General features: G+C 61.3%; 41 protein-coding genes and 2 pseudogenes. 20 read left to right on the top strand and 23 right to left on the bottom strand.

All coding sequences use genetic code 11. The features are described 5' to 3' along the window. A pseudogene (locus B3F77_RS21115) lies at positions 1-92 on the bottom strand (IS6 family transposase); the annotation flags it as partial. A 164-nt stretch (positions 93-256) separates the two neighbouring features. On the opposite strand from B3F77_RS21115, the gene B3F77_RS12345 reads away from it, so the two are divergent. Then, positions 257-1,156 (top strand): c-type cytochrome, encoded by a 900-nt coding sequence (locus tag B3F77_RS12345; RefSeq protein WP_293605238.1) that lies wholly within the window; start codon positions 257-259, stop codon positions 1,154-1,156. 102 nt (positions 1,157-1,258) lie between these two features. Here B3F77_RS12345 and B3F77_RS12340 read toward each other — a convergent pair whose 3' ends face one another. From B3F77_RS12340 to B3F77_RS12320, 5 genes are all read right to left on the bottom strand, one after another. After that, on the bottom strand, positions 1,259-1,816 hold the full coding sequence (locus tag B3F77_RS12340; RefSeq protein ID WP_293605237.1) for a DUF2946 family protein: 558 nt from the start codon (positions 1,814-1,816) through the stop codon (positions 1,259-1,261). Positions 1,817-1,868: 52 nt separating this feature from the next. Further along, positions 1,869-2,858, bottom strand: a complete 990-nt coding sequence (locus tag B3F77_RS12335; RefSeq protein ID WP_293605236.1) for a YheT family hydrolase — start codon at positions 2,856-2,858, stop codon at positions 1,869-1,871. 15 nt (positions 2,859-2,873) lie between these two features. Beyond that, positions 2,874-3,320 (bottom strand): YybH family protein, encoded by a 447-nt coding sequence (locus B3F77_RS12330; protein WP_293605235.1) that lies wholly within the window; start codon positions 3,318-3,320, stop codon positions 2,874-2,876. A 287-nt stretch (positions 3,321-3,607) separates the two neighbouring features. After that, a complete protein-coding gene (locus B3F77_RS12325) occupies positions 3,608-4,948 on the bottom strand; it encodes a sigma-54 dependent transcriptional regulator (protein ID WP_293605234.1) in 1,341 nt (446 codons plus the stop codon). An 8-nt stretch (positions 4,949-4,956) separates the two neighbouring features. Next, positions 4,957-6,225: an acetate kinase gene (locus tag B3F77_RS12320; RefSeq protein ID WP_414703005.1), complete on the bottom strand. Its 1,269-nt coding sequence runs from the start codon at positions 6,223-6,225 to the stop codon at positions 4,957-4,959. Between the two features lie 671 nt (positions 6,226-6,896). On the opposite strand from B3F77_RS12320, the gene B3F77_RS12315 reads away from it, so the two are divergent. The 7 genes from B3F77_RS12315 (at position 6,897) to B3F77_RS12280 (ending at position 13,184) form a co-directional block, all read left to right on the top strand. Continuing rightward, entirely contained in the window at positions 6,897-8,684 is a 1,788-nt protein-coding gene (locus B3F77_RS12315) for a hypothetical protein (protein ID WP_293605232.1), read from the top strand. Positions 8,685-8,765: 81 nt separating this feature from the next. Beyond that, positions 8,766-9,152 (top strand): hypothetical protein, encoded by a 387-nt coding sequence (locus B3F77_RS12310; protein ID WP_293605231.1) that lies wholly within the window; start codon positions 8,766-8,768, stop codon positions 9,150-9,152. Positions 9,153-9,164: 12 nt separating this feature from the next. After that, positions 9,165-9,839: a C39 family peptidase gene (locus B3F77_RS12305; RefSeq protein WP_293605230.1), complete on the top strand. Its 675-nt coding sequence runs from the start codon at positions 9,165-9,167 to the stop codon at positions 9,837-9,839. Then, positions 9,839-10,543, top strand: coding sequence for a hypothetical protein (locus B3F77_RS12300; protein WP_293605229.1), 705 nt, complete (start codon positions 9,839-9,841; stop codon positions 10,541-10,543). The genes B3F77_RS12305 and B3F77_RS12300 overlap by 1 nt, the downstream gene beginning before the upstream one ends. A 580-nt stretch (positions 10,544-11,123) precedes the next feature. Further along, positions 11,124-11,723, top strand: coding sequence for a LemA family protein (locus B3F77_RS12290; protein ID WP_293605228.1), 600 nt, complete (start codon positions 11,124-11,126; stop codon positions 11,721-11,723). A gap of 19 nt (positions 11,724-11,742) precedes the next feature. Then, a complete protein-coding gene (locus B3F77_RS12285; protein WP_293605227.1) occupies positions 11,743-12,636 on the top strand; it encodes a TPM domain-containing protein in 894 nt (297 codons plus the stop codon). Between the two features lie 5 nt (positions 12,637-12,641). Further along, entirely contained in the window at positions 12,642-13,184 is a 543-nt protein-coding gene (locus B3F77_RS12280) for a TPM domain-containing protein (RefSeq protein WP_293605226.1), read from the top strand. Positions 13,185-13,371: 187 nt separating this feature from the next. Here the strand turns inward: B3F77_RS12280 and B3F77_RS12275 are convergent, their stop codons facing one another. The 9 genes and pseudogenes from B3F77_RS12275 to B3F77_RS12230 all read right to left on the bottom strand — a co-directional run bounded on the left by B3F77_RS12275 (position 13,372) and on the right by B3F77_RS12230 (position 20,693). After that, entirely contained in the window at positions 13,372-13,788 is a 417-nt protein-coding gene (locus B3F77_RS12275) for a F0F1 ATP synthase subunit epsilon (protein ID WP_293605225.1), read from the bottom strand. Between the two features lie 21 nt (positions 13,789-13,809). Next, the gene (gene atpD, locus B3F77_RS12270) at positions 13,810-15,237 is read right to left on the bottom strand and encodes a F0F1 ATP synthase subunit beta (protein WP_293605224.1); all 1,428 of its coding nucleotides are present in this window, start codon (positions 15,235-15,237) and stop codon (positions 13,810-13,812) included. Positions 15,238-15,277: 40 nt separating this feature from the next. Next, a complete protein-coding gene (gene atpG / locus B3F77_RS12265; protein ID WP_293605223.1) occupies positions 15,278-16,144 on the bottom strand; it encodes a F0F1 ATP synthase subunit gamma in 867 nt (288 codons plus the stop codon). Between the two features lie 57 nt (positions 16,145-16,201). After that, the gene (atpA, locus tag B3F77_RS12260; protein ID WP_293605222.1) at positions 16,202-17,755 is read right to left on the bottom strand and encodes a F0F1 ATP synthase subunit alpha; all 1,554 of its coding nucleotides are present in this window, start codon (positions 17,753-17,755) and stop codon (positions 16,202-16,204) included. A 60-nt stretch (positions 17,756-17,815) separates the two neighbouring features. After that, the gene (locus B3F77_RS12255) at positions 17,816-18,370 is read right to left on the bottom strand and encodes a F0F1 ATP synthase subunit delta (protein WP_293605221.1); all 555 of its coding nucleotides are present in this window, start codon (positions 18,368-18,370) and stop codon (positions 17,816-17,818) included. Between the two features lie 12 nt (positions 18,371-18,382). Further along, on the bottom strand, positions 18,383-18,853 hold the full coding sequence (locus B3F77_RS12250; RefSeq protein WP_293605220.1) for a F0F1 ATP synthase subunit B: 471 nt from the start codon (positions 18,851-18,853) through the stop codon (positions 18,383-18,385). A gap of 35 nt (positions 18,854-18,888) precedes the next feature. Then, positions 18,889-19,137 carry a F0F1 ATP synthase subunit C gene (atpE, locus tag B3F77_RS12245; RefSeq protein ID WP_180128455.1) on the bottom strand — a complete coding sequence of 83 codons (249 nt, stop codon included), beginning with the start codon at positions 19,135-19,137 and terminating at the stop codon, positions 18,889-18,891. Positions 19,138-19,342: 205 nt separating this feature from the next. After that, positions 19,343-20,176: pseudogene (gene atpB, locus B3F77_RS12235) on the bottom strand (F0F1 ATP synthase subunit A); the annotation flags it as partial. A 16-nt stretch (positions 20,177-20,192) separates the two neighbouring features. Beyond that, entirely contained in the window at positions 20,193-20,693 is a 501-nt protein-coding gene (locus B3F77_RS12230) for an ATP synthase subunit I (RefSeq protein WP_293605219.1), read from the bottom strand. A gap of 245 nt (positions 20,694-20,938) precedes the next feature. Between B3F77_RS12230 and B3F77_RS12225 the strand changes: the two genes are divergently transcribed. The 8 genes from B3F77_RS12225 (at position 20,939) to B3F77_RS12190 (ending at position 30,172) form a co-directional block, all read left to right on the top strand. Continuing rightward, a complete protein-coding gene (locus B3F77_RS12225; RefSeq protein WP_293605218.1) occupies positions 20,939-21,385 on the top strand; it encodes a DUF4149 domain-containing protein in 447 nt (148 codons plus the stop codon). Positions 21,386-21,545: 160 nt separating this feature from the next. Beyond that, on the top strand, positions 21,546-22,457 hold the full coding sequence (locus B3F77_RS12220) for a D-amino acid aminotransferase (RefSeq protein WP_293605217.1): 912 nt from the start codon (positions 21,546-21,548) through the stop codon (positions 22,455-22,457). Continuing rightward, positions 22,454-22,765: a YbeD family protein gene (locus B3F77_RS12215; RefSeq protein ID WP_293605216.1), complete on the top strand. Its 312-nt coding sequence runs from the start codon at positions 22,454-22,456 to the stop codon at positions 22,763-22,765. The genes B3F77_RS12220 and B3F77_RS12215 overlap by 4 nt, the downstream gene beginning before the upstream one ends. A gap of 22 nt (positions 22,766-22,787) precedes the next feature. Next, positions 22,788-23,498, top strand: a complete 711-nt coding sequence (lipB, locus tag B3F77_RS12210) for a lipoyl(octanoyl) transferase LipB (protein WP_293605215.1) — start codon at positions 22,788-22,790, stop codon at positions 23,496-23,498. Positions 23,499-23,536: 38 nt separating this feature from the next. Further along, positions 23,537-24,553 (top strand): lipoyl synthase, encoded by a 1,017-nt coding sequence (lipA, locus tag B3F77_RS12205; protein WP_293605214.1) that lies wholly within the window; start codon positions 23,537-23,539, stop codon positions 24,551-24,553. Positions 24,554-24,621: 68 nt separating this feature from the next. Beyond that, positions 24,622-28,143 carry a DEAD/DEAH box helicase gene (locus B3F77_RS12200; protein WP_293605213.1) on the top strand — a complete coding sequence of 1,174 codons (3,522 nt, stop codon included), beginning with the start codon at positions 24,622-24,624 and terminating at the stop codon, positions 28,141-28,143. A 54-nt stretch (positions 28,144-28,197) separates the two neighbouring features. After that, entirely contained in the window at positions 28,198-29,241 is a 1,044-nt protein-coding gene (mgrA, locus tag B3F77_RS12195; RefSeq protein WP_293605212.1) for an L-glyceraldehyde 3-phosphate reductase, read from the top strand. Between the two features lie 76 nt (positions 29,242-29,317). Further along, complete coding sequence (locus B3F77_RS12190; protein ID WP_293605211.1) at positions 29,318-30,172, top strand: DMT family transporter; 855 nt, start codon at positions 29,318-29,320, stop codon at positions 30,170-30,172. 105 nt (positions 30,173-30,277) lie between these two features. Here B3F77_RS12190 and B3F77_RS12185 read toward each other — a convergent pair whose 3' ends face one another. From B3F77_RS12185 to B3F77_RS12160, 6 genes are all read right to left on the bottom strand, one after another. After that, complete coding sequence (locus B3F77_RS12185) at positions 30,278-30,631, bottom strand: carboxymuconolactone decarboxylase family protein (protein ID WP_293605210.1); 354 nt, start codon at positions 30,629-30,631, stop codon at positions 30,278-30,280. 237 nt (positions 30,632-30,868) lie between these two features. Further along, on the bottom strand, positions 30,869-32,632 hold the full coding sequence (ptsP, locus tag B3F77_RS12180) for a phosphoenolpyruvate--protein phosphotransferase (RefSeq protein ID WP_293605209.1): 1,764 nt from the start codon (positions 32,630-32,632) through the stop codon (positions 30,869-30,871). 224 nt (positions 32,633-32,856) lie between these two features. Beyond that, the gene (locus B3F77_RS12175; protein WP_293605208.1) at positions 32,857-33,126 is read right to left on the bottom strand and encodes an HPr family phosphocarrier protein; all 270 of its coding nucleotides are present in this window, start codon (positions 33,124-33,126) and stop codon (positions 32,857-32,859) included. Further along, positions 33,095-33,538 carry a PTS sugar transporter subunit IIA gene (locus B3F77_RS12170; RefSeq protein WP_293605207.1) on the bottom strand — a complete coding sequence of 148 codons (444 nt, stop codon included), beginning with the start codon at positions 33,536-33,538 and terminating at the stop codon, positions 33,095-33,097. Before B3F77_RS12170 ends, B3F77_RS12175 begins: the two co-directional genes overlap by 32 nt. Positions 33,539-33,543: 5 nt before the next feature. Continuing rightward, entirely contained in the window at positions 33,544-34,821 is a 1,278-nt protein-coding gene (locus B3F77_RS12165; protein WP_293605206.1) for an MFS transporter, read from the bottom strand. Between the two features lie 29 nt (positions 34,822-34,850). Then, positions 34,851-35,381 (bottom strand): hypothetical protein, encoded by a 531-nt coding sequence (locus B3F77_RS12160; RefSeq protein WP_293605205.1) that lies wholly within the window; start codon positions 35,379-35,381, stop codon positions 34,851-34,853. 117 nt (positions 35,382-35,498) lie between these two features. On the opposite strand from B3F77_RS12160, the gene B3F77_RS12155 reads away from it, so the two are divergent. Together B3F77_RS12155 and B3F77_RS12150 are read left to right on the top strand one after the other, a co-directional pair. Beyond that, positions 35,499-36,746: a CaiB/BaiF CoA transferase family protein gene (locus tag B3F77_RS12155; protein ID WP_293605204.1), complete on the top strand. Its 1,248-nt coding sequence runs from the start codon at positions 35,499-35,501 to the stop codon at positions 36,744-36,746. Further along, positions 36,746-37,477 (top strand): alpha/beta fold hydrolase, encoded by a 732-nt coding sequence (locus tag B3F77_RS12150; protein WP_293605203.1) that lies wholly within the window; start codon positions 36,746-36,748, stop codon positions 37,475-37,477. The genes B3F77_RS12155 and B3F77_RS12150 overlap by 1 nt, the downstream gene beginning before the upstream one ends. Before the next feature lie 440 nt (positions 37,478-37,917). Here B3F77_RS12150 and B3F77_RS12145 read toward each other — a convergent pair whose 3' ends face one another. Next, positions 37,918-39,195 (bottom strand): O-acetylhomoserine aminocarboxypropyltransferase/cysteine synthase family protein, encoded by a 1,278-nt coding sequence (locus B3F77_RS12145; protein ID WP_293605202.1) that lies wholly within the window; start codon positions 39,193-39,195, stop codon positions 37,918-37,920. 268 nt (positions 39,196-39,463) lie between these two features. Here B3F77_RS12145 and B3F77_RS12140 point away from each other — a divergent pair, with 268 nt between their 5' ends. Next, entirely contained in the window at positions 39,464-40,036 is a 573-nt protein-coding gene (locus B3F77_RS12140) for a cytochrome b/b6 domain-containing protein (protein WP_293605201.1), read from the top strand. 279 nt (positions 40,037-40,315) lie between these two features. Here the strand turns inward: B3F77_RS12140 and B3F77_RS12135 are convergent, their stop codons facing one another. Then, entirely contained in the window at positions 40,316-40,771 is a 456-nt protein-coding gene (locus tag B3F77_RS12135; RefSeq protein WP_293605200.1) for a c-type cytochrome, read from the bottom strand. Positions 40,772-40,977: 206 nt separating this feature from the next. On the opposite strand from B3F77_RS12135, the gene B3F77_RS12130 reads away from it, so the two are divergent. Next, positions 40,978-41,664 carry a cytochrome b/b6 domain-containing protein gene (locus B3F77_RS12130; RefSeq protein ID WP_293605199.1) on the top strand — a complete coding sequence of 229 codons (687 nt, stop codon included), beginning with the start codon at positions 40,978-40,980 and terminating at the stop codon, positions 41,662-41,664. Positions 41,665-41,724: the final 60 nt, after the last annotated feature.

Here is a 41,724-nt window from a genome sequence, read left to right as displayed (position 1 = left end):
AGATGGCGATAGCTCAACGGATACGCCGCGTACCAACGGATGCATACCAGAATGACGTCGATTGGGAAGCGCATCCCTTTGGTAGCCAGCATCTCGTTTCAAGCCTTTTCAGTCAAAGCGCTCAGCATAGTCGAGTGGCCGGCTTGACTGTCAACGCGACAGAGCCTACAAGGCCCCCGGCTATAATCCAACGCTGCTGCGCAGACGCTGTAGCAGCCCCCGATAGCCCGCCGGTTTTTAGTTTTTTGAGGACGCCATGAGCGCAAACGATCCCACCACGGCCCCCGAAGCAGTCCACACCGGCCCGATCAAGACCCCACAGCAGTTGCTGGCAGCGGTTTTTTTCTCTTTTGTAGTTCCTATTTTTGCCATTATCGGGCTGGTGCTGTACGTGACCTCCGGCAACAAGCCCTCATCGGGGGCCGCGGATACTGAAAAAGCCGTGGCGCAACGCATCCAGAAAATCGGCATGGTTGAACTCCGTGATGCCAATCGTCCCCTCCTGTCGGGTGAAGCCGTCTACAAAGCCCAATGCGTGACCTGCCATGCCGCAGGCGTCCTGGGTGCCCCCAAATTCGGCGATGCAGCGGCTTGGGAACCCCGCATCAAAACAGGTTTTGATGCGCTCTGGAATTCGGCCCTCAAAGGCAAAAACGCCATGGGTGCGCAAGGCGGTGGCAACTTTGAAGACATCGAAGTCGGCCGCGCCGTGGTGTACATGACGACGGCTGCAGGTGGCAAGTTTGCCGAGCCCACCGCACCCGCAGCCCCTGCAGTAGCGGCTGCCGCTCCGGCCGCACAAGCCGCTGCAACTCCACCGGCCGCTGTGGTGGCGGCCAACACGGCTGCTCCAGCTGCTCCCGCAATGCCTGCTGCCCCTGCTACCCCTTCCAAGGTCGCGGCGGCAGGTGCTGGCTCTGGCGCCGGTGAAGCCTTGTACAAGCAGGTTTGCTTCGCTTGCCATGCCGCCGGCGTGGCCGGTTCACCCAAGTTTGGCGACAAAGCGGCCTGGGCACCCCGCATCAAAACCGGCCTCGACATGCTGACGGCCAGCGCCATCAAAGGTAAAAATGCAATGCCACCCAAAGGCGGCTCCGCTGCACCTGACGCTGACGTCCGGTCCGCCGTGGAGTATATGGTGAACGCTGCCAAATAAGCAGCGCCAGTGCCTCAATAAAAAAGCCGGTCAGTGACCGGCTTTTTTATTGAGTATTTTAACAAAATACGGCTATAGCCCAAGCAGCACGGTCGCAATATGCTATATTTTTTGCAGCAACTGTGGACTGCGCACATAGCCAAACCGCGCGGGTAAATCACCTGCCAGCAGTTCTTCTGGAACCCACAGACCCTGCTCCATGGCATCGGCCGCGTGTGTCATGTCCAGCGTGTGGACCAGACCGAAGCCCAGATCGGTTTCCAGGTACACCCGGCCTTGTTCATCCAGCACGCAGCGCTGGACACGGGCAGGCTGGCCGGTGTGCGCCGTGGCCGCAAAAGCGGGTGCTGCATCAACGCGCCAGATCAGCGGCGTGGCTTCCAGCTCTACATAGACGCGTTGCGGGCCGTTCTGGAAAAACCACTGACCGCTGGCGTCGCTTTCGTAGTTGCGCTGAATGAAGTCAATCAGCTTTTCGTGCTTGAGCATCGAGCCCTTGCTGGCCACGCCGCTCCCGCCATCTAGCGAAGAAAAAGGCCCGGCTGCCTGGGCCCTGTCGTCGCGCATGTACCAATTGCCACGCGCATCCAGCCCGAGCCAGCCGTAGCAATTGGGAACGTTGGGCCATTTCGCGATGGCCTGGCGAACAATATCATCCATGCAGTGATTTTGCGCTGCCTTGGTGGGCGTGATGCGCGCAGGGTCAAGAAACCTACAGCTGCGCCGCCAGAAAAGCGGTGACCGCTTCAGGCATGGCGCGCACGTGCCCGGGGAAATTTTCCCAAAGAGAAGATGACGAAGGAAAACCCACGTGGCCGCCCTGCTCAGGCTGCCAGAGGGTGACATAGCTACTGACATCGGCGGCCAGCGGCAGGCTGCTGGCCGGAACGAAGGGATCATTCAGCGCGTTCAGGGCCAGCGCCGGCACGGCCACCTGATGCAAATGCGGCTTGGCCGAGGCGCGCGCCCAGTAGTCCTCTGCGTCCTTGAAACCGTGGACTGGCGCAGTGAACACATTGTCAAATTCGTACAGGTCGCGCGCGGCCAGGAGCTGTTGGCGGTCAAACAGGCCGGGGTGCTGCGCCAGCTTTTGGAGCGCCTTGGGCACCATGGTCTTGAGGAACATGCGGGTGTACACCTGACGGTTGAACCCCCGGCCGATGGCCCTACCGCTGGCCGCCAGATCAAGCGGCGAGCAGACCGAAGCAACGCCTGCAACCACCTGCCGGGCCTCTGCACCTAACTCGGCAGCCCAACGCATCAGCGCATTGCCGCCCAGGGAAATGCCGACGGCCACCACCGGCCCGGCGTGCTGGTCTGCAAAGCGCCTGAGCAGCCAGTCGATCTCGGCGAAATCACCCGAGTGGTAGGCGCGCGGCGCCAGATTAAGCTCGCCGGAGCAGCCGCGAAAGTGCGGCACGGCGCAAGCCCAGCCATGGGTGCGGGCGACGTCGGCAAAGGCTTCGGCATAGTGGCTGGACGACGAACCCTCCAGGCCGTGGAAGACCACTAATAAGGGTGGTGCCGCCACGCTTGCAGGCATGGGCATCAGCCAGTCGACATCCACAAAGTCGTTGTCGGGCGTGGTCCAGCGTTCGCGGCGAAACATGGGCGGTTGCCCGAGGAAGCGGCGGGCGCGTAATGCCGCCCATATGGTCTGCGAATTGCCGCCTGGAAGCCACCATGGCGCTACATAATTCATAGCTGCTGATGCCCGTCAGTGAAGCATGGGCGGGACTTCTGACACCTCCTGCAGGTCGCGCGAAGTACCGGGGCTGGCATGATGGGCCACCATGCGCCAGCCTTGCGCCGTTGCGTGATACACGTTGGTGGCAATCACATAGGCGTGGCGCGGGCCTTCTTCGGTCAGCACTTCAACACGCTCCAGCACACTGTGCACACTGGCGCTCAGGGCTTCCACCTTACGGACTTTTTCGGCATGGGCCCGAATGGTGCCATTGGAAAACATAGCATCAAACGCGGCGCGTATGGCGGCGCCACCCACCAGCCGCGCGCCGCCCGGGTGCACGCAAACAATGTCGTCCTCATCACCCCAACAAGCCATGAGCTTTTCGATGTCGCCACTTTGCAGCGCTTCGTAAAAAGCGGCCTCAGTATCGTCGGCGTTGCCGATACTGGCGGGAGGGACTTTGGGTTTTGGCATGAGGGCAATCAGAAAATGGACGCGATGAATCTGCTTTTGAATTCTGCTTGGGATTGCGCCCGACATCAAGCTAATGTAGTGTTGCATGCTTGATGGCAACGACAAAAATGATGGTTTATTGGCCAGGGCGAGGCGTAAACCACAGCGCCCCATAGATCCCTTGCGGATTGGCAGCGATGCCATGGCCGAAAAGGCGCCTTTTTCTGTACCCGATAGCGCTCAATACCACACCAAGCCAAGCTGTTGCCGCCCTCGCCAGTCGCTGAAGGCCGCCGGCGCATCAGCCCTCATTCAGCGCGCGGGGCGAGGCCGTGCTTGTCCATCAGGCGGTATAGCGTCATGCGCGAAATACCCAGGTCGCGCGCCGCATGGGTGACGTTGCGGCCGGCACGATCGAGGGTCAGCGTAATCGCATTGCGCTCGGCCATGGTGCGCACCGCGTCCAGTCCGATGCCGACAGGCCCGCTCGCCTCCGCCAACCCCAGATCGGCCGACGTGATCAAGCGCTGGTCCGTCATCACCATGGCGCGCTGAACACGATTGCACAACTCGCGCACGTTGCCCCGCCAGCCGTGGAACATCATCGCAGCCATGGCCTGCCGGCTGAAGCCTTCCACCCGCCGGTGCTTGTCGGCCATGCAACGCTGCAAAAAATGCTGCGCCAGCATCGGCACGTCGGACATGCGTTCGCGCAAGGGCGGCACCACGATGGGCAAGACATTCAGGCGATAGAACAGGTCTTCACGAAACCGGCCTGCAGCCACCGCCTCCGCCGGATCCACGTGCGAGGCCGCGATCACGTGGGCATCGACCTGCAGGCTGCGCGTGGAACCCACACGATGAATGGTATGTTCCTGCAGAAAACGCAACAGGTTGGTCTGCAGTTCAAGCGGCAGGTCGGTGATTTCGTCCAGGAAGATGGTGCCGCCGCTGGCCGCCTCGATCAATCCTTGCTTGCCTGCCGTCGCGCCGGTGAAGGAGCCGCGCTCGTGGCCAAACAGTTCCGAATGAATCAGCGACGGCGCAATTGCACCGCAATCGACGGCTACGAACGGACCGGCAGCGCGCCGGGAACACTGGTGAATGGCACGCGCGGCCAGTTCCTTGCCACTGCCGCTTTCTCCACCGATGAGCACCGGCGCGTCGGTGGCGGCCACCTTGCGGATCTGTTGTTGCAAGCGCGCAATCGCCGCGCTGTGCCCGACCATGCCCATGCTGCCTGCGGCTTGGAGGTATGCCTCGCCCTGGCCACGCAGTTGGGCGCGGCGAAAGGCGTGGCCCAGCGTGAGGTCGAGCACGCGCCAGTCCAGCGGCTGCGTGTGGTAGTCAAAAAAGTAGTTCAGGACCAACTCGCGCAGGACCTGCGAATTGAGCGCCTCGACGTCGAATACGCCTACCCACTCCACCCGATGTGACAGCCTCAGGAACTCCTCAACCGAGTCCAGCCGCCCAGGCGTAAAGTCCCTGAGCAGCAGCACGCCGACCGGCACTTGCTGATGCGCCTGAATGCGTCGCGCCGCAGCCAGGTCGGCTGCCGGCAACACGTCCCAAGCAGCGGCCCGCAAATGGTCGGCCACCTCTGCAGAATGCGTGCCCAGACTGACGCAAAGGATTTTTCGCAATTCCATGAAGCCCTTTAGAAAGACATCGGAATCCTGAGGTTCACGGTCAGGTCCGGTGTGTCCCGCGTGAGGCCGGCACCGACCGTGACGCTCAAAGTGGTCTTGTCGCTGTATCGGTACGAATAGCCCAGCAGCAGGCTGGCCAGCTGGGTGCGCACGGAGCCCGGCACTGGCACACCGTCCTGGCGCGTGCGGGCGATTGAGTTCAGGTCAACGCCCATGCTGAACGAAGATTTTTCGTTGAGCGCCAGCCCCATGCCAAAATTGATGCCGAAGACGCCGCCGGGCTCCACCGTGCCAAGGAACTCACGCTCGCCGTTGAGCACCAGGCGGCTGACGTCGCTGCGCTTGAAGTTGTACGTGTAGCTGATGCCACCAAAGAACACTGCGGGATCAGACGGGAACAGCCAGGTCAGGCCCGGTTGCAGTGAGTAAAAACCCGAGCCGGTCGGCAGGTCGAGCGACAGGCCGGTCCCCGTCGTGTTGCCCACGCAGCGCGTGACGCAGTCGGTTACTACATCGAACGGATCCTTGCCGGTACGCGACTTGAAACGCATCGATCCGATGAAATAGGGCTTGTTACCGCCTCCTTCGTTGAGTTGGTAACGCGCCGCGAGTTCGACGTCGCCGAGGGCCTTGCCGCTGGTGCTGTACACGCTGTCAGTGGCCGTTCCAATCGCGATTTCGCGGCTGATCGTCGAATCGGACCGGTACACGTAAGGCAGCTTGGCCTCCAGTTCCAGCCGATTGGTCAGGCCATAGCGGCCCGTCAAGGCACCCGTTAGCGTGTTGCGCTTGACCTCGCGCACGTCTACCAGGCCGATCAGCAATGCCGGAATGATGGTGTAGCCCACCAGTGCCACCCGGTTGCTCGACGAGTAACTGTATTGCACCGAGGGCTCCAGCACAAATTTGCTCTTGGGGGTGAGAATTCCCGGCTGGTCGAACAACGGCGCCACGGCCGGTGGCCGGGGCTCCTGACTTGGCGCAGTCCCCACGCGCACGGCGCGCTGGGAAGTATCGGATGCACTGACCGTGTCCTGCGTTTGCGGCGTTTGCGCGGACGGCGCCACGCGCTCGGCCCGACCGGCGACGGGGCGTGACTCCTGGCCCAGCGCACGCTGCAATTCGCGTTGACGCGCCTCCTGGTCTGCCACCGCTTGCCTGAGGGTTTCGATCTGGTGGGCTTGTTCAGTCAACTGCTGCTGCAGCTGCTCGATACGCGCGCCCGCATCATCACTCGGCGCCGGCACGCCCTGTGCGTGGGATGCCGTTGCTGTCATGGCCAGCGCGGAGCAGGCAAGAAAGGCCAACGGCCCGTTATGGAGATATCTGTTCACGAAGCCCCCCTATCTATGCGGTCTCACAGCGTGAGACCTTTCATTTTTTTTCTTGCCCATAGCGTAGGCCATAGCTGCAATTGGCGGCAAGAAGCAAATCGCAACAAAAGGTAATTCCCCAACCAAGGAACGGCGTGCTGTCACATGCCTGATACGTCGGGAGCCGACGCGCCTCAACGGTCCGCAAACCTGCGCCAGACGGGGTACCAAGACGCGTTTCCCCTGTCTCTGGCTGACGCCCGAGCCATTGCCCCGTTGCCGGCATCGTCACAGGGTCGAGACAGTTACACGGGCGCATCGTCATCGTGCCTGCGGGTGACTCCGCACGCCCTCGCGGAGGTCACGATATATGGAAAGCGGTAAACCGTCTCGCATTCAAGGTTGCGAGGTAACCGTCAGACAACTGTGACAGTTCGCCCCAACCCGCCATCGTGTGACCGCGACGGCATGACTTGCGAATCAACAGCAATTCCCTTTTTTCCTAACGACGTCAAGGACTTAGCAATTGCAGAGAAAAGTTGGCATCGAAGTTGCTGAATCGCCACCGATTTGCGGTCACGCAATTCACCAAGACTGTTTGTCAAACCAACTTGAATCATCTTAGGAGAGGTAACATGAAAAAGACACTTCTGGCTTCGGCCATCGCCCTTGCATTCGCTTCCGCATGGGCAAACCCGACCAACGACGGTACCGTCGGTACTACTAGCGCAGCGACCGGAAACCAAACCGCGACTGCCACCTCGACGCAAGGCGGCAATGCGCCACAGGCCAACGAGAATTCCACTGCGTCGCAAAACAACTCGGATCAAGCCAACAACAAGAGCACAACCAGCACCAGCACGAACAACTCTGATCAGGCCAACAACAAGAGTACGAACAATACGGATGTAAACAACAACAAGAGTACAAACAACGCCGACAATTCCGACCGTAGCATCAACAGGAATTCCGGCCAAGCGGTTGCCAGCGCTGCCCGGTCAGCAGCCATCAACAACGGCTCCACGGGTAATTTCACGAACGCCTTCAACACGTCCAATGCCACAGCGACCAGCAATCTTTCAGGGTCCGTAAGCGGTAACACCGTTCAGAACATCGGCAACATCGCCACCAACAACGGAAATGCAAACGGTGCCGTTGGTGGTGCCGGAACCGGTGGCAACGCAACAGGCGGCAATAACAGCGGCAACGGCGGTGCAGGCACTGGCGGCGCGGGCGGGGCTGGCGGTAACGCCGGCGCGGCGACTGGCGGGGCTGGCGGGGCTGGCGGGGCTGGCGGTATTGCCAGCGCAGTCAACGGCAGCGCCAGCAACGGCAGCAACACGGCTGGTTCGGCAACGAACAACGGCGCTCAGGCGGGCGACGGCGGTAATGGTGGCCGTGCCGGTAATGCAACGGGCGGCGCTGGCGGCGCCGGCTCTGGTGATGGCGGCTCGGCACTGTCGGCCAATCTGAGCCGTGGTGGCAATTCCGAATCGGAGAGCAGCGCAACGGGTGGCCGGAGTGCGTCCGACAATGCTTCCCGCACCGGCGGCGCCCTCAGCGCTTCGGTCGGTGTTGGCACCGGCGGTCCTGGCGGCGGTGGCGGTGCTCGCTCCGGCGGCGCTGGCAGTGCCGACGGCGGCACCAGCGGCAACGCCAATGGTGGTTCTGCCAATGGCGGCAACGGCGGCACCGGCGGGCTGACCACCCCGGGGGGTGCAGGTGGCACTGGTGGCTCGGCGAGCGGCGGCGGTACCGGCGGCGCGGCTGGCGGTTCGACCAGCACCACGGGCAACGCAGGCAATGGCGGCAACGGCGCGGGCGGCACGGGCACGGGCGGCGCTTCCACAGGCACCACTGGTGCAGCCACGGGCACGGCGACTGCGAACGGCGGCGCTGGCACCACGGGCGCCACGAGTTCGACTGGTGGAGCCGGATCATCCGGTCCGGCAACGGCCACCGCTGGAAACGGCACGGGCACCGGCGCAGGCGGCGGCAATGCAACCAACAACGCCGGTAACGGCGCAAGCGGCGGCTCGGCAACCAACGGCAACGCGACCACGTCGGCCAGCAACGGCAACGCCACGAACGGCAGTTCGACAGGCGGCACTGCGCAAGGTGCGGCTGGCGCAGTTGGCGCAACAGGCACCAGCACCGGTGCTGCCGGCGCAGCAGGCGCCACCGGTACCGGCGGTGCAGGCGGGGGCACGGGCGGCACGGCGAACGCTGCCATTGGCAACGGTGGGACTGGCGGAGCGGGCGGCAGCAACAGTGTGAATGCCGGAACGTTCAGCATGGCAAACACCATGACCAGCGTCGGTCAATCGGCAGCCGGCATCATGGTTGCGAGCCAGAACAGCGGCATTTCCGCGCTGGTTCAGCAAAGCGTGAACGTGCAGGCTAACCTGGCCGTCGGCAAGTAAGCCGCCAAGTCGGCATCGATCGCGGCCTCACGCCACGGTCGATGCCGACTTGCCGCCACCGCATACCCAAGGGGAAACAAAATGAAACCTACTGACCTCTCCTGGCTCGTCGGCGCAGCGTTCGTTTTAGCGCTGCCCGCGCAGGCGATGGCTCAAGCATCACTGGCGCCGCAGGACACCGCCAGCACCGTGGCGCAAAGCGCCGAACGCAGCGGGTTCGCCGGGTTTGACAAGCCAGTCGAGGCGGCCACGCTGGAGGCGTATCGTGGCGGGCGTGAAGTGGTCATCAACGACATGACACTCGCCGGCACAACGGCCAACAACACCGCCATCAACGTGGCAACCGGCACCAACGCCATCAGCGCTGGAGCATTTTCCAACATGAGCGGCATGCCGATGGTGATCCAGAATTCCGGCGCCAACGTGTTGATCCAGAATGCCGTTATTCTGAATCTGCAGGTGAATTGACCGGAGGACATCATGCGTTGGCTGCTCATGTCCCTGGCGCTCATGGCTTCGACGGCCGGGGCGCAACAAAGTTACCTGCCGTCACTGGGCAGCGGCGATGTAATCATGCCCGTCACCAGCATCCGGCAAGCACGGCTGGCCGGCACACTGCTGCAGCAATACGACTTCAGTTGCGGTTCGGCCGCCGTGGCCACGCTGCTGACCCACCATTACGGCTACCCGGTGTCTGAGAGCGTGGTCTTCGAATATATGTACCGGCACGGCGACCAGTCAAAAATTCAACGCGAGGGGTTTTCGCTGCTCGACATGAAGCGGTTTCTGCAGGCACAGGGCTTCGAGGCGGACGGCTTCGAGCAGCCGCTGGACAAACTCGCTGAAGCACGCGTGCCTGCCATTGTGCTGATCAACGAAAACGGCTACCAGCATTTTGTGGTGGTCAAGGGGCTGCGCGATGACCGTGTGCTGATCGGCGATCCGGCGAACGGTACGCGTGCCGTGCCGCGCCTGGCTTTCGAGGCCAGCTGGCAAAGCGGCCTGCTGTTCGTCATTCACAACCGCATGGAGTCCGCGCACTTCAACATGGCGGCCGACTGGCGCACCGCACCTCGGGCGCCGCTGCTGGCCGGGATCAATCGGGATGGCCTTGCGGGCGTGACCATGCCCAAGCACGGCCCGGGAGACTTCTAATGAAACAGACACCCCGCCTTCACGTAGGGGCCAGGCGCAGATGCTGGCCGATTGCAGGCTTGTGCGGGCTACTGCTTGCCAGCGCCAGCCAGGCGCAGAATGACCCTGCGCAGCAGCCGGCAGAGGAATCGACGATGTGGCTCGCCGCCAGCAACCACACGCTGGACCATATGCGCGGCGGCTTCGACTTTGGCGCAGGTCTTTTCGTGTCGTTCGGCATCAGCCGCGCGGTCTACATCAACGACCAGTTGGTCACCACCATGTCGCTCCAGCTGGGTGACATCACCAAGCTCACGCCAGCGCAGGCTGCAGCGCTGGGCCAGCAAATCATCTCGCAGACGCAAGTCGCGCAAAACGGGCCCGGCAATACGGTGGAGCCCGGCCCAGTGATCGTCCCGTTGGCCACGTACATCCAGAACACACTGAACAACCAGACCATCCGCAACCAGACAGCGCAGCCTGCAGTGCCGGGCCAGCAGATCGCCCCGCAGGCGCAAGTCGTGCAAAACGGCCCCGGCAATACGGTGGAGCCCGGCGCAGTGATGGTCCCCTTGGCCACGTACATCCAGAACACACTGAACAACCAGACCATCCGCAACCAAACCGTGATCCAGGCGGCCACCAACGGCCTTGGCATCCTGAAGAGCCTGAACCTGCAGGCGACGATCAGTCAGGCCATAGCCAACGCTATTGCAAATCGCTAGTGTGACGTTGCCTTTTGACTCAAACGACTGCAAGCGCTGCTGGCACGTAGGCCCTTCTGCAGGATATCGCGAGCACACTCTTGGTACAGCTAAATGACTTTGGGGGTTAGAGGTGGTGGGCGAGGAGTTGGCCGTCCCGCAGGTTGCGCGCGGTAAACAGTGTGGTCGTTGCATGACGCTTGGCTGGTAGTCGTGCGTCAAAGTAGCTGCACGTCCCTTCTTCAGCGGCAAGCCGGAGTACATGCGGTGCAGGGCCTGCACCCGGCTCTTCCAGACTCACTCAGACTCACTTCATCGCAGCCCAGCGCGTGCCACATCCACCTTGACCGGCGGGAGCGGCGATGTCCCTGTCGGCATCCCGCCAATGCCAGCGCACGATGCGTGCCCGCCCTTGACCCGCCTTACGCCTCAAGCTTGAATTCCCGCGGGTATCGGCCTCGGGATTGGGTGCCCTTCTTGTTGCTGAACTCGCACTCTCCTTTACTGAATTTGATCGCCAGTTATGACGTATGATTTTCTACGTCAACCTCAGGCATTCGACTATGTTAGTGTTGTGGCTTGAATTTTGGAGGGCTTTGCCATGAAATCCCGTTTATTAGGTTTGGCCATCGCAGCCGTATTGAGCTTTCTGCTGACAGGCTGCGGTTACAACGATTTCCAGCGTCTGGACGAGCAAACCAAGTCCGCCTGGTCCGAAGTGCTGAACCAGTACCAGCGCCGTGCTGACCTGGTGCCGAATATTGTGGCCACGGTCAAGGGCGAAGCCGCTTTCGAGCAGGACACGCTGACCAAGGTGATTGAAGCGCGCGCCAAGGCCACGTCCATTCAAGTAACGCCAGAAACGCTGAACGACCCTGCGGCCTTCAGTAAATTTCAGGCAGCCCAGGGCGAACTAGGCAGCGCACTGAGTCGGCTGATGGTAGTCAGCGAACGCTATCCCGAGCTCAAGGCCAACCAAGCTTTTCGTGATTTGCGGGTGCAGCTCGAAGGCACCGAAAACCGCATCACCGTGGCACGCAACCGCTACATTCAGACGGTGCAGGCCTACAACGTGCTGACGCGCAGTTTCCCCAGCAACCTGACCGCCATGATATTCAGCTACAGCGTTAAGCCCAACTTTGCTGTGCAAAACGAGGCTCAGATTTCTGCGCCCCCGGTAGTGGACTTCAACAAGAAGTAAGCAGCCGCTGTTACTGACTATGCGCCGCTTTTTGGTCTTTCTTTTTTCGGGCTGGGCTGGCCTGTTGCTAGCGGCTTGGCTGCCTTTCACCGCCTTCGCACAAGACGTGCAGGGGGTGCAAGCGGTGCCTCCCCTGACATCCCATGTCATGGACCTCACCGGCACACTGGATGCCGCGCAGCGTCAGGCCCTCGAGGCCAAACTGACGGCTTTTGAGCAGGCTCGCGGCGCACAGGTGGTGGTGCTGATGGTGCCCACCACCCAACCCGAAGATATAGCCGCCTATGCGCAGCGGGTGGGCGACAGCTGGAAGATCGGACGCCAGGCTATCGGCGACGGCTTGCTGCTGGTGGTGGCCAAAAACGACCGTAAGGTTCGCATTGAAACGACCAAGGCGCTGGAGGGCGCAATTCCCGACCTGGCGGCGCGTCAGATCATCGACAACGCCATTACCCCGCGCTTCAAGCAAGGGGACTTTACCGGTGGGCTGGATGCCGCGGCAGACCAGATCATTGCGCTGATCAGCGGTGAAAACCTGCCCGCGCCCGATAGCACCCACTCGATGCCCAAAAACATGAAAGGCTTTAACTGGATGAACCTGGCCGTCTTCCTGTTTTTTGCCGTACCAATTGGCGGGCGCGTGCTTGGGGGCTTGCTGGGGCGCAAGCTGGGTTCGGTGGTCACGGGTGGTGTCATCGGTGTGCTGGCCTGGATATTCACCAGCAGTGTGCTGATTGGCGGCATCGCCGCCCTGGCGGGCGTGGTATTCGCCCTGTTTGCGAGCCTGGGCTCGCTGGGCCGTGGCGGCAGCTTTTCAGGCTGGGGTGGCACCGGAGGAGGAGGAGGAGGCGGCGGCTTTAGCAGCGGTGGCGGTGGAAATTTCGGCGGCGGTGGCGCCTCGGGTGACTGGTAAGCCTCATGATCAACAAGCTAAAACGCCTTATCAAACACCTGTGGCTGGACACTTCAGATACCCGGCGCGCTGTTCCGCCCGACATGCTGCAGCGCCTGACGCAGCGGGTCGCGGCCAGCGAACGACGCCACGGCGGGCAAATTCGCATTTGCGTGGAAGCTTCGCTGCCCATCAGCTATTTGTGGCGACTGGACAGGCAGACCCCCATCAGCACCCTCACGCGGCAGCGTGCTGTGACCATGTTTGGAAAATTGCGTGTGTGGGACACCGAGCACAACAACGGCGTACTGATTTATGTACTGCTGGCCGAACACGCCATTGAAATTGTGGCGGACCGCAGCTTAATGCGGCATGTGAGCCCGCTGCAGTGGCAGGCCATGGTGGCACGCATCGCCAGCGCATTTCGGGACAAGCGCTACGAGGACGGACTGACACAGGCGATTGAAGAAACCTCGGCGGTGCTGATGGCGCATTTTACCGTGGAGGGCACGCTGGACAGCCAGCAGGCGCAGCCGAACGAATTGCCCGACACACCGTTATTGCAGTAGCTGGGCGGGTAGCCGGCATGACAGGCAAGTCGAAGCAGTGCCATCGAGCGGTGCTGCCGACAGGCCGGCACGGTTCGGCACAAAGCGGCCTACCCCGCGCCGCCACAAAAAAGCCCCTGACTTGCGGCAGGGGCTTGATGCAGGATCCCGGTATGCGGGGGCCTGCTGTAGCGGCCTAAGCCCGCTGTTATTTCTTCTGGCGGTATTTGCGCAGCGCGGAAATCTGGGCGACCATCACGGCGAGTTCGGACTGGGCCATGGCGATGTCAATTTCGCTCTTGGCGTTTTTCAGCGCTTCTTCAGCGGCAGCCTTGGCTGCGCTGGCCTTCGCCTCGTCCAGGTCTTTGCCACGAATGGCGGTATCGCTCAATACCGTCACGCAATGGGGCTGCACTTCGAGGAGCCCGCCGGCTACAAACACAAACTCTTCAGTGCCATCCGCTTTTTCAATGCGTACTGCCCCCGGCTTGATGCGGGTGATCAGCGGCGTGTGGCGCGGGTAGATACCCAGCTCGCCCGCTTCCCCGGGCAAAACCACAAACTTGGCTTCGCCGGAGAAGATAGCTTCTTCTGCGCTGACAACGTCGACGTGGATGGTAGGCATATAAACCGCTCCGTTAGTCAGTTAAACTTTTTTCGCTTTTTCAAACGCTTCGTCAATGGTGCCGACCATGTAGAAGGCCTGCTCTGGCAGATGATCGCACTCGCCAGCCACAATCATCTTGAAGCCACGAATGGTTTCGGCCAAGCTCACGTACTTGCCGGGCGAGCCGGTGAACACTTCAGCAACGTGGAAAGGCTGGGAAAGGAAACGCTGGATCTTGCGGGCACGGGCCACGGCCAGTTTGTCCTCAGGGGCCAACTCATCCATGCCCAGAATCGCAATAATGTCGCGCAATTCCTTGTAGCGCTGCAGCGTACCCTGTACGGCGCGGGCGGTGGCGTAGTGGTCTTCACCAACCACGTTGGGGTCAAGTTGGCGGCTGGTCGAATCCAGCGGATCCACAGCGGGGTAGATACCCAGCGAGGCGATGTCACGCGACAGCACCACGGTGGAATCAAGGTGAGCAAAGGTCGTGGCAGGCGACGGGTCGGTCAAGTCATCGGCAGGAACGTAAACGGCCTGGATGGACGTGATGGAGCCCACCTTGGTGGAGGTAATGCGCTCTTGCAGGCGGCCCATTTCCTCGGCCAGCGTCGGCTGGTAACCCACGGCGGAAGGCATGCGGCCCAACAGCGCGGACACTTCGGTACCGGCCAGCGTGTAGCGGTAAATGTTGTCCACGAAGAACAGCACGTCGCGGCCTTCGTCACGGAAAGACTCGGCAATCGTCAGGCCGGTCAGCGCCACGCGCAGACGGTTGCCTGGGGGCTCATTCATCTGACCGTACACCATGGCCACTTTGGATTCGCCCAGGTTTTCAAGATTCACCACGCCGGACTCGGCCATCTCGTGGTAGAAGTCATTGCCCTCGCGGGTACGCTCGCCGACACCGGCAAACACGGACAGGCCCGAGTGCGCCTTGGCAATGTTGTTGATGAGTTCCATCATGTTCACGGTCTTGCCGACACCGGCGCCGCCGAACAGACCCACCTTGCCGCCTTTGGCAAACGGACAGATCAAGTCAATCACCTTGATGCCGGTTTCCAGCAACTCCTGCGAAGGGCTCAACTCGTCATAGGCGGGTGCCTTGCGGTGGATGGCAGCGGTGAGTTCCTGATTAACGGGGCCACGCTCGTCAATCGGCGCACCCAGCACGTCCATGATGCGGCCCAGCGTGGCTTTGCCCACGGGAACCGTAATCGGCGCACCGGTGTTGTACACGATATTGCCGCGGCGCATGCCATCTGACGTGCCCAGCGCAATGGTACGCACAATGCCGTCACCCAGCTGCTGCTGGACTTCCAGCGTCAGCGATGAGCCTTCCATCTTGAGCGCGTCATAAATTTTGGGCATCTGGTTACGCGGAAATTCCACGTCCAGCACCGCACCAATACACTGAACAATCTTGCCTTGAGCGCCTTTGTTCACTTGTAGATTCTCTTGAGCCATGACCGAATCCTTTTCCGTTCTTTGAATCTTGAATCGCGGTTTAAACCGCGGCAGCACCGGCAACGATTTCCGAAAGTTCTTTCGTAATCGCCGCCTGACGCGTCTTGTTGTAAATCAGCTTGAGTTCGTCTATTACACTGCCGGCGTTGTCGGTGGCAGACTTCATGGCCACCATGCGGGCTGACTGCTCCGAGGCCATGTTTTCGGCCACGGCCTGAAACACCAGCGCTTCCACGTAGCGCACCAGCAAATCATCAATCACGGTCTGCGCGTCGGGCTCGTAAATGTAGTCCCAGCCATGCTGGTCCTTGTCGGCCTGCAGGTGGTCAGCGGTGAGCGGCAGCAACTGCTCCACCATCGGCTCCTGCTTCATCGTGTTGATGAACTTGGTGTAGCAGAGGTAGACCGCGTTGACTTTGCCTTCGCTGTATGCATCGAGCAGCACCTTGACAGGGCCGATCAAGGTGTCCAAGTGCGGCTTATCTCCCAGCTGCGTCGCATGAGACACCACCTTGACGCCCACACGGTTGAGGAAGCCCAATCCCTTGTTGCCAATGGCCACGGCCTGCGCATCATGTCCGGCGGCCTGCAGATCCTTGAGCCTGGCGGTCAAGATGCGAAGAACGTTGGTGTTCAAACCACCGCACAAGCCCTTGTCGGTGCTTACCACGATAAACCCGGTGCTCTTGGCGTCGTTGGACTCCATGAACGCGTGGGTGTATTCGGGGTTAGCCTGGCTCAGGTTGGCCGTGATGTTGCGGATCTTGTCGCTGTAAGGACGGGCGGCACGCATCCGTTCCTGCGCCTTGCGCATTTTGGAGGCCGCCACCATTTCCATGGCTTTGGTGATCTTGCGGGTGTTTTCCACCGATTTGATCTTGCCGCGTATTTCCTTGCCTACTGCCATATGTTTCCTAAGGGGTTCCTATGGGTTTCTAGAACGCTTGCCGGTATTCAGGCAAGCTCAGGAAAACGACTTCTTGAACTCGGTCACAGCCGTGTTCAGCTCGGCCTCAGCGTCCTTGTCCATGGCTTTGTTGGCTTCGAGTTTGGCCATCAAGGCGGCGTTTTTGTCTTTCAGCCAAGCCTGCAGGCCGCGCTCAAAATCCAGCACCTTCTTGACCTCCACATCGTCCATGAAGCCCTTGTTCACCGAGAACAGCGTGGCGGCCATGTTGGAGATGGACAAAGGTGAGTACTGCGCCTGCTTGAGCAGTTCAGTCACGCGGGCACCGCGGTCCAGCTGCTTGCGGGTGGCCTCGTCCAGATCGGAAGCAAACTGCGCAAACGCAGCCAGTTCACGGTACTGCGCCAAGTCGGTCCGGATACCGCCAGACAGGTTTTTCACGAGCTTGGTCTGGGCTGCGCCACCGACGCGGGACACCGAGATACCGGCGTTGATCGCGGGACGGATACCGGCGTTGAACAGGCTGGTTTCCAGGAAAATCTGGCCGTCGGTGATCGAGATCACGTTGGTCGGCACGAAGGCAGACACGTCACCGGCTTGCGTTTCGATGATGGGCAGTGCGGTCAGTGAACCGGTTTTGCCCTTGACAGCGCCTTTGGTGAAGTCTTCGACATACTTCTCGTTCACGCGGGCGGCACGTTCAAGCAGACGGCTGTGCAGATAGAACACGTCGCCAGGGTAGGCTTCACGGCCCGGCGGACGGCGCAGCAGCAGCGACACCTGACGGTAAGCCACGGCCTGCTTGGAGAGGTCGTCATACACAATCAGGGCGTCTTCGCCGCGATCGCGGAAGTACTCGCCCATGGTGCAGCCAGAGTAGGCGCTCACGTATTGCATGGCAGCCGAATCGGAGGCCGAGGCCGCCACCACAATGGTGTAGGCCATGGCGCCGGCTTGCTCCAACGAGCGAACCACGTTCTTGATGGACGATGCCTTCTGGCCGATCGCAACATAGACGCAAGAAACGCCTGTGCCCTTCTGGTTGATGATGGTGTCAATCGCTACCGCGGTCTTGCCGGTCTGGCGGTCACCGATGATCAGCTCGCGCTGACCACGGCCAATCGGCACCATGGAGTCAATGGACTTCAGGCCGGTTTGTAGCGGCTGGTCGACCGATTTACGGGCGATCACGCCAGGCGCAACCTTTTCAATCACGTCGGTCATCTTGGCGTTGATGGGACCTTTGCCGTCAATCGGCTGACCCAGTGCGTTGACTACGCGGCCCAGCAGCTCGGGGCCGACCGGCACCTCCAGAATGCGGCCCGTGCATTTGACGGTGTCGCCTTCAGCGATGTGCTCGTACTCGCCCAGAATCACCGAGCCGACCGAGTCGCGCTCGAGGTTCAGCGCCAGACCATAGGTGGGCGTGCCGTCTGCCGTGGCAGGGAATTCGAGCATCTCGCCCTGCATCACATCGGACAGACCATGGATACGAACGATACCGTCGGCCACCGACACAACAGTACCCTGGTTACGGATGTCCGCACTGACAGTCAAGCCTTCGATGCGGCTTTTGATCAGTTCAGAAATTTCTGCGGGATTGAGTTGCATGACTCTTTCCTTCTTTCTATGTTGTTGGCTAAAAACCTGATGTAACGCCCGGGCGCAAGATCAGGAAATCAGCGCCACTTTCATTTGCTCTAAACGGGCTTTCACCGAAGTGTCCAGCACCTCGTCACCCACCACGACACGCACGCCGCCAATCAGGGCCGGCTCCAGCTCAACCTTGAGGCTGAGTTGGCGGCCAAAGCGCTTTTCCAGCGTTGCAGCCAGATCAGCCAGCGCCGCACCTTCGAGCGCAAAGGCGCTGTACACGGTGGCGTCCGAGCAGCCACTCTGTGCATTCTTCAGGGTACGGAACTGACTGGCAATTTCCGGCAGCACGCTAATGCGCCCGTTGTCGATCACGGCGCGCAGGAAATTTTTTGCAGCTTCCGGAAGTGCGGCTTTCGCGACGCCGGAAATCACATCAAAGGTCTGGGCCGCTGTCACGCCGGGATTGCCAGCGAACTGCTGCAACCGCACATCGGCTGCAATGACCGCCAGTTCATCGAGCCAGGCAGTCGTGCCAACCAGGTCAGCGCCTGAACCTGACGAAGAACCTGCGGTACTGGCCTTGAACAGAGCTTCAGCGTAAGGACGTGCAATGGTGGCTAGTTCTGCCATATTTATGCTCTATTAGAGTTCGGTCTTCAGGCGGCCCAGCAAGTCAGCATGCACACCAGCATTGACTTCCTTGCGCAGAATCTGCTCGGCACCCTTGACGGCCAGTGCGGCAACCTGCTCGCGCAGGGTTTCGCGAGCCTTGACAGTTTGCTGCTCGGCTTCGACCTTGGCGGCGGCAATGATCTTGCTGCCTTCCTCGGTTGCCCTGGCTTTGGCGTCTTCAATCAGGGACTGGCCACGGCGCTCGGCCTCAGCCAGGCGTATTGCCGACTCGTTGCGAGATTTGCCCAGTTCTTCTTCCACGCGCTTGTTGGCCACGGAAAGTTCAGACTTGGCTTTCTCGGCAGCGGCCAGGCCACTAGCGATTTTTTGAGCCCGCTCGTCCAGCGCTTTCATGATGGGCGGCCACACAAATTTCATTGTGAACCACACCAGAATCGCGAAAACAATCGCTTGAACGAACAGGGTTGCGTTAATACTCACGGCAACACCTTTCTATCGGGGTTTGTGACGATGACTTACTTCAGCACAAAAGGATTGGCAAATGCGAACATCATCGCGATACCGACACCGATCAGGAACGCGGCGTCGATCAGACCTGCAAGCAGGAACATCTTGGTTTGCAATTCATTCATCAGTTCAGGCTGACGAGCGGCTGCTTCAAGGTATTTGCTACCCATGATGCCGATGCCGATACATGCGCCGACAGCACCCAGGCCAATAATCAGGCCAGCGGCCAAAGCGACGAAACCGAGAACGTTTTCCATTTAAAGCTCCTATGGATTTAAGTTAACTAACAAACAAAAGAAAAAAGAAAGAAACCAGACCTACAAAACCTAGTGCTGATCGTGGGCCTGGCCCACATACACCAGCGTCAGCATCATGAAAATGAACGCCTGCAAGGTGATGATCAAGATATGAAAGATCGCCCAAACCGTGCCGGCGATGATCTGGCCGATNNTATAAGAGACAGACATACACCAGCGTCAGCATCATGAAAATGAACGCCTGCAAGGTGATGATCAAGATATGAAAGATCGCCCAAACCGTGCCGGCGATGATCTGGCCGATGGGCAGCAAAATACCGGACAGCGACATGGCAGCAGCACCGCCCATCAGCGCGATCAGCATGAACACCAGTTCACCAGCGTACATATTGCCAAACAGCCGCATGCCGTGCGACACGGTTTTCGCTGCGAACTCGATCATCTGCATCAAGAAGTTGATCGGCCACAAAACCGGGTGACTACCAAAGGGTGCCGTGAACAGCTCATGCACCCAGCCGCCCGCGCCCTTGATCTTGATGTTGTAGGCCACGCAGACGAGCAGCACCGACATCGAGAGGCCCAAGGTGGTTGAGAGGTCGGCGGTTGGCACGACGCGCAGGTAGGCGTGGTGGGGATCAAGGCCGGCGACGTCGAAGATGGTTTCCCAGACTTTGGGCAGCAGGTCGACGGGTAGCAAATCCATCGCGTTCATCAGGAAAATCCAGATGAAAACGGCCAGCGCCATGGGCGCAACCAGCTTGCGGCTCTTGGCATTGTGGATGATGCCCTTGGCCTGGTTGTCGACCATTTCAACGAGGATCTCGACGGCAGCCTGGAAGCGGCCCGGCACCCCCGACGTCGCGGCGCGTGCGGCTTTCCAGAGGAAGAAGCTGCCGACGATGCCAAGGAGGACGGCCCAGATGATCGAGTCGAGGTTGTATACCGAGAAATCAATGACACCATCCATTGGCTTGTTCTGCCAATGAGTCAGGTGGTGCCCGATGTATTCACCGGCGGTAGGTCCGTTTGCAGCAGCCATCTATCCACTCGTCCCGTTAAGTTTGGTGCGCAGTGGGGCGCTTTGGCTTGAACCAGAGCACGCCCCAATACACTTTCATCGTCACTATCAGACCCGCCAACATGGCAGGCCAGCTTAAATTTTCAATTAGTCGCGGTGCCGCGAACAACATCGCCACCGTCAGGCCAATCTTGACCATTTCCCACAAAAAAAATCCAAGCACCGCAGCACCCGGATTCACGGACGACACCTTGCCGGTCAACCCCCGTACAAACAGTGCCGCCGGGATCACGACCGCCAGCGCGCCGTAGAACGCCGACCAGGCCACTTCGCGTCTTCCCGTCAATGCCCATGCGATACAAGCCACCACCAACCCGGCCACCAGTTGCCCCGCCACCACCCACCAGGGCGACAGTGAAGGACTGGCTTCACGCAGTTTTTGCGCTTCTTCGCGCGTCAGCGGCTTGAAATCTTCATCTTCAGCATCAATATGCTGAACTGAAATCTTTGCTCTGGCACGAACCGGCGAATCTGTCATTTTGACCCTCACAAATTACAAGCAGGTGACAAGCCGGTTACTACAGTTATCAGCAAAGCCCTTGATTATACGTAGAAACCCGCGCGTATCGGGAAAATTGCTGCGCGGCGCGGCGATGATGCTCAATCGCCATGCGGCAAGCACCGGTCGCTTTGCAGGCGACAATCAGGTTGTTTACCTCCTATAGCGCCTGTAAATCCTGCGACAAGCGGAAAATTGCAGCGCGTATCTTTTTGAAAGACTCCATGGCCGCCCTGATGAAATTCCTGCACATCGCCGCCGCCATCGTGTGGCTGGGGGGCATCAGCTTCATGCTTTTTGCACTGCGCCCCGCTGCCGCCGCTCAACTGGCCCCGCCGCAGCGCCTGCCCTTGATTACCTTGGCATTGGGAAGATTTTTCTCTCTGGTCTGGCTTGCCATCGGGCTGCTGCTGCTCACCGGCCTGGCCATGCTGCTGGGTGTCGGTATGAAAAATGCACCTGTGGGCTGGCATCTGATGTTCGGCATCGGCCTGCTGATGTCTGCCTTGTTTGGCCATCTTTATTTCGGACCTTACCGGCGCCTGAAGCAGGCCGTGGCCGCGACGGACTGGCCCGAAGGCGGGCGGCGCGTGGGACAGATCGCCACGCTGTCAGGGCTCAATCTCGGGCTTGGCGGCCTGGCCATTGCCGCTGTGATCTTTCTTGTTTGAGCAGCAGGGCGCCCGGTGCCTGAATCGACGTGCTGGCGTGGCCAGAACGATTTGGCCGGCCCGCTGTGCTCGGCATGACCATTTTTGCAGTCGCCGGCGCATCCAGCGTCACGGCAAATAAGGCTGCGCGAGCTACCTTCCCACCCATTTGAGGTCCATCATGAGCACTTCCAACCCCACTTCCAGCGCACAGCTGCCCGACACACCCTGCTACCTCAACGGTGAATTCACCGCGCTCAAAGACGCGAAAATCAGCGTTCTGGACCGCGGCTTCATCTTTGGCGACGGCGTTTATGAGGTCGTGCCTGCCTATGCCGGCAAGCTGTTCCGCTTTGAGCACCACATGGCACGACTGGACCGCAGCCTGGCCGAGTTGCGCATCGTCAACCCCATGACGCATGCCAACTGGCGCGAACTTGCTCTTAAATTAATAGCCTCTTACGCCCAATCAACGGGGGTAAATGCCGAAAAAGGCGATCAACTGATTTACATCCAGGTGACCCGCGGGGTTGCCCTGCGCGACCATCCGATGCTGCCCGGCCTGACGCCCACGGTCTTTGTCATGGTCAACGCCATGAAGCTGCCCAGCGCGCAACAGCGCGAACAAGGCGTGGCATGCGTCACCGCCGCCGATTTCCGCTGGGAAAAAGCCCACATCAAAAGCACCAGCCTGCTGGGCGCGGTATTCGCCCGCCAGATCAGCGTGGACGCCGGGGCGCTAGAGACCGTGATGTTCCGCGGCGATTACCTGAGCGAAGCCGCTGCCAGCAATGTCTGGGTCGTCAAAAACGGCACAGTCATGGGGCCGCCCAAAGACAAGCTGGTCCTCGAAGGCATCCGTTACGGACTGATTGAAGAGATGTGCCGCGCCTCGGGCATTGGTTTTGAGTTGCGCCGCATCACGCGGGCCGAGGTACTGGCGGCCGACGAGTTGCTGCTGTCATCGGCCACCAAGGAAGTGCTGCCCGTTACCCTGCTGGATGGCCAGCCGGTTGGAAACGGCAAGCCCGGTCCCATCTATGCCAGGCTGTATGCAGCCTACCAGCAGGCCAAACAAGAGCACTCGACATGAATTCTTCCTCTGAAAATACCCCCGAAGCCACCCCTGAGCCGTCGCCGCGCAAAGACTCGCTGATCGAGTACCCGTCACTGTTTCCCATCAAGGTCATGGGCGTGAAGGCGGACGGCCTGGTGCACGCGATCACCGCCGTGGCCCATCGGTTCGACCCGACATTTGACGCCTCCACCATCACGCTGCGCGAAAGCAAAGGCGGCAAGTATTTGGGCGTCACCATCACCGTCACAACCACCAGCCGCGAGCAGCTCGACGAACTCTACCGCACGCTGTCCACGCATCCGATGGTGAAGGTGGTCCTTTAAGGCGCTGGACCGTAGGCTATTCATGCAGACCGACGTGCGCAACTTGGGTCGAGTGGACTATCTGCCCACCTATGCAGCGATGCAGGCCTTCACCGCCGCACGAACTGCAGAAACGCCCGATGCGCTATGGATTTGCGAGCACCCTGCGGTTTATACACAAGGTCTGGCGGGAAAACCGGAGCATATCTTCAACCCCGCAGGCATTCCCGTGGTGCAAACCAACCGGGGCGGCCAGGTGACCTTTCATGGCCCCGGCCAGGTGGTGGCATACCCGCTGATCGACCTCCAGCGCGCGGGTTACTACGTCAAGGAATACGTGTACCGGATCGAGGAGTCCGTCATAAAAACGCTGGCGCACTTTGGCGTGACGGGGCATCGCGTGGCGGGCGCACCGGGCATTTATGTGCGGATGGACGATCCGTTTTCCCACGCGCTGCTGCCGCAGCGCCCTGCAAAATTGGGGTCTGAGCCGTTTCGCTTCGCGGCCGGATCCGACCCCAATTTTGCAGGCCTGGGAAAAATCGCCGCCTTGGGCATCAAGGTCAGCCGCCATTGCACTTACCACGGGGTGGCGCTGAATGTGGCGATGGACCTGGAACCCTTCTCGCGCATCAACCCCTGCGGCTATGCCGGGCTGAAGACCACGGACCTTTCTACAATCGGCGTATCGGCAAGCTGGCAGGAGGCGGCAGGCGTGCTGGGCCAAAAGCTCGTCACTTACCTGGCGCCGTAACTTTGGCCCCATCACCTGGCAAAAGCACCCAACACCCCATGAACCACTCAGACGCCCTCAATCCCGCCAATCCCACCGTCCGCGAAGCGCAAAGCACCGAGACCTACAACCCGCTGGCCAAGCAGAAGGCGGCGGCCAAGCTGTCGCGCATTCCGGTCAAGGTGGTGCCGGGCGAGGTACTGAAAAAACCGGACTGGATCCGTGTCAAGGCCGGCAGCGCCAGCACCCGCTTCTACGAGATCAAGGACGTTCTGCGCCAGAACAAGCTGGTCACGGTGTGTGAAGAGGCCAGCTGCCCCAATATTGGCGAATGTTTCGGCAAGGGCACGGCCACCTTCATGATCATGGGCGACAAGTGCACGCGGCGCTGCCCGTTTTGCGATGTCGGCCATGGCCGCCCTGACCCGCTGGACGTGAACGAGCCCGACAACCTCGCCAAGACCATCGCCGCGCTCAAGCTCAAGTATGTGGTGATCACCAGCGTGGACCGCGACGATTTGCGCGACGGCGGTGCCCAGCATTTCGCCGATTGCATCACGCGCATCCGCGAGTTGTCGCCCGCCACGCAAATCGAGGTGTTGGTGCCCGACTTCCGGGGCCGCGACGAGCGCGCGCTTGAAATCCTGAAGGCCACGCCGCCCGATGTGATGAACCACAACCTGGAAACCGCGCCACGCCTGTACAAGGAAGCCCGTCCCGGCAGCGACTACCAGTTCTCCTTGAACCTGCTCAAGAAGTTCAAGGCGCTGCACCCCGATATACCGACCAAAAGCGGCATCATGGTGGGCCTGGGCGAAACCGACGAAGAAATCCTGCAGGTGATGCGTGACATGCGCGCGCACGGCATCAACATGCTGACCATTGGCCAGTATCTGGCACCCTCGACCTCCCACCTGCCGGTGCGCCGCTATGTACACCCGGACACCTTCAAGATGTTTGAAGAAGAAGCCTACAAAATGGGGTTTTCCCACGCCGCAGTGGGCGCCATGGTGCGCTCCAGCTACCACGCCGATCAGCAGGCCGGGCATGTGTTGTCCTCTTTGTCAGGGGACTGAGGACTGAGTTTTTGCTATTTGTTTAATAGCTGTTCATGCCCGTGACACAAGGGCTATAGCCTGATTTGATGCTTAAATATCCTATGAACAATGGCTTGTGGTTCGAACCGCAATCGCTGCAACGGCAAATTGCCAGCACCACCTGGATGCGGGGCTTGATGCTCTACCATGGCCAAAAAGTGCTGACGCTGAACATCCTGCCGAAGAACAACCGCTGGGTGCTGCTGGGCGACGTGCAGGGCAGCCAGCGCAACCCTTACGAAGTGTCCGTCCTGCTGGAACTGACGCCCGGTGGCCAGGTGAAAGACTGGGACAGCCATTGCACCTGCCCGGTCAGCCACCAGTGCAAGCACGGCGTGGCACTGATGATCAAGGCTGCCTACAAAGGCTTGCAACTGCTGGGCCGCGACGCCACCATCCGCTTCACTCCCAATCCGCCCACGCCTACGCCCGAAGAAGCCGAAGCCGCCCGACAGGCCGCCCAAGCCCGTACCGAAGAAAAAGCCCGCCTTGAGGCCGAAGCCCAGCTGCTGCACTGGCTGAAAGACCTGGACATTGCCTGCGGCGCGGCCACCAAAACGGCCCCAGCGATGCGCGGTCGGCACCAGCCCGAGCAATACCTGTACCTGCTGACGGTGGCCAACGCGCAAGGCCCTGTACCCCAATTGCAGCTTGAAGCTGTGGTGGCTTACCGCAAAATCAAGGGCGACTGGGCCAAGCCCAAACCGATAAGAACCGAACCCTACAAGGGCCAGGCGGTGTACGACCAGGCCAGCGAAGCCGATCGGCAAGTGCTGCAACTCATGCGCGCCATGCCGAAGCACCATGGCTACCGCCATTACGCATCCTACAGTTTCACATCCAGCGTCACCCTGAATGGCCAGGCTGGACTGATCGCGCTGCAGCAAGCCGCCAGCACCGGGCGGCTGTATCTGGACAATGGCAATGGCTGCGCTGGCAGCGCCATCCAGTGGGGCCCGCCACAGCCGCTGGAGTGGCACTGGCTGGAAGTGGCCGACCCACGAAGCACTGAGCCCGGCTGGGCCTTGCGCGCCAAGCTGGCCCGTACCAACAGCAACGCCAGCACGACTCCCAACGCCATACTGTGCCTGAACAGCCCGCCGCTGTACCTGGACGCCGAACAAGGCCTGTGCGGCCTGGTGCAAGCCCCAGGCGTGCCTGCGGCGCAGCTGGACCTGCTGCTCAAAGCCCCGCCGCTCAAGTCCTCGGCATTGCAGAAACACGAGGTGGATTTGGTGCAGCGCCTGGGGCCTCTGCCCCTGCCCCCCATGCTGCAAAACCTTGCCAAGCTGGAGGGCATCACACCCAAGACCTGCCTGCACCTTGCACCCACCAGGGCGCAGGACATCCCGGACAGGGGCTTGATCCAGGCGCAACTGCGCTTTGACTACCAGGGCCGTCGCGGCTGGTGGGCAGGCCAGGGCATGTCTGTGCTGGTGGATGGCCCGCAGGGCCGTGTGCTGCTGCAGCGCGACGCCGAAACCGAACTGGCCGCCCTCACCCGGCTGTTTGAACTGGGGCTGCGCGCCACGGACGACCACGGCCAGTACGGCATTCCCGGCAAAGAATCCCAGAAAGACTGGCTGCAGTGGGCCGACAACGACTATGCCGTGCTGCGCGAAGCGGGTTTTGAGGTCACCCTGGACGACAGCCTGAACGACTGGATCACCCACGCCGACACGCTCAATGTGCAGCTGAAGGCGCAGGGCACAGGCACGGATCAGGACGAGAGCGAAAGCGAAGCTGCATCCCCGTGGTTTGACTTGTCGCTGGGCATGGAGATCAACGGCCAGCGCCACAACATCCTGCCATGGCTGCCAGAGCTGATCGCGGCGGCCGCCGCCAGTGGGCTGGACCCCGCTACCGGGCAGCCAAACATCCCGCCCTTTGTCTTCCTGCCCGCTGCGGACGGCCGTGGTTTCATTCGCCTGCCCACCGACGCGCTCAAACCCTGGATGGCCGCGCTGCTGGAGCTGGTGGGGGACCGCGAGCACGATTTTTCGGGCGACAGCCTCAAGCTCTCGCGCCTGGACGCGCTTCGCACCAGCGCCGCTTTAGGCGAAGGCGCGGTGTGGGAAGGCGCCCAGGCCTTGCGCGACACGGTGCAACAGCTCAGCGGCCACGTCCAGTTGCCCGAGGTGCCGGTACCCGCGAGCTTGCAGGCCAGCCTGCGCCCTTATCAGCAACAGGGCCTGAACTGGCTGCAATTTTTGCGCCAGCATAGCCTGAACGGCATCCTGGCCGACGACATGGGCCTGGGCAAAACCCTGCAAACGCTGGCCCATGTGCTGGTTGAAAAAGAAGCCGGACGACTCACCCGCCCCGCCTTGATCGTCGCCCCCGTGAGCCTGATGGGCAACTGGCGGCGCGAGGCCGAGCGCTTTACACCCGGCTTGCGCACGCTGGTGCTGCACGGCAAGGAGCGCCACGAGTCCGCCGCCCAGATGAGCACGCACGACCTGGTGATTGCCCCCTATTCACTGCTGCAGCGTGATCGTGAGCGCTGGCTGGAGCAGCCTTGGCACCTGGTGGTGCTGGACGAGGCGCAAAACATCAAAAACGCCAGCACCCATGCGGCGCAGGTAGTGGCTGAGTTGCAGACTCGGCACCGCCTGTGCCTGTCGGGCACGCCGATGGAAAACCACCTGGGCGAGTTGTGGAGCCTGTTTCACTTCTTGATGCCCGGCTTTCTGGGCAGTCAGGCCCGGTTCAAGGAGTTGTTTCGCACCCCTATCGAAAAACAGGGCGACAGCCAGCGACTCGACCAGTTGCGTCGCCGCATCACGCCCTTCATGCTGCGGCGCACCAAGCGCGAGGTGGCGACCGAGCTGCCCGACAAGATTGAAAGCGTGTCCATCGTGGAGCTCACGGGCAAGCAGGCCGACCTCTACGAAACCATTCGCCTGAGCACCGAAAAAGCGGTGCGGGAAGCGCTGGCCAACAAAGGGCTGGCGAAGTCGCAAATCCAGATTCTGGACGCCCTGCTCAAGCTGCGCCAGGTGTGCTGCGACCCGCGCCTGCTGCCGCTCGCTTCAGCCCAAAAGATCAAACAGTCGGCCAAGCTCGACTACCTGATGGAAACGCTGCCGGAGATGCTGGCCGAGGGCCGGCGCGTACTGCTGTTCTCGCAATTCACCAGCATGCTGGCGCTGATCGAAGACGAGCTCAAAGCCCGCGCCATTCCCTGGGTCAAGCTCACCGGCCAGTCGCAAAAGCGCGATGCGCTGATTGCGCGCTTTACCTCGGGCGAGGTGCCGCTGTTTCTCATCAGCCTCAAAGCCGGTGGCGTGGGCCTGAACCTGCCGCAGGCCGATACCGTGATTCACTACGACCCGTGGTGGAACCCTGCCGTGGAAAACCAGGCCACTGACCGCGCCCACCGCATTGGCCAAAAAAACCAGGTCTTTGTGTACAAACTGGTTGCGCAAGGCACGATCGAAGAGCGCATCCTCGCGCTGCAGGAGCGCAAAGCCGCATTGGCCGAGAGCATGTACAGCGGCTCGCAAGCGCGCAAGCAGCCGCTCTTCACGGAGAGCGATGTGGCGGAGCTGCTCAGGCCGCTGGGGTAAAACCCCGACCACGCCCGACGCAAACATTCAAGATTATTCATCACACCCCATACCATGTACCAAGCCGCACCGCACCGCTACGACACCATGCTTTACCGCCGCGTTGGCACCAGCGGGCTCAAGCTGCCCGCGGTTTCGCTCGGCCTCTGGCACAACTTTGGCGATGCCACGCCGATGGCGACGCAGCGCGCCATGCTGCGAACGGCGTTCGATCTGGGCATCACGCATTTCGATCTGGCCAACAACTACGGCCCACCCTACGGCAGCGCGGAAACCAACTTTGGTGAGCACATGCGCCGGGATTTCCGGCCCTACCGCGACGAGCTGATCGTCTCCAGCAAGGCGGGCTACGAGATGTGGCCCGGCCCCTATGGCCAGGGCGGCGGCTCGCGCAAATACGTGCTGGCCAGCCTGGACCAGAGCTTGAAGCGCATGGGACTGGACTATGTGGACATCTTTTACTCGCACCGCTTTGATCCCGACACCCCGCTGGAGGAAACCATGGGTGCGCTGGCCACCGCCGTGCAGCAGGGCAAGGCCTTGTACGTGGGCATTTCGAGTTATTCCGCTGGCAAGACGCGCGAAGCCGCCGCCCTGCTGCGCGACTTGAAAGTGCCAGCGCTGATTCATCAGCCGTCTTACAGCCTGCTGAACCGCTGGATTGAAAAAGACCTGCTCAATGCCCTGGACGAGACCGGCATGGGCTGCATCGCTTTCAGCGCGCTGGCGCAAGGCCTGCTGACCGACAAATACCTGCAGGGCACGCCGCTGGATGCGCGCATCAACCGCCCCGGCGGTGGCACGCTGAAGGCCGAGCACCTGAGCGAGCAAAACTTGTCCCATGTGCGGGCGCTGAACGAGCTGGCCCGCGCGCGCGGCCAGAGCCTGGCGCAAATGGCCATCGCCTGGGTGTTACGTGACCCGCGTGTCACATCGGCGCTGATCGGAGCCAGCCGCCCCGAGCAGATCGTGGAGCTGGCCGGTGCGCTCCAGCAGCTCACGTTCTCGGCGCAAGAGCTCGCGGCGATTGACCAGAACGCGGTCGAGGGCGGCATCAACTTGTGGCAACGCTCCTGCACCGACCAGCGCCTTGCTTGAATGGCCTGACATGCGCTTCACGCACAGCTGGTTGACGCGCGTCGTTGTGCCATGGCGGCACTGCTAGGCGGATGGCATGGCAGCCCATTTATATGCGCTAGGCGCCATCGCGCTGTGGGCTACGGTCGCCTCACTCGGGGTGCTGCTTAAACACATCCCGCCCTTCCTGCTAACCGGTGTTGCGCTGCTGATGGGCAGCTTGCTGGCGCTGCCATTTGTTCTGAAAGACAAACGGCTATGGAAAATTCCTGCGACCACCCTCGCGCTGGGCATTTACGGGCTGTTCGGTTTCCACTTCCTGCTCTTCCTCGCCCTGCGCCACGCGCCGCCGGTGGAGGCGAACCTGGTCAACTACCTGTGGCCGCTGTTCATGGTGGTGCTGGCGCCGCTGTTTCTGGCGGGGGTGCAACTGCGTGGCGTGCATGTAGCGGCGGCGCTGCTGGGTTTTGCCGGGGCGGCCATTGCCATCCTGGGTGCCCACAGTGGTGGTGATGGCGGCGCAACCGGCGAAGGCGGCTGGGCCTGGGGCTACATCCCGGCGCTGGGGTCTGCCTTCATCTGGGCCAGTTATTCGCTGTTGACTCAGCGCGTAAAAGCCTTCCCCACGGCGGCCATCGGGCTCTTCGGCATGGTCTCTGGCGTGCTGTCGCTGCTGTGCCACTGGGCACTGGAGCCGCCGATGGCACTGTCGGCGCGCGACTGGCTGCTGCTGGCGGTGATGGGGTTGGGCCCGTTGGGCGGCGCATTTTTTCTGTGGGACAAAGCGCTCAAGCTCGGCGACGCCCGGCAGATCGGCATCCTGAGTTACCTCACGCCGCTGGGCTCAACCGCCCTGCTGATGGGGCTGAGCGGCCGTTCGCTGACCTGGAGCATTGGCCTGGCGGCTGTGATGATTATTGGCGCGGCCGTGCTGGGCACGCGGGCGAAATAACGGCAACGCTGCCCGTGTTGCGATGTCGGCCATGCGCACGATGACAGGGCACTTGCATCGGGCAGGCCCTGTCAAATGGAGTTGCAAGGCTGAGCTTGGCAGCGCTCAGGTCTTGGTTGGCGCCATATTTTCCCAAGCCGCGATGGTCTCGGCGGCATACATCAGCGCCGGACCGCCGCCCATGTACACGCACACGGCCAGCATTTCTTCCAGTTCGGCGCGCGTGCACTCCAGCTTGTGTAGCGCCTTGACGTGAAAACCGATGCAGCCCGAGCAATGCTGCGTCACGCCAATGGCCAGTGCAATCAGCTCCTTTTGCTTGGCACTGAGCGCCCCATCGGCGAGAGCCGCCCGGGCCAACTGACCAAAACCGGCCATGGCTTCAGGCTGGGCCTTGCGAAAAGGCGACAGACTTTCATTGATGTCCTGAATCAGACCGATGTGATCAAACGTACTCATGTAAATGTCCTGTTGTTGTGCCGCGTGCCGGGTGACTGGCGGCATGAATGCCAATTTTATGCATGAGGCGCCATCGCCTGGTGAGCCACGCTGCCCGCTTTGGCCGTGGCAACCTGCCAAGCGCCGTTTTAACCCGTTTTTATAAGAATTTTAGGCCTCTAGCCCATACCACACGGGCATAAGCAGCTATATTTTTAATAGCAAATGTAGTCTCCAAATTTTGCCTGTGAATAGCGCCTAAAGCAGTGCGCCCGGCTCTTCGCTTTCCAGTATCTCTTGCGCCCACAGCTTGAGCTTGCCGGTGTCAGCCCGCAGAATCTGCTGCTTGACGGCCAGGATCTGCGAAGGGTGCATGGAAAAGCTGCGCAGCCCCAGCCCCAGCAACAGGCGCGTCATACCCACGTCGCCCGCCATTTCCCCGCACACGGTGACCCCTTTGCCTTGACGCTGGCATTCGGCAATGGTGTCGGCGACCAGCCGCAGCACGGCCGGGTGGCAAGGGTCGTACAAATGCGCCACCGATTCATCCGCGCGGTCTATCGCCAGGGTGTACTGAATCAGGTCGTTGGTGCCTATCGACAGAAAGTCAAAGTACCTCAGGAAGAGCTTGACCATGAGCGCCGCTGCCGGAATTTCAATCATGGCGCCCAGCCGTACCGGGCCGTAAGCAATGCCGTGGTTGTCCAGCTGCGCGCGCGCATGGTCTATCAGGGCCAATGTCTGGCGGATCTCGCTGGCATGGGCCAGCATGGGCACCAGGAGGCTGACCTGGCCATGTGCGGCCACCCGCAAAATGGCGCGCAGCTGCGTCAAAAACATGGGGGGATCCGCCAGACTCCAGCGGATAGCGCGCAAACCCAGCGCCGGGTTCAGGTGACGGTCTTGCGCCTTGCCGGTGGGCCTGTCGAGGAGTTTGTCCGCACCGATATCCACGGTGCGAATGGTGACCGGCAGGCCCTGCATGCCTTCAATGGCTTTGCGGTAAGCCAGGTATTGCTCCTGCTCGTCGGGCAGCTTGCCGCTGCGGCCCATGAAAAGAAACTCGCTGCGAAACAGTCCCACACCGACCGCACCGGCCTTGACGGCGCCCAGCGTGTCGTCAGGCATTTCGATATTGGCCAGCAGCTCGACCCGTTCTCCATCCATCGTCAGGGCAGGCGTATGCTTGAGCCGGTTCAGCCGCTCGCGCTCCAGCTCGCCCTGGCGCTGCTTGAAACCGTATTCGGCCAGGATGATAGGCGACGGGTCCACAATCAGCACACCGGCATCGCCGTCGATGATGACCCAGTCGTCCTGCTTGATCAGCTGGCTGGCACTGCGCGCCCCCACGACCGCCGGGATGTCCATGCTGCGCGCCACAATCGCCGTGTGCGAGGTCTTGCCGCCCACGTCGGTCGTAAAACCAGCAAACAGGCTTTGCTTGAACTGCAGCATGTCGGCCGGGGAAATGTCGTGCGCCACCAGCACCAGCGGCACATCCATGGTGTCGTCCAGCAACAGGTCCTGTTGAGACCGCTTGCGGCTTGCACCGGCCTGACCAGCGGGCTGCACCGGCGAGGCCACGCCCTTCATGTGGCGCAAGATGCGTTCCACCACCTGCTCCAGATCGGCTTTGCGCTCGCGCAGGTACTCGTCTTCCATGTCGTCGAACTGGCGCGCAATGAGCTCGTACTGCGTGGTCAGCGCCCACTCGGCGTTGTAGTGCCGATCAGCGATCCAGTGCTTCACGCCGTTGATCAATTGCTCGTCCTGCAGCAGCATCAGGTGGACATCAAGCAGGGCAGTGATTTCGTGCGGCGCATCCTTGGGCAGGTCCTGCTGCAAGCGCAGGATTTCGTCCATGACGGCATTGCGGGAGACCCTGACACGCGTGATCTCTTCAACTGTTTTTGCAGCATCAATAAAGTAGTGCGCCACGTCGGCGCGACTTGACGCCACCAGCACGGCGCGGCCAATCGCAATACCCCGAGAGACGGCCAGGCCGTGGACTGAAAAAGTCATTCAGGTGCCCCAAAAACAGCTGCGCGGAAAACAACAATCAGTTCAACGCAGGAAACGGCACGCATGGCGACTGCCGTGCGCCACGCCGGGCCGCCCCAAGCAAGGACAGCCCCCGAGGGGCTGGAGCCTGCAGCTCCAGGCCTGCTCGGGCAGGCCGAAGCGTCTCGCGAGCCGCGGCCTGCAAGGCCTCGCGCATTACACCCAGTGAAAAGCGTGGGGGCCATTCACTCTCCCTCGCCGAACTTGTCGTTAATCAATGCCAGCAAGGCCTCCATCGCAGCCTGCTCGCCGACCCCGTTGGTTTCCACTTCGACGGTGCTGCCGAGGCCGGCCGCCAGCATCATCACGCCCATGATGCTTTTCGCATTGACGCGGCGCTCGCCTTTGCTCATCCAGACCTCGCAGGCAAAGCTGCCCGCCAGTTTGGTAAGTTTGGCGGAGGCCCGGGCGTGCAGGCCCAGCTTATTGTTGATGCTCGTGCTGGTCTTGATCATGATTTTTGCGTAGCTGATTTTGCGGTGCGGTGACGGCCACCTGCATCACGCCTTGTGTGGCACCCACCAGTGCGCGCGCTACCAGCGCGTCGAGCGATTCGTGCCGGTAGGAAACGGCGCGCAGCAACATGGGCAAATTAACGCCGGTGATCAGCTTGGAGTTCACGCCATCGACCAGCTTTTGCGCCACATTGCAGGGCGTAGCGCCAAAAACATCCACCAGCACCAGCGCGTGCGAGGTGCCCAGTTGTTCGAGCATGATGCGCGCTTGGGCCAGCGTTTCTTCTGGCGGCATGTTGGGCTGAACGTCGAGCGCCGCCATAGCCGCCGCATTATCTGGAAACACATGCAATACGCATTGGCGCAAAGCAGAAGCCAGGGGCGCGTGGGCGATGATGAAAATGCCGTTCATTGGGCTCAATTATCTGCTTTCACGCTTAGAAAATAGCCGTAAGAGGCGATACAGCAACATAAAAACACAGCCATGGCCGCCTGAAAGCTCGCCAACTGCGCCAAGCCCATGGCTGCAAATGCGTCGATCAGCAGCCCTATGCCCCACTGCACCACAAACACGCCGACAAAGATCACGAGGTTGTAGGCTGACAAGGCGCGCCCGGCCAGCGATGCCCGAAACGCCATGCCGATGGCCGGCTGGGCCAGACCCATCACGCTGGAGGTCATGCAAAACAAGGCCCAGCCCAGCCAACCCGTCGAAGCGCCAGCCAGAATATTGAAAACCAGCAGCACCAGACTGAAGGGCACGCCCCAGCCGATCAAGCGGTTGACACTCCAGCCGCGCTGGGCCAGCCAGGGGTTAAGCATGCCCCAGCTCCAGAAGGTCACCAGCATGGCGGCATTGATATAAAAAAGACCCGTGGCCGCCTCCAGCGGGGTGTAGCCGGCCACCTTGACCATCCACGGGCCGGCCCACAGCGTCTGCAGCGCCACCAGACCGCCATAGTTGAAAAAAGCCAGCGGTGCCATTTTCCGGAAATAGCGGCTGCGCCAGATGGGGGCGTAGCTGGCCCCGGAGGGGGCTGAACTTGCTTCGGGCGGACCTGCGCTGCATTCGATGGTCCCGACGCTTGAATTCAAGCGCCAGGAGGGTACTACCCACGCAATAGCCGCCATCGACAGCAGAATCATTGCCGCCAGAATCCAGAACAGTGGGCGCCAGCCCGTGAGCGGCATCAGCCACTGCACGGGCAAGGTAGAGGCCAGCATGCCCAACGAGCCGGTCATCAGCATCCATGAGTTGGCGCGCAGCAGCATAGCGGCGTCAAACCAGCGGCGGTAACCTGTCAGCGCTGCCATGAGGCAGGCGCTGACGCCCATGCCCACCAGCACCCGCGCAGCCAGCAGCCAGGCAAAGCTGCTGGCCATCGAAAACGCCAGGCAACCCAACACGGCCAGGCTCAGAAAATACAAGATAACGCGCTTCGGCCCATGGCGGTCCAGCCAGCTGCCCAGCGGCAACTGGGTCGCCGCGAAGCCCAAAAAATAGCCGCCTGCCAGCAGCCCCAAGTCGCGCGCATGCAGGGAAAAGTCCTGCGTCAACACCGGCGACAGCGTGGCCGTGATGGCCCGCACCAGCGCAGAACAGAAATAAGCGGCCGCAAAGGCCAGAAAGACGATCACGCCGGTTTTACTGTCGAGCCGGCCCGTCCCGGGCAAGGCGTTTTCCGCAAGCGTCATGGGGTGAGGCGTCTGATTCAATGGTTCGATTAGTCGAATTTGAGGCTGGAGAAAAACGTCTCGGCCACCTCGGGCGTGATCTGTGCGGCATACATCACCACCTGAAACACCTGCGAACCCTGGGCAAAGTAGGCGGCCTGGCCGCTCACGGCAGTGCCGTCTGCGCGCTGCCCCTGCGCGAACACCCGCGAGGCGGGTGGCTCAGCCGCTGCGCCGGGAAGCTTGAGTGGGAGCACCTGACTTGTGCCTGGGCCTGCCTTCATGTTGGCCAGCGTCAAACTTTGCCACTGGGCCAGCACCGGCGCTGCTTTCTCCGCATCGCCGAGGTCCGCCACCGCCACGGCAAAGGTCGCGCCACCGGCATCGCAACCCAGCATGGACAGCGTACTCGGCTGGCCGCCTAGCGGCACCATTTTTTGTGCCTTGTTGGGCTTGCAGGGCAAAAGAAGGCTGAGCCGGGTGTTCTCGGGGCGCACCTCGCGCCAGTTGAAGACGGGGCTGCAGGCGGCCAAGGCCAGCAACGCTGCAGCAGCGGAAAGCGTCCCGGTCGGTCGTGGCATCAAGCGCTTTATGGCCTTATGGATCGTCAGCATGCCTTGCACTTTACAGGCATTCACGCGCCGCCTTGGGCATGGGGGAGCACAGAGGTATCCGTCAGTGAAGGCAAAATGACGGACATGAACTCTCTCCAAGGCATTCGCGTTCTCGATTTGTCCCGCGTTCTCGCGGGACCGTGGTGTACCCAGACGCTGGCCGACCTGGGCGCCGATGTCATCAAGATCGAGCGCCCTGGCACCGGTGACGACACTCGTACCTGGGGCCCGCCGTTTTTGAAAGACGCGAAGGGCGCAGAGACGCAGGAAGCGGCCTACTACCTGGGCACCAACCGCAACAAGCGCTCGCTCACCTGTGACATTGCACAGCCCGCCGGCCAGGCCCTGATACGCGAGCTGGCCACGCATTGCGATGTGTTTGTCGAGAACTTCAAGGTCGGCGACATGGCCCGCTATGGACTGGACTACGCCTCGCTCAAAACCATCAACCCGCGCCTGGTCTATTGCTCAATCACCGGCTTTGGCCAGAACGGGCCCTACGCCGAACGCGCCGGTTACGACTATGCGATTCAGGGCATGGGCGGCCTCATGAGCGTCACCGGCGAACGCGATGACTTGGGCGGCGGCCCGCAAAAAGTGGGTGTGGCCGTGGCGGACTTGATGACCGGCATGTATAGCGCCGTGGCGATACTCGCCGCCCTGCGCCACGCCGAAAAAACCGGTGAAGGCCAGCAGGTGGACATGGCACTGCTCGACACCCAGGTGGCCATGCTCGCCAATCTGGGCGCCAACTACCTGGTGAGCGGCAAAGTGCCGCAACGCGTCGGCAATGCGCACCAGAACATCGTGCCTTACCAGGTGTTTGAAGTGGCACCCGCTGCAGATGGCAGCAAGGATCACCTGATTCTGGCCGTCGGCAACGACTCGCAGTATGTGAAGTTCTGCAAGGTCGCCCATATTCCCGAGCTGGGCGTGAACCCGCTATTTGCCAAAAACCGCGACCGCGTCATCAACCGCAGCCAGCTGGTGCCCCTCCTCGAAGCCGTGATGAAGACCCGCAGCAAAGCCGACTGGCTGGCCGCCCTGGAAGCCGCCAAGGTGCCGTGCGGCGCCATCAACAACCTGGCCGAGGTGTTTGCCGACCCGCAAATCGAGGCGCGCAACATGGTCACGCAGTGGCAGCACCCGGTTAAAAGCGACCTGCGGCTGGTGTCCAGCCCCATTAAACTCAGCGCCACGCCAGTACGCACACCGGGCCAAGGCGGGCTGCCGCCACCGCTGCTGGGCCAGCACACCGAAGAAGTGTTGCGCAGCGTGCTGAACTACTCTGACGCACAATTGGCCGAACTGAAACACAAAGAGGTGATCTGATGGCAAATTTTGTCTTGGTGCATGGCGCCTGGCACGGCGGCTGGTGCTGGCAGCGCGTCACGGCGGTGCTGCAAAAAGACGGTCACCGCGTGCATGCCGTCACGCTGACCGGCCTGGGTGAGCGGGCCCACCTGCTGTCGCCGGCCATCACGCTGGACACCCACATCGACGACGTGATCAGCGCCATCGAGGTGGAAGAGCTCAGCGATGTCGTTCTGGCCGTGCATTCCTATGCCGGCATGATTGGCACGGCAGTGGCCGACCGCGTGTCAAAGCGGCTCAAGCATCTGGTGTATGTCGATGCGGTAGTGCCAAAACCCGGCGAAAGCTGGAGCAGCACCCAGTCGGCAGCCACGCAGCAGCAACGCCTGGCAGCGGCCCAGGCCTCGACCCGCTTCAGCTTTCCGCCGCCCGACCCCGAAGTGTTTGGCCTGCATGGCGCCGACCACGCCTGGGTCAAGCGCCGCCAAACGCCACACCCCGGCAACACCTACCAGGCGCCGCTGGACTTTGACGTGCAGCGCGTCGCCGCCGTGCCGCGCACCTTCGTCAATTGCACCCAGCCCGCGCTGGCCACGATAGAGCCCAGCCGCCTGCGCGTGAAAGACCCCAAGTTCTGGGATGGCGCGTGGCTGCCCAATTCCAAAGTCGTCGAACTCAAAACCGGCCACGACGCCATGATCAGCGAACCTGCGGCACTGGCCCGCATTCTTATGGATTGCGCCGTGTAATGCCCTTGGGCAGGTGCCAGTGCTCCGCCGCGCCGCCTGCGCTCAGGTAAGTGCGAGCCCATGACTATGGTTTCAGGCTTGAATCCACAGCCAGGATGGGCCGACAGCGCTTGCCCGGCCAAGCCCACAATAGCTCTCTTTTTAATAGCTGCTTGTGCCCATATTCATTGGGCTAGAGCCTGATTTTACTAATAATTTCGACTGAACCACCGTGCTTCAGCGCCCCAGACGATGACGGGCGGCAAGTGCTGAGCTGCCAGGCCCGCCCAGGCCGCTAGTGTGGTGTTGCATGCTTGATGGCACAAATAAAACTGATGGATTTTTGTTCATGGCAAGGCGCAAACCACAGCAATAGTTCCACTATTGCGAGGATTTGCAACGCCGCCATGGGCAAAAAGACACGGTTTTATATGCCAGATAGCGTGCAACACCGCACTAGCTCACACCTCCGCCAGTGCCTGGTCCAGATCGGCCAGCAGGTCGTCGATGTGTTCAATGCCGATGGACAGGCGCACCATGTCGGCGCTCACGCCTGCTTTGGCCAACTCGGCGTCATTGAGCTGGCGGTGGGTGGTGGAGGCCGGGTGGCAGGCCAGGGACTTGGCATCGCCGATGTTGACCAGGCGCGTGAAGAGCTTGAGCGCGTCCTGAAAACGGCTGCCTGCCGCAATGGCGTCGCCTGACTTCAGGCCAAAGCTGATGATGCCGGAGGCACGGCCGCCCATGAGCTTTTGTGCCAGCGTATGGTCGCGGTGCTCGGGCAAACCAGCGTAGTTGACCCAGGCCACCTTGGGGTCGTTTTTGAGGTACTGGGCTATTTTGAGGGCGTTGTCGCAGATGCGGTCCATGCGCAGGGCCAGGGTTTCGATGCCTTGCAGAATCAAAAACGCATTCATGGGGCTGAGCGCTGCGCCCATGTTGCGCAGCGGCACCACGCGGGCGCGGCCGATATAGGCGGCGGGGCCGAGGGCTTCGGTATACACCACGCCGTGGTAGCTCACGTCAGGCTCGTTGAGGCGCCTGAAGCGGGCCTTGTGCTCGGCCCAGGGGAACTTGCCGCTGTCCACAATCGCGCCGCCAATGCTGTTGCCGTGGCCGCCGAGGTATTTGGTGAGCGAATGCACCACGATGTCAGCGCCATGCTCAAACGGGCGGCACAGGTATGGGCTGGGCACGGTGTTGTCCACAATCAACGGCACACCGGCGGCGTGCGCGACCTCAGCCAGTGCGGCAATGTCGGTCACGTTGCCCAGCGGGTTGCCCACCGATTCGCAATACACGGCCTTGGTGCGTGCGTCGATCAATTTGGCAAACGAGGCCGGGTCGCGCGGGTCGGCAAAGCGCACCTCGATGCCCATTTGCGGAAAGGTGTGGGCAAACAGGTTGTAAGTGCCGCCGTACAGCGTGGAGCCCGAGACGATGTTGTCGCCCGTCTCGGTAATGGTCTGGATGGCATAGCTGATGGCCGCCATTCCCGAAGCCACGGCCAGCGCACCCACGCCGCCCTCCATCGCCGCCAGGCGCGCTTCCAGCACGCCGTCGGTCGGGTTCATGATGCGGCTGTAGATGTTGCCCGCCACCTTCAGGTCAAACAGGTCGGCGCCATGCTGCGTGTTGTCAAACGCAAAGGCCACCGTCTGGTAAATCGGCACCGCCACGGCTTTGGTGGTGGGGTCGGGCGTGTAGCCGCCATGGACGGCGATGGTTTCAATTTTCATGGTTACCTTCGTGGGGGTGAGCGTTAAAAAAGACTGCAGCGTAACAGGCTCGGTGGCGCCTGTCTAACACGCAAAAGTCAGAAGCTTATGCACGCCTGCTTGGCATGCGCCAGCCATGCCGGGTCATCCAGCGCATTGGAAAGTCACGGCCATTGGTCGGGTTGGGAAGCAGGAACTCACGCAATAATCTTCGCCTCCTGAACGCGCGGGAATTAAACTCCAGCTGTCGCGATAAGCCAAGCGCAATTGGAAACCGGAGGTTCACCTGATGTCTGCACACAATCCCATCCGCCATTCGTGGAGCACCAAGCTGCTTCATTTTTTTCTGCTGTTATGCGTGCTGTGGCAGCTCATTTTTGTCCAGTTTGCCGAACGCCCGCGCGCCAACCGTCCGGCTAATTTTTTCTTCCAGCTCCATGAGTGGGTGGGGCTGGGCACGCTCGGTGGAGTGGTGCTGTTCTGGCTGTGGGTTGTGGTGAGGCGTGCCGAGACGCCGTTTCTGGCGTTGTTTCCGTGGTTCTCACTGCGAAGATTGGCCGCAATCAGGGACGATCTTCGCGTCTATCTGGCGAGCTTGCGACAGCTCCGCCTGCCTGACGCCGATGAAGAAAGTCCGCTCGTCAGCGCCGTGCACGGGCTGGGGTTGCTGACGGCACTGGCAATGGCTATCAGCGGTGCCTGGCTGTTCACGATGACTCTACCCGCCGGCTTGATGCTCGACATACACAAAGCGGTATCCAACCTGATGTGGGCGTATCTGATCAGCCATGCGGGGCTGGCGGTGCTGCATCAGTTCCTCGGCCATCCCGTGCTGCAGCGCATGTTCAGCCGCAACCCCTGAACGCAGGGGCCGAATCGCGCGCTGCCGCAATGGCACGGCGCAACCCGGCTTGGCTGAGCACGGGCAGAATCCCACTGTATTGTTTTCGAGGCCAGGGGCTACGACACGCTGGCGCTGCATCAGTTGATTGAAAAACTGCTGGCTGAGACTTGGTCACGCCTTTTTTACCGCCCGCTCAAAATAAAAGGCCAATTTCTAACGAAATTGGCCTTTTGTCCATACAGGGCGGGAGAAAGCAGCTATTGATTCAATAGCAATCCAGCTCACCGCCAAGCCGAATTACTTGTTGCGGAAGGCATCGTGGCAAGCCTTGCAGGTGTCGGCGGTTGCAGCAAACGCGGTTTTCAGGTCGTCCAGGTTGCCGGTCTTGGCGGCAGCGGCCAGCTTGGCGGTTTCGGCGACCAGCTTGTCGTTGCCTCCCTTGAATTTGGCCTGCTCGGTCCAGATCTCGGGCTTGGCTTTGGTGTTGCCGCCTTTCTCGGTACCAGGGCCGAAACCTGCCCACGGGAGCTTGGCCATGGCAGCGACCACTTCTGCGTTGTCAGCGGCCACTTTGGCATCGAACGGGACGCGGCCATTGGCCATGGCGCCCACGCGGCCGAAATGCTGGCTCATGACAAACAGCGCACTCTGGCGGTATTTGATGGCGTCTTCCGGTTTGGCAAACTGCGCGGAGGCTGGAGCGGCCAGCGTGACCAGGGTGGCCGCGGCGGCAATATAGATAAAAGCTTTCATGTTTTTCCTCTTGGGGGTTTTTTAGGCTATGGTGCATGGCAACGCTTTTTGGTGGGTTGCCAGAACGCTGGAGTTTAGCAAGGGCCGATAAGTTCCGCAGGAACTTATGCACTGCGGGAAAGCACCCATCGAGGCGAGGCGGGTTATGCAGAGAGTTCCCTGGGAGGCCCGTCTCCATAGCCAGCCACCATGAACGAGGAATGCACATGAACAACAACAAAAGCCTGACCAGGGTGCGGGTCTGGGACTTGCCCACACGGCTCTTTCACTGGACGCTGGTGGTCTGCGTGATGGGCCTCGCCATCAGCGGCACAGTAGGCGGCAACGCCATGGCCTGGCACTTCCGCTTTGGCTACTCGGTGCTGACGCTGCTACTGTTTCGCATCATCTGGGGGCTGGTGGGCGGGCGCTGGTCGCGCTTCGGTGCCTTTATCTATGCCCCGCAAAGCGTGATCAACTACCTCAAGGGGCAAGGCAAGCCCGAGCATGGCGTGGGCCACAACCCTATCGGTGCCGCTTCGGTTTTTGCCATGCTGGGGTTTTTGCTGGCCCAGGTGGGTAGCGGCCTGCTCAGCGACGACGAGATCGCCTTTGCCGGCCCGCTGACGCGCTTTGTGTCGAACGCCACAGTCAGCCTGGCGACCCACTACCACAGGAACATTGGCAAATGGGTGCTGCTCGCGCTGGTGCTGCTGCACATTGCGGCCATCATTTTTTACCTGCGCTGCAAGCATAATCTGGTGGGCGCCATGCTGCACGGCGACAAGGCGCTGGTGCTTGCCGCGCCGCCCTCGCGTGACGACACGGTCTCACGCATGGCGGCGCTGCTGATCGTGGTGGCTTGCGCTGCGGTAGCCTACTGGGTGTCCACCCTGGCGGCGCCGGCTTTTTGAACCGCAACGGGGCGGGTGGGCCGCAGCATCAGCCGACCGACAAATCCTATCCCCACAACC

Source organism: Polaromonas sp. UBA4122 (genome assembly GCA_002381615.1).
Classification (GTDB): Bacteria; Pseudomonadota; Gammaproteobacteria; order Burkholderiales; family Burkholderiaceae_C; genus Polaromonas.
This window is presented reverse-complemented; position numbering and strand designations above follow the sequence as displayed.

What these genes read in the sequence shown, in the direction of transcription:
- B3F77_RS12345 (WP_293605238.1), top strand. Translation starts at nt 257, where the DNA reads ATGAGCGCAAACGATCCCACCACGGCCCCCGAAGCAGTCCACACCGGC.
- B3F77_RS12340 (WP_293605237.1), bottom strand. Translation starts at nt 1,816, where the DNA reads ATGGATGATATTGTTCGCCAGGCCATCGCGAAATGGCCCAACGTTCCC.
- B3F77_RS12335 (WP_293605236.1), bottom strand. Translation starts at nt 2,858, where the DNA reads ATGAATTATGTAGCGCCATGGTGGCTTCCAGGCGGCAATTCGCAGACC.
- B3F77_RS12330 (WP_293605235.1), bottom strand. Translation starts at nt 3,320, where the DNA reads ATGCCAAAACCCAAAGTCCCTCCCGCCAGTATCGGCAACGCCGACGAT.
- B3F77_RS12325 (WP_293605234.1), bottom strand. Translation starts at nt 4,948, where the DNA reads ATGGAATTGCGAAAAATCCTTTGCGTCAGTCTGGGCACGCATTCTGCA.
- B3F77_RS12320 (WP_414703005.1), bottom strand. Translation starts at nt 6,225, where the DNA reads ATGACAGCAACGGCATCCCACGCACAGGGCGTGCCGGCGCCGAGTGAT.
- B3F77_RS12315 (WP_293605232.1), top strand. Translation starts at nt 6,897, where the DNA reads ATGAAAAAGACACTTCTGGCTTCGGCCATCGCCCTTGCATTCGCTTCC.
- B3F77_RS12310 (WP_293605231.1), top strand. Translation starts at nt 8,766, where the DNA reads ATGAAACCTACTGACCTCTCCTGGCTCGTCGGCGCAGCGTTCGTTTTA.
- B3F77_RS12305 (WP_293605230.1), top strand. Translation starts at nt 9,165, where the DNA reads ATGCGTTGGCTGCTCATGTCCCTGGCGCTCATGGCTTCGACGGCCGGG.
- B3F77_RS12300 (WP_293605229.1), top strand. Translation starts at nt 9,839, where the DNA reads ATGAAACAGACACCCCGCCTTCACGTAGGGGCCAGGCGCAGATGCTGG.
- B3F77_RS12290 (WP_293605228.1), top strand. Translation starts at nt 11,124, where the DNA reads ATGAAATCCCGTTTATTAGGTTTGGCCATCGCAGCCGTATTGAGCTTT.
- B3F77_RS12285 (WP_293605227.1), top strand. Translation starts at nt 11,743, where the DNA reads ATGCGCCGCTTTTTGGTCTTTCTTTTTTCGGGCTGGGCTGGCCTGTTG.
- B3F77_RS12280 (WP_293605226.1), top strand. Translation starts at nt 12,642, where the DNA reads ATGATCAACAAGCTAAAACGCCTTATCAAACACCTGTGGCTGGACACT.
- B3F77_RS12275 (WP_293605225.1), bottom strand. Translation starts at nt 13,788, where the DNA reads ATGCCTACCATCCACGTCGACGTTGTCAGCGCAGAAGAAGCTATCTTC.
- atpD (WP_293605224.1), bottom strand. Translation starts at nt 15,237, where the DNA reads ATGGCTCAAGAGAATCTACAAGTGAACAAAGGCGCTCAAGGCAAGATT.
- atpG (WP_293605223.1), bottom strand. Translation starts at nt 16,144, where the DNA reads ATGGCAGTAGGCAAGGAAATACGCGGCAAGATCAAATCGGTGGAAAAC.
- atpA (WP_293605222.1), bottom strand. Translation starts at nt 17,755, where the DNA reads ATGCAACTCAATCCCGCAGAAATTTCTGAACTGATCAAAAGCCGCATC.
- B3F77_RS12255 (WP_293605221.1), bottom strand. Translation starts at nt 18,370, where the DNA reads ATGGCAGAACTAGCCACCATTGCACGTCCTTACGCTGAAGCTCTGTTC.
- atpE (WP_180128455.1), bottom strand. Translation starts at nt 19,137, where the DNA reads ATGGAAAACGTTCTCGGTTTCGTCGCTTTGGCCGCTGGCCTGATTATT.
- B3F77_RS12230 (WP_293605219.1), bottom strand. Translation starts at nt 20,693, where the DNA reads ATGACAGATTCGCCGGTTCGTGCCAGAGCAAAGATTTCAGTTCAGCAT.
- B3F77_RS12225 (WP_293605218.1), top strand. Translation starts at nt 20,939, where the DNA reads ATGGCCGCCCTGATGAAATTCCTGCACATCGCCGCCGCCATCGTGTGG.
- B3F77_RS12220 (WP_293605217.1), top strand. Translation starts at nt 21,546, where the DNA reads ATGAGCACTTCCAACCCCACTTCCAGCGCACAGCTGCCCGACACACCC.
- B3F77_RS12215 (WP_293605216.1), top strand. Translation starts at nt 22,454, where the DNA reads ATGAATTCTTCCTCTGAAAATACCCCCGAAGCCACCCCTGAGCCGTCG.
- lipB (WP_293605215.1), top strand. Translation starts at nt 22,788, where the DNA reads ATGCAGACCGACGTGCGCAACTTGGGTCGAGTGGACTATCTGCCCACC.
- lipA (WP_293605214.1), top strand. Translation starts at nt 23,537, where the DNA reads ATGAACCACTCAGACGCCCTCAATCCCGCCAATCCCACCGTCCGCGAA.
- B3F77_RS12200 (WP_293605213.1), top strand. Translation starts at nt 24,622, where the DNA reads ATGCTTAAATATCCTATGAACAATGGCTTGTGGTTCGAACCGCAATCG.
- mgrA (WP_293605212.1), top strand. Translation starts at nt 28,198, where the DNA reads ATGTACCAAGCCGCACCGCACCGCTACGACACCATGCTTTACCGCCGC.
- B3F77_RS12190 (WP_293605211.1), top strand. Translation starts at nt 29,318, where the DNA reads ATGGCAGCCCATTTATATGCGCTAGGCGCCATCGCGCTGTGGGCTACG.
- B3F77_RS12185 (WP_293605210.1), bottom strand. Translation starts at nt 30,631, where the DNA reads ATGAGTACGTTTGATCACATCGGTCTGATTCAGGACATCAATGAAAGT.
- ptsP (WP_293605209.1), bottom strand. Translation starts at nt 32,632, where the DNA reads ATGACTTTTTCAGTCCACGGCCTGGCCGTCTCTCGGGGTATTGCGATT.
- B3F77_RS12175 (WP_293605208.1), bottom strand. Translation starts at nt 33,126, where the DNA reads ATGATCAAGACCAGCACGAGCATCAACAATAAGCTGGGCCTGCACGCC.
- B3F77_RS12170 (WP_293605207.1), bottom strand. Translation starts at nt 33,538, where the DNA reads ATGAACGGCATTTTCATCATCGCCCACGCGCCCCTGGCTTCTGCTTTG.
- B3F77_RS12165 (WP_293605206.1), bottom strand. Translation starts at nt 34,821, where the DNA reads ATGACGCTTGCGGAAAACGCCTTGCCCGGGACGGGCCGGCTCGACAGT.
- B3F77_RS12160 (WP_293605205.1), bottom strand. Translation starts at nt 35,381, where the DNA reads ATGCCACGACCGACCGGGACGCTTTCCGCTGCTGCAGCGTTGCTGGCC.
- B3F77_RS12155 (WP_293605204.1), top strand. Translation starts at nt 35,499, where the DNA reads ATGAACTCTCTCCAAGGCATTCGCGTTCTCGATTTGTCCCGCGTTCTC.
- B3F77_RS12150 (WP_293605203.1), top strand. Translation starts at nt 36,746, where the DNA reads ATGGCAAATTTTGTCTTGGTGCATGGCGCCTGGCACGGCGGCTGGTGC.
- B3F77_RS12145 (WP_293605202.1), bottom strand. Translation starts at nt 39,195, where the DNA reads ATGAAAATTGAAACCATCGCCGTCCATGGCGGCTACACGCCCGACCCC.
- B3F77_RS12140 (WP_293605201.1), top strand. Translation starts at nt 39,464, where the DNA reads ATGTCTGCACACAATCCCATCCGCCATTCGTGGAGCACCAAGCTGCTT.
- B3F77_RS12135 (WP_293605200.1), bottom strand. Translation starts at nt 40,771, where the DNA reads ATGAAAGCTTTTATCTATATTGCCGCCGCGGCCACCCTGGTCACGCTG.
- B3F77_RS12130 (WP_293605199.1), top strand. Translation starts at nt 40,978, where the DNA reads ATGAACAACAACAAAAGCCTGACCAGGGTGCGGGTCTGGGACTTGCCC.